We start from the raw sequence: 57,671 nt of genomic DNA, 5'->3' as shown, positions 1-57,671 counted from the left end.
AAATGCAACCATTTTATCAGTTGGAATTCCGCTATTTAGCATTTCATTCAATTCTCTTTCGTTTCGCATCGAAACAGACAATAACATTTCTGGTGCAAGTTGATGTAACTTTTTGGCTTGTCCGATTGTATAAGTTACCAAAACCACTTGTTTTTGTAGGTTCGCTTGTTTTATTGTCGAAACTATAGCCCGATAATCAACACCTTTTTTGATGTCTACCATAAAATAAATTGGTTTATTTTTTCCCCAATTTAATGCTTCTGCAAAAGTTGGAATTTTATAAGACGTTTGTTGCCCGAAATCATCTACCAAAAAGTATTCCTTTATCGTTTTTAGATCAACTTGATTGACATCTTGTCGCCCTGTACTTGTCCGTTGTAGAGAATTATCGTGCATTAAAATAAGTTGTTCATCTTTTGTTTCAGCCACGTCTATCTCAAAAATTTGAATACCGTTTTGATAAAGATGCTCTAAGGTCTCAATACAATTCTCTGGAAAACCATGAATTCCACTACCACCACGATGAGCACTTACATAATTTTTATTTTTGGTCGAATATTTGAAGGATATAACTTCGGATGATGTAGTATGATTCGATTCGGGCTGTTTTTTTTCTGGATTACAACTAAAAATAGTTAGTAAACTCAGTACGAAAACTCCAAGATAGAATCGTTTAAAATAGTTAAAAATCATATTTTTTAATAAAAATTAATTTGAATTCATTCAAAGTTATTGAATGAAGCTGTAAATTTAAAGTGAAAATAATCAAGAAAATAAATTATTATGGGACTTAGAAATTTTTTGAAAAGAATTTTAGGAAAAACTGAAACTGCAATAGATGTAGCGGGCGATAAATTTGACGATGTTTCGGCAACGGTAAAAAAAACAGGAACATTGATTGCGGATGATGCATCAGATTTTGCACGTAAAACAATTCATAATTTGAAAGATGCTTCAGGTGATTTGAAAGAGCAATCGAAAGAAGCGGCGAAAGATTTCAAAGAAAGATCAAAACAAGATTACGAAGAAGTGAAAGATATTGCCGAAAAGCAAATGAAGCAAACAAGTGATTTTGTGAAAGAAAAAGTTTCGGATTTGAAAAGCACTTTTAAAGAAGAAAAAACAGAATTAGAAGAAAAAGCAGAAGAATTGAAAACGGAAGCTGAAAATAAATTGGATCAAATTTCAAGTGATATAAAAAAAGAATCTAACTAATTGCGTCAAGTATTTTTGGTGTATAATTTTAGTGATTAAATGTTAAATTTTCGACCATTCTCTAAAATAAATGAAAATGGTTTAGTTTTTGTATTCATAATTTCCCTCTGAATTTAATAAAAATGACTGAATATAAAGATCTCGAACCTTCTACTAATACTAAGCATAAGAAAGAATTCATTAAAAATATAATTATAGCAGCTTTACTTGTCGCCTTGTTGTTAGCAATTGGATATATTGTATATTCCAAAGAAGCTAATGCAAAGTCTTCTATAGAGATGCAAACAGACATCAATGATTTAGAACGTTCAAGAGAAATTTTAAAACAAGAATTACGTATTGTTAGAGCAGATTTTGACGAAGCAAAAACTCGCGTTGTCAAAAAAGATTCATCATTAAACTATCAGGATCGATTGATCTTAGAAAAGCAAAAAGAAATTCAAGCAATTCTTAATAAAGAAGAAATTACAAATAATGAATTATCTCGAGCGAAACGTCTAATTTTATCTTTGCAAACTGATATCAAAGTTTATAAAGAAGAGATCGCCCGATTGAAAGATGAAAATAAAGTCTTAACAAATAAAAATACAGAATTAGCTTCTGAGAATTCGAACTTAAACGAACAGAAAAAAGTAGTTGAGTCGAACTTGGATGAAGAGAAAGAAAATCATCAAAATTTAATCAAAGAAACAAATTCAACCTTATCGGTTTCTAATTATACTATCAAAGGTGTGCGCGTAAAATCGAGTGGAAAAGAAGTTGAAACAACAAGAGCAAGTAGAATTGATAAAGTAAGAGTTTCTTTTGATTTGGACAAAAACTTGAACGCAACATCGGAAACGAAAGAGCTTTTTGTTACCATCTATAAACCAAATGGTGAAGTTGGAAAATTTAAAGGAGCTGATTCTGGTGAAACGACTTTACGTTCTGGTGCATCTATTGATTACTCTGATCGTGTAAAAGTAAATTACAACAATATGTCAGGTTCTAGAGTAACGTTTGATTGGGTTGATTACGATTTCCCGAAAGGAGAATATAAAATAGACATTTACCAAAATGGATATAAAGTTGGTCAAAATGTGATTACGTTAAAATAAAAGAATAAAAAGCTTCTCAAAAATGAGAAGCTTTTTATTTAACAATATTTTTCGCCATTTTTTTGAAGTTTCAAATCACTAACATAGGATTTGATATTTTGCACATTACTGCGTGGACAAATTAATAAACCTTTATCCGAATTAATCACGACATAGCTATCTAATCCGTCGACAATAATTGCCTTGTCTTCTGTTGAATAAATAAAATTATTCTTGGCATTATATCCAGAAAAGTGTTTGCACAATAATGTATTTTGATTATCGTCTTGATCTTCTCCTGTGTATTTATATTTTTCATTAATTGCAGACCAAGTCCCAATATCACTCCAACCAAATGTAGTAGGAATAACATAAACATTATCTGCTTGCTCTAAAATACCTTTGTTGATTGATGTGACATCCAATGTTGTGTAAATAGGTTTTAGCGTTTCTGTATTTTGTAACGATTGATCAAGTTCAAAATACTTGTTCAATGTTTCGTACATAGAAGGTAAATGTTGTTGAAAAGCATACACAATACTTTCTACTGACCAAATAAGAATACCTGTGTTCCAAATAAATTCGCCACTTGTAATAAATGATTCAGCAAATTCTAAATCAGGTTTATCAATATAAGATTTCACTTTTTTTATAGGCGTGGGATTTTCTATAAATTGAATATAACTATAATTAACATCTGGTCGTGTAGGTGCTACCCCTAAAGTGATTAATCGATTATTATCAGCATCCTCGAAAGCAATTTTCACTTTTTTAGAAAATTCTTCTTCATTAAATATAAAATGATCCGAAGGGGAAATAATCAATTTACCATTGGGATTAATTTGTTGAATCGTCATTGCTGCTAATAAATTACACGCAGCAGTATTCATTACTCTTGGTTCAATAATAAAGTTAGCTTCATTAAATTCAGGTAATTGTTCTTCTACAATTTCTTTGTAATCTTGAATGGTAACAATGAAAATATTTTCTTGAGGAACAACTTTTTTCAAACGATCATAGGTGAGTTGAATAAATGTTTTTCCAATTCCTAATAAATCATGAAATTGTTTTGGTTTTTTTATTGTGCTCAACGGCCATAATCTAACTCCTGTACCACTGGCAAGGATAACAGCATAATTATCTTTGTTATTCATGATTGTTTTTAAATTTGTTTACGGTAGCAGTTGCATTAATCAAATACCTTCTATTGGTTTTCAGCTCTAAACAAAGATACCTTAATTTTCTTTTGGATTCTTTTTTAAAGATCCTTTTTCCTATTGAAAAAATTGTGCCATCCTCTAAATCTTCTAAATAGACTTGAGTAGGATTTTTATCATCTATAATATATTTTGATACATTAATATCTGCACCTAAACTTGCTTTTGGATGCTTCGCATGATGTATAATGTAAGGTCGCAATTCTTCGGGATAAACATGAAGTGATTCTAATAATAAATGTCCAAAAATGGTTTTCCATTCTTTTCCATGCGGATTTATTTTTCGAGAATCAAACTGAACAAATGTTTTGAGATGTGCGACTTCATGTGTAAACACAAAAAAGAAAGCATAAGGATTGAGATCACCATTTACCGTAATTTGATGACGGTTATTTTCGAGCAATCTGCGATAATCTCCCAACTTTGTTTCTCTTCGTCTTGTAATTTTAAGTGTGATGAAGTGATTTTCTAACCATTTTTTCACGTACAAGTCTGCATTATGAGGGAGATAAGAAGTTAAATGTTCTAAATTCACATTGTGCAAGATAAATAAAATGCCTTTCCAATAAAAATATTAATTTTGTCGTAATGAAACTAATCGAAAATTTAGGGTCATACTTTATGCTTATGGGTAAAGTATTTAGCAAACCTCAAAAATTGAGTGTTTTCTGGAAATTGACCGTTAGAGAAATATATGATTTAGGTGTAAATTCTGTCGGAATTGTAACCTTCATCTCTACATTTATGGGAGCTGTTGTAGCAATACAAATGGCTCAAAACTTTCAAGGAGCTGCTATTCCTGTACCAGACGCTTACATTGGTTATGCAACCAAAGTAGTGTTGGTCTTAGAATTTGCTCCAACAATTATGTCGTTAATTTTAGTTGGTAAAGTTGGTTCGTATATCGCTTCGAGTATTGGAACAATGCGTGTTACCGAACAAATTGATGCATTAGATGTAATGGGAATCAATTCGGCAAACTTCTTGATTCTACCTAAAATTATTGCTTGTGTATTTTTTAATCCTTTATTGGTCATGATTTCAATTGGATTCGGGTTATTAGGAGGTTATTACATTGGTGTTTTTACTAAACTATGGTCTGCAGCCGACTTTATCACTGGTTTACAAATGAATATGGCAACAAAATTGTTTGTATATACATTTGTCAAAACGATGGTATTCGCGTTTGTTATCGCAACAATTCCTGCATATTATGGGTATAATGTAAAAGGAGGATCTTTAGAAGTTGGACGTTCTGCAACAACAGCAGTTGTTTGGACATCTATCACAATTATTGTGATCAACTTAGTATTAACACAAACAATTTTGAGCTAATGATTGAGATAAAAGAAATCAGAAAATCTTTTGATGCGATCGAAGTTTTAAAAGGTTTTTCGGTTACATTCGAAAAAGGAAAAGTAAGTTTAATCATTGGTCAAAGTGGTTCTGGAAAGACCGTTTTTCTTAAAAATTTAATTGGTTTATTTTCACCAACTTCTGGTCAAATTTTGTATGAAGGCGAAAATATGATCGAGTTCGATTACAAAGAAAAACAACGTTTACGCTCAGAAATTGGTGTCGTTTTCCAAGGTTCAGCTTTATATGACACGATGAATATCGTCGAAAATGTAAAGTTTCCTTTACAGATGTTTTCGGATATGTCGAATGCAGATGCAGAAAAACGTGCAAGAGAAGTATTAGATCGTGTTGAGATAGCACGAACAGCATTGAAAAAGTATCCTTCAGAAATTTCTGGAGGTATGCAAAAACGCGTTGCTATTGCACGCGCTATTGTAAATAATCCAAAGTATTTATTTGCCGATGAACCTAATTCGGGTTTAGATCCCAAAACAGCTTTGGTTATCGATCAATTAATTTATGATATTACGAAGGAATACAACACAACAACAGTTGTCAATACACATGATATGAACTCGGTAATGGAAATCGGCGATCATATTGTTTTCTTAAAAAATGGTTTCTTAGAATGGGAAGGAACAAAAGACGAAATTTTAGTCGCAGATAATCCAAATGTGATTGATTTTGTATATTCGTCAAATCTCTTTAAGAAACTGAGAGAAGCTCTATTAAAAGAACAATAAAATCAATTAAAATAAAAATTCTATGAAAAAATTAATTTTAACAGCAATTGTCGGTTTAGCAGCCAATTTTGCAACAGCACAGAACATCAATTTTGGACTTAAAGGTGGTGTAGTTTTCAATACAGATAAAGGAGAAGTTTGGAATGATGCAACAAGTAATATTTTTAAAAAAGATGGTAAAGCTGCCACTGGATTTCAAGCTGGTGCTTTAGCTCGTGTATCTTTAGCAGGAATTTACATTCAACCAGAATTATTGTACACGCAATTCAAAAATGAATACAACGCAGAAGACAATAACGGAAATAACAGAAATTTTGATGTAACTAAACAACGATTGGATATTCCTGTAAACGTTGGAAAAAGATTTTTAGGAATCGCTCATGTGCAAGCAGGTCCAGTATTTTCTTATTACTTTGATGATAAATTATCTGTAAAAGAATTTACAACTGCAAAACAAGACGAATTTAATGTCGGAATGCAAATTGGTGCTGGCGTAGAAGTTTCTAAATTATTATTCAATTTACGTTACGAATTTGGTTTAGGAAAAGTTGGTTCAGAAATCGTAAATGGTAACAATAGAGAATTCAATACTGAAAATCGTCCACAAATGTTAAACTTAACAGTGGCATATTTATTCTAAAAGGTTGTTTGTAAATAAATTTATTGGATATATTTGTCCCAAATTGTATTTTTGCAACCTCGTAAATTATTAAAATGGCAAAAAATAATAAAAAAGAAGAATTCGCGACAGAGCAATTCGTAGAAAAATTAGACAGAACAGCTTTCAACGTAGAGTTCTTTGTTGAAAAATATGCTAAAGCAATTGGTATTGGTTTAGGAGTAATTATTGTAGCTGTTTTAGGTTATTTTGCTTACTTAAAATTAGTCGTAGAACCTAAATCAGAAGATGCTTTCAAAGAAATGGTTCAAGCAGAACGTCTTTTTGATCAAGATTCTATTAATGTAGCATTAAATGGTAGCGCTGGAAGTTTTCAAGGTTTACAACAAATAGTTGATGAATACGGAAATACAGATGCGGGTAATTTGGCTCGTTTTAAAGCGGCAAGTTCATATTATAAATTAGGAGATTATGCATCTGCTGTTAAATTATTAGAAGAATTTGATACAGATGACAACGTAATGTTAGCGCAAAAATATGGTATGTTAGGTAATGCATTAGTCGCTTCTAACAAATTAGAGGAAGGTTTACCTTACTATGTAAAAGCTGCTGAAGCAACAGAAGTTGAAACTTTACAATCGACATATTACACAAAAGCAGGTGAAATTGCAATGGAGTTAGGTAAAAATGCTGATGCATTAAAATATTTCCAAGCTTTGGAGGGTAAATATCCAAATGCAAACAATGGTGAAACAGCGAAGTTTATTGAGCGTTTAAAATACGCCTCTGAATCTGCGAAATAATTCACTTTCAAAATAAGTACAAGCCGAACAATTTGTTCGGCTTTTTTTATTGATACAAATCAAAGTTTATCCTAAATCATTTTTGTATTTTTACCCTTCAAATTAGAAACAAAATGGCAACAGAAAATAAAAATTTATCTCAATATAATAAAGCAGAATTACCAAATGTAGCGGGATCTAAATTTGCAATCATTACATCGGAATGGAATAATCATATTACATTTAATCTGCGTGATGGTGCAAAAGATACGTTGATCGATTTAGGTGCTAACCCTAATGATGTTACGTTGTACCAAGTTCCAGGTAGTTTCGAGTTGATTTATGGTGCAGATAAAGTCGCACAAACGCATCCAGATTTAGACGGAATCATTGTTGTAGGATGTGTTATTCGTGGTGCAACAGCGCATTTTGATTATGTTTGTCAAGGTGTAACACAAGGTGTGAAAGACTTAAATATTAAACACGATATGCCAATTATTTTTTGTGTATTAACCGACGAAAATGAACAACAATCAATTGATCGTTCTGGAGGAAAACATGGAAATAAAGGTATAGAAGCAGGTGTTGCAGCTGTTATGATGGCCGATATGAAAAAGAAATTAGGTAAATAATCTCTTTTATATCTAAAACTTTTTCAATGCCAATTGCAGAAGATTTTCAATCTATTTTTATAAAGAATTGGGAAATTTATTTCTCTCAATGTGATCCGACTGGAAAAATGAAATTGACAGAAATGGCAAATCTTTTTCAGTTAACAGCTTCTGAACATGCCATTAAAGGTGGTTTAGGCTTTTTCGATTTGCAACAGTACAATCAATCTTGGGTAATGAATCGACTTCGAATTGAAATTGATGAATTGCCTTCTTGGACAGATTTTGTTGAAGTAAAAACATGGATTGAAGTGTTGAAAGGAGCTAAATCTATTCGTGATTTTACAATCGAGAAAAATGGTAAAAAGTTGATTGGAGCATCAAGTTTATGGGCAGTTTTTAATACTGTAAAACGCCGCCCTGATCTTCTTCAAATTGATTCATCTCATATTGAACGATTTCCTGATTTGAAACCTACAAAATTGGAAAACAATGTTTTGACAACTGATTTTGAAGCAACAGAAATTATAGATTATAAAGTTCAATTCTCGGATTTAGATATTGTAAAACACGCCAATAATACCAAATATTTGGAATGGTGTCTCAATACAATCGATGCGAATATAATGTTAGAACATCGCATTAAAGCGATTGATATGAATTTCTTGAAAGAATTAAGTTTAGATGACGAAATCGAAATTCAGAAATTAGAAACAGAGAAGTTGATTCAGTTTAAAATTGTCAATCAAGAGAAAATAAACTTTGTTTGTCAATTAGAGTTGAAATAACATATTTTTATTAAACAGAATTATTACAATAAAAAGGTTTCAATCGAAACCTTTTTTAATTTATTCTTTTATCAAAACAAACTGAATAGAATCTGCCGTTTCAATCTTCTTTTGATTTTTATCCAATTGTCTTATCTTTCCTTCTTCAACCAAAAAAGCATTCGGAACATTTGCGATTTCTGGTAAAACAATTGTTTTTCCATCTTCTTTCAATTGAAAAACCCCAGTTGTCATCACTGCATAATTATCTATTCCTAAACGTTTAGTCGCATACACATAACCATTATTTGGCAATAATTTAATCTCCATTTCAACCTCTTTGCAATCTTTTTCAAAACAAGGTAAAGTCCCTTTATAAATTCCATCAAATTGAATCGATTTTTCCATTGATAAAGTATCCATTTTCAAGGAATCATTTGCATTTTCTACTTCTTTATTCACCGACTCTGTTTCGTTTTTACAACTTGACACAACGAAAGCTGCGATTGTAAATGTGGCTAAAAATATTTTTTTCATCTTTTAGAATTTAAGTTAAAGGTAAGTAAATTTTAACCAAAAAAAATCCTTCCGAATATTTTCAGAAGGATTTATATGATGTTTTATAATCTTATTCGATTAGAAAATTTCTTTCGCTGCGAAGTGGAAAGCAGCTTCGATAGCAGCATTTTCGTCAGAATCAGAACCATGAACAGCGTTAGCATCGATAGATTCAGCGTATTTAGCACGGATAGTACCTTCTGCAGCCTCAGCTGGATTAGTAGCACCGATTAACGTACGGAAATCAGCAACAGCGTTATCTTTTTCTAAAACTGCAGCAACGATTGGTCCAGAAGTCATGAACTCAACTAAATCCTTAAAGAAAGGGCGCTCTGCGTGGATAGCGTAAAATGCTTCAGCATCTTGTTTTGCTAATTGAGTCATTTTAGCCGCTTTGATTTTGAAACCAGCGTCAGTGATGTCTTTTAAAATATCTCCGATGTGTCCTTTTGCTACTGCATCAGGCTTAATCATTGTGAATGTAATGTTTGCCATTTTATTGAATTGTATTTATTACTTAATTTTTGATGTGCAAAATTACAAAAATGATTCGAATGTTTATATCTTATCAATAAAAATTCTCAAATTAATAAATATCAACATTAATTATCTATTTGAGAAAGATGATCAAAATAAAAATTCTTATTTTTAAGAAAATATAAAACCATGAGCTCAAATAACCTATCGACATTTCAGCATAAAACAAAACTCAAAAAGGTTGGTGATAAATATTTTCTGCCTTTCGAGATTTGGAATTATTTGGATTTTGCTTTAATGTTGATTCTTACTTTTTTCTTTATTTATACCTCAATTCATATCAATTGGGTCTTTATTTTTATCATGGGATTTTTTATAATACAAATGATTCTCACGATTAAAGATCGATTTTTTATCGAAATTAAGACTTCAAAATCTTTCAATGAGAATATTCACCTCATCAAAAATCTTGCACAACGTCAAACTAATTTTACGCAATCATTGAACGAAGAAGGTTTGTTTCTTTTTGAATATTCGGAACGAAATATTTTTTACAAATACAATTACCGAAAAAGAGATTATATCGAAACAGTTGTGATTTATTGTGAAGAAAATTCGATTTGGATCAGTTCGTATAATCAACGTAATTTTGGACTTTTTAGACGATATAATTTAAAACAATGGATAAAATTACTGAAACTAAAAAGCGAGAATTAATCTCGCTTTTTGTTATTTAATATCTTTATTTTCGATTCGTTTATCAAAATAGAATAAGATTATTCCGAGTGCAATAATTCCTAAACCGAATAAGCTTTCTTTTGGTTTTTGCATCAATACAAAATAACAGATGTACAAACTAAATGCTAAAAAAAGAGCGGGTAAAACGTAAAAGAATTTACTTTTTATAATCGTTAATTCATCCTGTTTAATGAAAAAAGCTGTACAAACAGCCAACGTTGCTAAGATTTGCAAAACGAAAGATGTGTAAGTGAATATTACTTCAAAATCTCCTGAAAAAATCAGTAAAATACTAATTGCAGTATGCACCCATATCGCACGCACGGGGATTCTATTTTTGTTCTCTTTTGCCATAAAACTCCACAATTTATTTTCGCGTGCTGTTGCTTGTGTCAATCGAGATCCAATCCAAAAATAACCACTAATAGTTGCGATCAATTGTAACGCGATAAAACAACTTACCCATTTTACATTATTTCCAAGTAGATTTGCAAACGAGATATTTGCTACATTTTCTTGCCCCGACAATGCTGCTGCTGAAGCATGTTTTAAAAAAACATAATTTAATAAAACGTAAGAAATCGTCACAAAAACAACGCCTATAAACAATGCTTTTGGTAAATTTTTCTTTGGTTGATTAATTTCTTCCACAATGTAAGAAGCCGAATTCCAACCTGTATAAGCAAAAGTAACATACACCAAAGATGTGGCAAACGCAGGAAGTAACAACTCTCCTTTCCAACTCGAGTCAAAAAGTATTGCATTTGGTTGTACTGCAGGAGTATAATAAAAACCAATAACAATTAAAAAGATGATGAATACAACTTTCAGAATTGTAAATATATTTTGAAACTTACTACTTAGATTTAAGCTAAATGATTGAAATATTGCTACAATTAAAATCATTGCAATGGCAAATTCTTTTCCGAGGTCAAATCCAAAAATATTAAGGTATTTTCCCATTGCCAAAGCAGCTAAAGAAATTGGAGCCGAGAAACCAACGAACAAAGAAATCCAACTTGATAAATAACCAAAAAGTGGATGAAATGTCCGAGATAAATAAATATAATCTCCTCCAGATTGTTTGAATTTTGAAGCTAATTCCGAATAAATAAATGCGCCCATCAAAGCTAAAATCCCTCCAATTGACCAAAGCAATAATATGGAAGTCGTATTTTTAAGATCCGAAATTTGATAACCTAAACTCGTAAACACACCAGTTCCAATCATATTCGAAATCACTAATGCTGCTGCGGTTTTCCAACCAATTTTAGAATGTGCCATACACAAAAAAAGCGTCAATTGAAATGTTGAATTTACATTAAAATTGACACTTTAAATATATTATTATTGATTAAAATTTAAAACTTGCACGTGCAAAATAATACGCTCCTGTCATTCCCATTTGTACTGGTGCGTGTGGAAAAACACCATAATAAGAATTCTCGTATACTTGCTTGTCTGGGAAAACATCAAAAAGATTATTTGCTCCAATTGTAAAGTTAAAATTCTTCGTGATATCAAATCCAATCGATGCATCTGTCACCACTTTTCCTGTATGTTCTTGCACACTTCCCCATGGATATCCATCCTTTGTCACTTTACCGAAATAAGTGTTACGCACCATAAAATTGAAACCTGAAATCGAATAATTCAATCCTAAAGTTGCTTTAGTTTTTGGACTCAACGATTCAATAATATTCACTTGATCTGATCCAAAAAACTCTTCAGTCGGAATTGTTAAAGCTTCAGGGAAATGGTATCCCACAATTTTTGTCTCGTTAATATTTGCAGATAAACTTGTATTTAATTTTCCTCTACCCAAACGCGTATCATACGAAATCACTAAATCCAATCCCTTTGTTTCTGTGTCAATCGCATTCGTAAAAATACGTGCTGTTGCAACATTGTACTTTTCTAAAATAGGATCTGTGATATCAGAAGTCAAGACAATACGATCATCAACTCGGATAAAATATCCATCTAAAGTAATGAACAATTTTGAAGTCGGACGAAAAGTTAACCCTAAACTTGCATTGATTGATTTCTCTTCTTTTAATTGGTCTAACCCAATTTCTCTCGAAAGATCAGATTCATTTCGAATAATTCCTTTTGTAACTAAAACTTGATCTCCGTTATCATTTAAGAACAAATCTGTGTACGAATTACTGAAATATTTTTGTTGTAACGAAGGCGCTCTAAATCCTGTAGAAACAGCTCCACGAACCGAATATCCTTTTGCATATTCATATCTTAAGGCTAATTTCCCATTAATTGTACTACCGAAATCTGAATAATTTTCAAAACGACCTGCTAAATCAGCAGTGAAATTTCCGAATTTCAATTCTCCATCCACATAAGCGGCAACCGAATGTCGATCTCCTTTTACTGCATTCAAAGGTGAAAATCCTACAAAAGATTCTGATCCAGAACCAGAATAAGATGCTTCATCTCCAGCTTCGATTTTATATTGTTCAAAACGGTACTCTCCTCCGAAAGCTAAACTAATGTTTTGATTGATTCGTTTTGAGAAATCTAAGTTTACCGTATTTTGTAAAAATTGATGTTTACCAGCATAAAAATCGGTTGGTGAATCAAGTCCTAATGATTGGTTGATTGAATTTTCTAAATCATATTTAAATGAATTTAACCCAAATGAATTGCTCAAGTCGATTTTCCATCCATCGTACGAATAACGTAATCCTGTCGAATTTGAATAATCATTCACATTTGATTTTAATGTCGCTTGAAATCCTGTTGGATAAATTTTCAACGCATCATCAGACAATTCGCTTGGTAATCTTCTGAATCCAAAACCTTCTCCTTGTCGCAACGAAACACCTCCGAAAGAATAAAAATCCAATTGATCATTAATTGCTGTTTCAGCATTCACAAAAAATTGTTGATTCTTGATTGCCGCATCACCAATTTGAAATCTAAAATCTTTTCTTGATAATCCTAAAGCGGCTATATTCGCATCATCCGCAGCTCGTGCCGCATCTGGATCATCAGCGAAATCATATGCAAAATTATCTCCAAAAATATCTAAATTATGATCTTTCGAACGATTCGTTTTTTTACGTTCACTTACAACCGCAGAAAACACAATCGAACCAGACTGACCTAATTTTGTGCCGAAACTACCATTAAAATTATACGTTTCACCATCGTTACGCGAAGTTTGTCCGTAAGTCAACGACGCATCACCTCCAGGTTTAGATTTCAACACTATATTCACAACACCAGCAATTGCATCAGAACCATATTGCGCAGCTGCACCATCTCGTAAAACTTCAATCTTGTCGATAGCAGAAATTGGAATTGCACCTAAATCTGTTCCAACAGAACCATTCCCAACCGTGTTTTGATAATTAACCAACGATGTGGTATGACGTCTTTTTCCATTCACCAACACCAATACTTGATCTGGTCCCATTCCACGTAAAGTCACAGGATCAACGTGCTCTGTTCCGTCTGCAGAAGACTGTCGAACCGAATTGAAAGATGGTATAACGACGTTTAAGATATCATTTACACTCAACTGAGGCGAAGACGATTTTAATTTTTCAACATCAATGATGTCGACTGGAACCGATGAATTAACAACTGTTCTTTCAGAAGCACGACCTCCGATTAAAATAACCTCGTTAAGATTTGTTTCTTCTTTTTCTACTTCTTGTGCAAAAAGAGTTGATGCGCAAATAAATGCGAATGAAGCAAGTAAAAATTTGTTTCTTTTCATTTTCAATTTTTCATAAAACTTTCAAGAAACCAACAGATAAAAGTGAAATACTTTTACTCATCTTTCCCTTTGATAGGTTGGATTTAGCACCTTAGATTATAAGTCATCTGGTTGCTAAGGTTTCATCGGGCCAATCCCTCCGCCTTTCTTGATAAGTTATGCAAAGGTAATGTTAAAAAACAAATTTGCAAACAAAACTCTATTAACTTTATAGAGTTATTTAATCAAATGAGAAATATCCAATTCTTGACTTTCTTCGAGATTCATCATCGCGTTGATTCGTTTGAATGAGGTAAAATTTTCTAAATCTCTTACTTTTATATTTTTCTCCATAATTTCTCCTGTTTGCAACAAAGCCTCTCGCATTGTACCTTTCAATAAACAAGAACGAGGCGTTACCCATTGCGATCCATCATAAAAAACGATATTCGAATAAATACAATCGGTAATATAATTTGATTTAACTAATACCAAATCATCTGTTTTTGATTCCTTTACATACTCATCGAAAAACCAGCGGTCCAAGTATTTGTAGGTATAATTTATTTTATTTTCAATTTCAAAAAGTTGAATGGTTTCAATTGGTTTGATTTGATACGGTAGAAATTCTACTGATTGAATTTCGCGGTCATACACTATTCTAACTTTATATTTTTCATCTGTTAAATCTTCAGGTAGTTGAATAATTTCTTCTAATACTATCGGATTAATTTCAGTAAAATTATCAGTTCGAGTACGATCAAATCTCGCTTGATGATATTCTAAATGGCGTAATTGTTTGTTTTCACAACAAATGGATTCAATAAATTGGAACATATACTTTTTGGATTAATTCTTCATATTCTGCTTTCGCTTTACTTTTTGCTGTGATTCCTCCTCCACTCTTGAAAATGAAATCGTTTTGATTATTTTCTATAAAACGAATCATCACTGCACTATCTAAATTTTCGCCATCGAAAACACCAAAAACTCCTGTATAAAAATTACGTTCGTACTTTTCAGCTTCTAAAATAATTTCAACGGTTTTCTTTTTAGGCGCCCCACAAATAGAGCCTGCGGGCAATAGTTGATCGAAAATTGTTCCCAAATTCTGGTAATAATCTTCCTTCAAGTCTCCTTTTATTTCAGAGCTTACTTGTAACAATGTTTTATCATTTGTTTTCAATTCTTCTATGTAGCGATAATCTGTCACCTCAACATTTTCGGAAACCAAACTCAAATCATTTCGGATTAAATCCACAATTGTAGCATGTTCGGCAGCTTCTTTTTCATCATCTAAAATCAATTGTTTAGCGTGTGGAATTGACGCATCAATTGTTCCTTTCATTGGATTTGAAAAAATTTTTTGATGTTCTATTTTCACAAAACGTTCGGGTGAAAAGCAAACAAAATCATTTTTATATTTCAGTTTATATTTCGCATCCGAAAAAGTATAAATTTCGTCTAATGATAAGTCTGTTTCGATTTTTGTAGGAAGCGTTAAATTCGTCAAATATGAATTTCCAAACAAAAGATTATCGTGCACATGTTTAAATTTTGGCAGATATTCATCGAAGGTAATTGGAAATTTTTTAAATTCGAAAGCCTTTTCAAAAGTTTTTTTTTGAGTACAGTTGATTTCAAATTTAATCTCTTCTGATAATTTATTCAACGGAACAATTTCTCCATTTTCTTTTAAAAAATCAATCATAAAAAAAAAGGGAACTTTTGCAGCTCCCAATTCATTCATTTTCGTAAAAATCGAATGCTTTGCTAACATTCGATAAAATTAATATTATTCTTGATTTGTACCAAGTAGATCAATTTCTGTTTTTTGATCATCTATTAATAAAAAATCTTTCACTAATAAATAGGCCATAATTTGAGCAATAGGAAATGTTGCCAAAATTCCGACGAAACAAATATAAGCGCCTATTTGAGATAAAATACTGTATAATAATACGGTTAACAATATGTACCAAAAATTTTTCATTCCAATTTTATACGATAACTTAATACTGTCTATGACACCATAATTCCCGTAATAAATAATGTAAGGAGTGAAAAAAGTAACCACTGAAAGTAGAATTCCTATGATTATAAAAAGTGGTAAAATCGCAAATATGGACAAACTAAAAAGAGGTGCAAACGATTCGTTTTCATTAACTAATAATCCAAAACCACCCATTAAAAGTACAAATGGAATCATTAACAACAAACTGAAACCTAACATTAATAAAAAGAACGGAATGAATCGTGTCCATTTTTCAAAACCTTTAAAAAAATCATTAAATTCAAATGATTCACCATTTTCTATCTTATCAACCACATGTCCGTATCCCATTTGCAACGGAAACATTACCAAATAAGGACCGATAATCGTCACAACAGAAAGTATTGAAATAATAGCCGAAACCAAAGTAAATAATGCAAATTGCAGCCAATTATCACCAAAGATTTTAAACGACTGATTAATATAATCACCTAATCTAAAATCAAATTTATTTTGTGTTGCACGACTTACTTTTACTTGATCTAATGTTCTATTCATCGTTTTATGAATTTTTTGGATTTAAAAAATGTAAATTTGCCTAATCAGTAGAATAAAATTAAGAATTGTTACAAAATGAATGCAAACGATTTATTATCAATCATAAAAAATAGACGCTCTATATTTCCTCCACAATACACGCAAGAAGAAATTACGCGCGAAGAATTAAATCAAATTTTTGAGGCTGCCAACTGGGCACCATCTCATAAAAAAACAGAACCTTGGCGTTTTATCGTTTTAGAAGGTGCGGTAAAAGATCGTTTTCGCGAATATGTGAAACGTGTTTATGTACAAGGTACTCCTCCAGATCAGTTAAGTGACAGAAAAATTAATGCGTTAATTGAAAAATGTGACAAATCGAATAAAATTGTTTTGATCAATTTTATTGATACAGATAAAAATCCTGAATGGGAAGAATTAGCTGCAACTTCCATGGCTGTTCAAAACATGTGGTTAATGGCAAGCGCATTAAATATTGGTGCTTATTGGTCTTCACCTGCGAATGTAATTGCGAATGTAGATGAGTTTACTACGATGGAAGAAGGCGAAAAATGTGTTGGAGTTTTCTATATGGGAAAAATTGAAGGAGATTCTCCAGAAGCTGTTCGTCAACCAATCGAAAATAAAGTACGATTTTTAGAGTATTAAAACTATATTCAATAAAAAAACGCTACTTTTTGAGTAGCGTTTTTTTATTGAATTTTCTGTATATTTATCTAACTAATTAATTGTTTATGAAAAATTCAATAAGCATTTTAAGTTTCATCTTTTTTAGCTATATCGTATTTTCTCAAGAAAAATTTAAAATTGTTTCAACCGAATCGAATGATTCTATTGGTCATTTTTACCTTCAAAAGAAGAATGACAAAAAGAAGAAGAAATTAAATATGGATTTATATCTATTTTCTCCTTTTGATAGTAAATATAGACATTTTGCTGTTCTAATAAGAAAAGATTGGGAAGGATGGTCTGCAATTGATTTTGATGAAAATAAACTATTTACGGTTTACAATCTAGCTCATGGAGAACCAATTCCTGATAAACTTGTCGAAAATAAAATACGAATTGTTGATAATAATAAAATTGGTTTTGCAAATAATTTCGGTAAAATAGTTATTCAACCTCAATTTGAAATGGTTTCACATTTTCATAACGGAAAAGCTATAATTGCAGAAGATTGCTCTAAAATTCCTTGGGATTCTGAATCACACAAAGGAGCTTGTGAACATTATTCTATTGAATGTAAAAAACATGGATATATCAATAATAAAGGAGAAATTATAAAATTGGGTGATTATTCCTTTGACGAAATCCAAAAAGAAATAAAATGGAAATCTAAAAATCTATAATAAAGAAATAGAGGTCGTTGTTTTACGACCTCTATTTCTTTTTATCTCTCACTTAATTCTTTCAGTTTTTTAAGTCCTTCTCCGTATGATTTTTCCATTTGCGCATCCATCATTAGTTTCATCAAATTCATCGGATAATCTAACTCGCAGTCCATGCTCCAAGTGACTTTTGTTGTATTCCCTTCTTTTGTCAAAACAATATCTGAAGTTGCATCACTTTCGAATGGTTTTTTGAACATCATTTTTGTGGCCACTTTTTTATTTGGCTCTAAAGCTGTTATAATATGACATCCTTTTCCTACATCATCGTTTCCTTCCCAACAATATTCGTCACCCACTTCACCTTGATTTCCTGAATATGATAATTTCAGATTTGGATCTAATTTCATCCAAGGATTCCATTCATTAAATTTCTTTGACGCACTCGCTTGTTCATACACCTTTTCTATTGGTGCATTAATCACTGTTGATGTTTCGAAATGATAGTGTTTCCCCAAAGCAAACATTAGAATTGTTAGAATAAACAATACTCCAACAATAAATAAAAGGAATTTTTTCAGAATTTTCATATAGTGTTAAAATTAATTTTTATACTCTAAAAAGGAATATTCTTTTTCATGGCCATCATATAGCCTAAATGCATTGCTTCGTGAATATTATTGTATAAAATCGCATCTTCTATTGATTCTAACGTCATTCCGAAACTTGTTTTATACGAACGATAATAGGATAATTTTTCTGAACGGTAGTCTTTAAACAATTGCATCGGTGTACTTTCAAGCATTTCTTTCAACTCTTGTACATCATCTGCTGTAACTTCGGTATTTCCTATTGTTCCTTTTTTGTATTTTTGTATAAACTGAATATCGACCAACATTCTATTATCGGTTAAATAATAATGAATTAATTGTTGTGTAGCCAAAACATGAGCCGCATTCCAAAACAAATTATTCTTGTAACCAACCGGTATATAAAGTAATTGTTTTAGAGAGTGTTGTTCAAGCTCATCAATAATCTGTTTACGTATATTCGTCAGATAAATAATATGCTCTTCCATAGTCAGATTTAAAAGTTAAATATACATTAAATTAAGACTATTTATCAAATTATAAAGCAAAACAATTAAAATCACGTTTTTAGATTCTTAAAAGTCTTTGATTCTTTGTAATTTTGTCTAAATAAATTTAAAAGATGGCTTACACAAGAGATCAAATATATCAAGTATTAGAAGAATTGGGTATTCGCAATTGGATGCGTAATGCTCAAGTGATGGGAAATGATATTATTTTGGATATTGTTTCTCCTTCGCCTGCAATGCACGAACGCAAGCGTTTGGAAATTGCTTTGAAAAATGCATTTAAAGAAAATTTACCTGAAGCAAATCTTAAACTTAACATTTCTGTTGAAGTAGAAGAAAAAAATCCGAACGAAATCAAAGGTTCAGAATTACCAGGAGTTAAAAATATTATCGCAGTTGCATCTGGAAAAGGAGGTGTTGGAAAATCTACTGTTTCATCAAACTTAGCAATTAGTTTGGCCAACATGGGATTCAAAGTTGGGTTATTAGATGCAGATATCTATGGACCTTCTATGCCGATTATGTTCGATTGTCAAGATGCACGCCCATATTCTGTTGAAGTAAACGGAAAAACAAAAATAAAACCTGTAGAATCTTACGGAATCAAAATTTTATCAATTGGTTTCTTTGCAGATACCGATCAAGCAATTGTTTGGAGAGGACCAATGGCTGCAAAAGCATTGAACCAAATGATTCGTGATGCACATTGGGGAGATTTAGATTTCTTATTAATCGATTTACCTCCAGGAACAGGTGACATTCACTTATCTATTGTTCAGCAAGTTCCAATTACAGGAGCAGTTGTGGTTTCTACACCTCAAAACATTGCGTTAGCTGATGCTAAAAAAGGAGTTGGAATGTTCCAAATGGAAGCCATCAATGTTCCAGTATTAGGAATTGTAGAAAATATGGCGTATTTTACTCCTAAAGAATTGCCAAACAATAAATACTATATCTTTGGACAAAATGGTGCAAAAGATTTAGCAGAGCAAATTGGTGTTCCTTTCTTAGGTGAAATTCCGATTGTACAATCAATTCGTGAAGCTGCTGATGTAGGACGTCCTGCTGCAATGCAAGAAGATACAGTTGTAGCTGAAGTTTATAAATCAATTGCACGTAACACTGTACAAAGTTTAGTAGAACGTAACAATACATTGCCTCCTACGGAAGCTGTACGTATTACAACAATGGCAGGTTGTTCAGCAAAAAATTAAAAAAGAAAGATCATGACTCCAGAAGAAAAATATTCAGAAGTTGAAAAGGCCTTAACTGAAATTAGACCATTCTTAAATTCAGATGGAGGCGATATCGAATTAGTATCTGTTGAAGATAATATTGTAAAAGTTCGCCTTACAGGTGCATGTATTGCATGTTCTGTCAACCAAATGACATTAAAGTCTGGTGTTGAAATGACTATTAAAAAATATGTTCCAGAAATCGTTTCGGTTATCAATGTTTCAGATTTTGAAACTCCTGCTGAAGCTGATCATATCTCAACTCTTAAAGAAAAGAATTAGACTACAAGATTCTTCAAAATAAATTTAAAACGCCTTTATATCAATTTATAAGGGCGTTTTATTATTTTTGGCAAACAATTTGAAACTTAACCACAAAACGAAAAAATCAAAAATGAAAAAATATATTTTATTTTTTACTTTTATTCTCCTTTCATTCTCATTGCCACTACTTGCACAAGACAATTATAAAGTTGGCGAAAGCCTAAAATTTAGAGTTCATTACTCTGGATTAAATGCAGGTTTTGCAACAATTGATGTCAAAGAAGCTACACTAAACGGAAGAAGTCATTATCACATAGTAGGAAAAGGAAATTCTACTGGTGCAGTACGTGCTTTCTTTAAAGTTGATGACAATTACGAATCCTATATTGATAAAAGCAACCTGAAACCAACTAAATTTGTTCGCAACATTGTAGAAGGAAGTTACAAACGTCATCAAATCTATTATTTTGACCATGCCAATAGAAAAGCGAAAGTAGAAAATAAACGCGACGGGAAAATAACAACCGAAACAATTCCGTACGACGCACAAGATTTATTATCGGCTTTTTATAGCTTGCGTAATGCAGATCATTCTAAATTAAAAACAGGCGATTATTTGAACGAAAATATCTTTCTTGGTGACGAAACATTAAAATTTAGATTGAAAGTTTTGGGACGCGAAACCTTAAAAACAAAATTCGGTAAAATATCTGCCATCAAAATTCGACCTTATGTACAATCGGGACGAATCTTTAAAGAATCTGAATCGGTTACGATGTGGATTTCTGATGATAACAACTTAGTTCCACTAAAAATTAGAGCGGGATTATTAGTTGGATCTTTAAATGCAGATCTAAATGATTTCAAAAACTTAAAATATCCCATCTATTTCACGAAATAAATAGATTCATCACCTAAAAAAATCCGACTATTAATTCATTTGTCGGATTTTTTTATGGTTCTAAATATTCTAAAAAAACATCGCTCGGAATTTCCATCGCTCCCAAACTTGCCAAATGTTGGGTGTACACTTGGCAATCGATCAACTCATATTTCTTGTGATATTTAGCAACAAATTGTATAAATCCAGCTTTAGATGCATTACTAACTTTTGCAAACATACTTTCTCCACAAAAAACGTTACCCATCTCTATTCCATAGAAACCTCCCACTAATTCATCATTTTGCCAAACTTCTATACTTTTTGCGATTCCCATTTCGTGTAATTTACAATACGCTTCAATCATTTCAGTTGTAATCCACGTACCATCTTGCCCTTTTCTATAAGCTTCAGAACAATTTGTAATCACTTCTCTGAAAGCTTTATTTTCTGTATACGTAAAGGTTTGATCCCGAAAAACTTTCTTCATTGATTTCGAAACATGTAAATTTTCGGGAAACAACACAAACCGATCATGCGGAAACCACCAAATAATTGGATCATCTTCATTGAACCAAGGGAATATTCCTTTCTGATAAGCCAAAATTAGACGTTCTGGTGAAAGATCTCCTCCAATAGCTATAATTCCTTCGGCATTTACTTCGTCGTAATCAGGAAAGATTAAATCAGTGCTTAACCAATACATATTGTTTTGTCTAAAATTTATTTAAAATTAAAAAAACGTGCCCAATAAAGAACACGTTTAGTATGAATTGATGTTTTATTTTCCTTAGAATGGTAAATCATCGTCATCTCCGTTAGAAAAAGTTTCTACTGGAGGAGCTGGCGGAAAATTATCGTATCCCTGAGGAGTTTGAGGAGCAACATTTGCCATATTTTCAATTCTCCATGCTTGGATTGTATTGAAATATCTTGCTACACCTTCTGGATTAATCCACTCACGACCACGAATGTTGATAGAAACTTTCACTTCATCACCAGGTTGGTAAGCATTCAATACATCTGTCTTATCTTGTGTAAACTCAATTATAATATCTTGTGGATATTGTTCTTGCGTTGTAACAACGAATTCTCTTTTCTTGAAACTTGCAGTAATATTTTGAGTTTCAAATACTTTTTTAATTCTTCCTGTAATTTCCATTTTTGTAAAAGCTTTGTACAAATTTAGAATGTAAAAAAAGATTAAAAAAATTTTATTTCTAAATTTTGTTAGAAAGAAAACTTGTGTATATTTGCAATCCAAATCAGTGAGATTTAAGCGGGCGTGGTGGAATTGGTAGACACGCTAGACTTAGGATCTAGTGCCGCAAGGTGTGAGAGTTCGAGTCTCTCCGCCCGTACAACTAAAAAGACTTTAAACAAATTGTTTAAAGTCTTTTTTTATGGTTTATTGTTTTATCATCATTTTTGATAAATTTCTTAAATTTAGCTCATTATTTGGTTATAAGTTGGTTTGGTATGTATTCGAAAAGAAAAAGAAATTTAAAATCTGGAGGTAGAACAATTCCTATTTTTGAATTTATTATAGTCGTCATCATTATTATCGTATTAATTTACTTTGCTGTATTTTAAAAAATATACTTATAATAACAAGGCAATGTGTTGTAATTAAAAATGGTTAGAATTTAAATTCCAACAATTAAGTTATGCTTCTATATTTTTGTAAAACGTTTTTCTACGTTTGTGAACAATTGGATCAAAATTCTTCCATAATTGCTGCACTTTTATGTTTTCTTCAAGCAGAGGGTTTGTTTCTAAAGTCTTAATTCCTCTTGCTATAAAGCGGTCATAAAGTTCTTTAAAAATCAATGCATTTACACCTTTATTTTGATAATGAGGATCAATTCCAATTAAATAAAATTCGACATGATCATTCTTTTTTTGAGCTTGCATCAAATGCCACCAACCAAACGGAAATAATTTTCCTTTCGTTTTCTGAAAAGCTTTTGAAAAAGATGGCATTGTAATCGCAAACGCAATCATTTTGTTATTTTTATCTTTGACACAAGAAATAAAATCGGGATGAATAAACTTCAAATATTTCTTTTTATAATGTTCAACTTGGTATTTTTCGATTGGAACAAAACTTTGTAATTCTGCATAGGTTACATTCAACAAATCGAACATTTCGTCTACATAAGGCAACATTTCATCAATAGAGTTGAATTGGTATGTATCTATTTCATATCTCTTTTTGAGCATTTCGCATAGCTTATCCATCTTTTTTACTGAGGCCAAATTTGCTATATCAATCGAATATTCTAACCATTCTGCTCTTGGTTGATAACCTAATTGTTGTAAATAGTTGGGATAATATTCGTAATTATAAAGACCTATTAATGTTGCGATTTTATCAAAACCTTCTGTTAATAAACCTGCTTTATCCATATTCGAAAATCCCATAGGACCCTCTATATAAGTCAATTCCTTTTCCTTCGCTATGTTTTCAACAGTTGTTAACAACGCTTTCAAAATGTTAATATCATCTTTAAAAACTAACCAGCCGAAACGAATCTTTGCCTTTTGTAACTCTTTCACTTCTGTCCAATTAATAATCGAAACAATTCGACCTACAACTTCTTCACCTTTATAAGCCAAGAAAAACTTCGCTTCTACAGTTTTGAAGATAGTATTAGCTGGATCAAAACTGGCTAATTCATCTTTCTTTAAAGTTGGAACCCAATACGGATTTCCTTTATACACTTCAAAAGGTAAATCGACAAATTTTTTCATTTCTTTTCGTGATTTCACCTCTTTTATTTCAATCATACTGATGTTAAATTGTCTTTGAAAACCTAATTTATGAAGATTTTTTTAGAGAACAATTTTCTCTTGTATAGATTTTCCGTTTTTATCTTTTCCATAAAACAAGATATATTCTAATTTAACTGAAAGACCAGCTGTTCCTTTTTTCTGTTTCAAGAAAACTCTATTTAAGGTTATCAACTTGTTATTAACAGTTGTTTGAACAATTGGTTTATTTTCATTATCAAGCTTTAAGATTAATTTTTGAATTGGATATGACACTAAACTTAACTGATAAACATTCTTTTCCTTTTTTATGATCTCTAATCCGTAAGCTAATTTTTTTTGAATAGAAGTTAAAGGTTTTTTTTCTCCATTTTCTGCGTATAAAATTCGATAAATATCGACAGGTTCATTCTCATTTAATAACCCTTTAGCAGAAAAAGATGCATCGTATACAAACGTATTCTTATTATCGTTGTGCTGAATATAAAACAATCTGTTTACCGATTTTGGAGGCGTAGGATAGCCCTCTTGCGCAAATAGAACAACTGAAATAAAGAAATAAAAAAGAGTGAAAACGTTTTTCATAAATTTGTGTTTATTATTGGAAGAATTAAGATACAAATTTATTTCTTACTTTTTTCTTTTAAAAATTCAATTATGATAGGAAATAATGAGAACACAATAATCAACATTACAACAATCTCAAAATTGTTTTTGATAAAAGGAATTGTTCCTAAAAAATAACCAGCCAAGGTAATTCCAAAAACCCAAACACTTCCTCCTACAACATTATACTTGATAAATGTGCCGTAATGCATTTTAGAAACCCCCGCAACAAAAGGAGCTAACGTTCGTACAATCGGAACAAAACGTGCAATTACGATAGTTTTTGAACCGTACTTGGTGAAAAAATCTTCTGTCTTTTGAATGGCTGAATCTTTAATAATTCGTTTACCGAAAATTTTAGCTGTGACTAATTTCGTTCCTAAGGTTTTCCCAATCGTATAATTGACTGTGTCGCCTGCAATTGCCGCGATCCAAAGTAAACCTAATACGATATAAATATTGAGTTGAGCTGGAAAAGCCGCAGCTAACATCCCTGCTGCAAATAAAAGCGAATCGCCAGGTAAAAAAGGCATGACAACCAAACCTGTTTCGATAAATATTAAGAGAAATAAAATCAAGTAAAACCAATGTTGATAATCATTCAAAATGGTTTCTAAATATTTATCGATATGCAGTAAATAATCTAAAATTTCCATGATTTAAAGGTATAAAAAAACTCGACCGAAGTCGAGTTATATGTTCATTTTTATTTTTGTTCTGATAGTGTTTTTTTACCGAACTTTTCTTTTATAATTTCTATAAAGATTGGAAGAACAGACGCAATTGTAATTCCCAAAATTACTTTTGAGAAATTATTTTGAATCCATTCTATATTTCCTAAGAAGTAACCTATAAGTGCTAATCCTACAACCCATAGGATAGCTCCAATTACATTATAAGTTAAGAAAATTGAATAGCCCATTCGACCAATTCCTGCAACGAAAGGCGCTAAAGTTCTTACGATTGGAACAAAACGTGCAATGACAATGGTTTTAGAACCATACTTTTCGTAAAATTGGTGGGTTTTTTCTATATGTTCTTCTTGAATAAAGTTTTTACCAAAAATTTTAACTTTAGTTGCTTTGTATCCAACCTTTTTACCAATTGTATAATTCAAGGTATCGCCGAGTATCGCAGCCACCAATAGAATCGCAATCATTATCCAGACATTCATATCATTTGTTTCTTGTGCCGCTAACATACCTGCCGCAAACAACAACGAATCACCAGGTAAAAATGGCATTACAACCACACCTGTTTCTACAAAAATGATTAAAAATAAAATTGCATAAAGCCATAAACCATATTCATTCGCAAACTCTGCTAAATGCTGGTCGATATGCATAATAAAGTCAAAAAGACTCATAATTACCTCCATATAAGTTGATTATATTTCTGAAGCGTCGAATGCATTTTGGATATGATTAACGCTCCAAGATTGTTGTATTTTTAAAAGTGCTAAAATATCAAATCTAACTTCACAAATAAAATTATTTTTCTGAATAAAATCATCTGCAGCAAGAATTAACAACTTCTTTTTCTTTGCATTAACTGCAGTTTCAGGTTCTGAAATGTAATTTGACGTTCTCGCTTTTACTTCTACAATAATAATTTCATTTTCAGTTTGTGCAATAATATCGATTTCAGCTTTTCTAAAAAAGTAGTTTTTTGCTAAAATTTTATACCCTTTTTCGGTTAAATACTTCACTGCAAAATCTTCTGCTTCTTTTCCGAAATCGTAACTATTACTCATCGAAGATATTTACATTGTTCCATATAAACGATCTCCAGCGTCACCCAAACCAGGTACGATGTAACCGTTTTCATTTAGTTTCTCATCTAAGGCAGCCAAGAAAATAGGAACTTCTGGATAAACATTCTGAACAGCTTCTACACCTTCTGGACAACCAACTAAACAAGCTAAACGAACAGATTTTGCTCCTTTATCTTTTAAAATTTCGATTGCTTTGATTGCAGAACCTCCTGTTGCTAACATTGGATCAACCAAAATAACATCGCGCGAACTTAAATCTGACGGAAGTTTACATAAATACTCAACTGGTTGTAGTGTATCGTGATCACGATAAAGACCAATATGACCTACTTTTGCAGTAGGAATTAATTGATGAATTCCTTTTACCATTCCCAGCCCAGCACGCAAAATAGGAACAATCGCCATATCATTTCCTTTTAATTTGTAACCGATTGTTTTGGTAATTGGCGTCTCCACTTCAACTTCTTCAAGCTCTATGTTACGTGTAATTTCGTAACACATCAAGCCAGAAATTTCGTCAACTAATTCACCAAACTCTTTTGTTGTCGTGTTCTTGTCACGCATTTGCGTAATTTTAGCTTTTACTAATGGGTGACTTATCACTGTTAAACTATCTTGTTTCATATATTTAATCTATAAAATACAAATTTACATTATTTGAGGTAACATTTAGATGAACTTTTGCACCCATTTTTAATGCTACATTATGACCTGTATGTCCAGCTGGAAAGCCATAAACTACAGGAACATTAAGATTTTTTGTAAAACTATGAATCACTTCATACGTTTTAGGATCAAAAGGAAGATTATAGTTTTCGGCATTTTCTTCTTCGGTATCCATATGTGTAAAACTTCCAAGAATAATTCCTTTTACTTGATTTAAGATTCCATTTCGTTTCAAATTCATTAACATACGATCAACAGCATACCAATTCTCGAACCAATCTTCCAAAAATAAAATTTTTTCAGAAGGATTTGAAATTGCAGATTCACTTCCTAAAAGAGAATAAACAATAGACAAATTCCCTCCAATTAATTCTCCATTTACTTCGCCTAAATTATTAGATGAATGTGATTGAATTTCATAATTAATTTCATGTCCAAACAATGCTTCATAAACACTTTGATAAGATGTAGGATGATAAGTAGTATTAGCTAATTTCTTCGCTGTAACACCATGTAATGTCTGAAATCCTAAACGATTAAAATGATTATGAAAAACAGTAATATCTGAATAACCTATAATCCATTTTGGATGTTTTTTAAAGTTCGTTAAATCTAATTCATCAATAATTTTTACAGAACCATATCCACCACGAGCACACCAAATTGCTTTGATCTCAACATCATCTAATGCCCACTGAAAATCTTCGGTTCTTACTTCATCTGTTCCTCCATATTTGTATCCGAAATCATATTCAGCATAAATATTTTTCCCAAGCACTGGAACTAATTTCCACGATTTTATTAACGCTATTGCTTCGTCTAATTCGCCTTGTAACATTCGTTTTGCTGGCGCAACAATTGCTATTTTATCACCTTCTTTTAGAAAATCGGGTTGAATCATTTTTAATTTAAAATTTTATCAAAGGTAAACACAAAAAAAAGACGAACTGCATGCGTTCGTCTTTTTGTTATGATAATGAAATGTTATATTTCTTAGAAATTGTAAGTAACACCTGCATTCCAAGTTCTTCCATTCCCCCAGAAGTAACCGTAGTTATCTTTACGAGAAATGTATTGATCATTGAATAAGTTTTTGATGTTTCCTCTAAATTTAATAGATTGACTATTTGTAATCTTGAATTTATAAGACATTCCTAAATCAACGATTGCATAAGGACGAATAGGCACATTTACATATTCTTCTCCAGCAATAGAAGCTTTAGTTGCATCAATTAAATCTACATTTTCAAAAACACGTGCATAGTAGTTAAAGTTAGTATCGAAAGATAAAGCTTTTGTTACTTTTACTTTAGTTCCCATACCAAATGTAAATTGAGCTGCATTTCCTACATACGCATTTAATTCGTCAGTTTTGTTTTCATATCCTGGTACCAACTCTTGCGTATCAGTATCTTGCACTTGGAAATTATATTTACCTTTGTATTTCCAATCTCCTGTTGAAGCATATCCTGTAATAGACCAATCACGTGTTACTTTAGCATCAAAATCTACTTCGATACCTTTGTGAACTTCTGATAAACCTGTCGCGATAAAACGTACACTATTGTGATTATCTCCATTACTATCAACAAAATCAGAACCATTGTATGTCATAGAACGATTATCCCACTCTGTATAATATGCGTTAACATTTACACGTAATGTACGAGATTTGTAACGGTAACCAGCTTCAATACTTTGTAAAATTTCATTATTAATACCTGTATCAATATAATTTACAGTATTACGAACAAAAATATTATTTAAATAAGGTTGACGAGAAAATTTACCAACATTAACAAATAAACTATTCTCTTTGTTCATGTTAATAGAAGCACCAGCTTTTAAATTATAACCGATTTGTGTATGCTCGCCAGAGTAAGCTTTTCCGTTTTTAAATTTAACTCCTGCTTCTTTTGCTTTTTCTGCAGTATAATTCCAGTTGTCATATTTTTCATATTCTTGCCAAGATAAAGCTCCTTGAAAAAATACAGAGAATAATTCGTTTGAAAATTCTGCTTGACCAAAGAAACCTTGGTAATTAATTCTTTCAGAATTATCAAAGCCAACTCTCTCACTACGATCAGCTCTATTAAATAATGCCCCCCATGGACTAGAACTATATGTTTTAGAAACAACATAATCCTTTGAACGTTGAGCATTAGATGCAGTACGTCCAGAAGCTCCTAATAAATTATTTAACTGTTGGTAATGTTCTCCTTGATAAAAACGAATATCTGTACCAACATTAAATGTAAATCCTTTTTTCGTATCGAACGTTAAATTTGAAACTCCACCATACCAAAAGTGATTATTAACAGAAGACGCTAAAACAGAACCATTATTTCCATTCGAAATTCCGTTTGATAATTCTTTATTTTTAGCAGCTAATACATCCCAATTAATATCTCCATTTGCGGTATATCCACCATCTGTATAACCAGGACCATTACCTAAAAGAGTTGTTCCTCCTCCAGTACCAGTAGATGCATAAACAACTGTAGATAATGATAAGTTTTCATTGATAGAGAAATCCCAGTTTAAATTAGCTACTGGTTTGTGATAATAATTTGTTTTTGCAGATAAAGCTTCTCCATTGTAAAAACCGTAATTAGAGTTACCTATACGACCTGTGATATCATAACCTGGAGTTGCAATAATACTCTTATTTACCCCATCAACTTTAATATTACGATACTTTGTCTCCATTGGTTTAGAATAGTTCTGACCATGTTCTTGTGGAGCACCAAAAATCATAAAGTTGAATGTATGGCGTTCATTTGGTTTGAAACCTACAGAAACAAAGTAAGATTGTCCTTTACCTTCAGTTCCTCGAGCAAAACTTCTGTGAGCAGACCAGTTATCAAACATAAATGAAGCACCCCATTTACCTTTCATTCCTGTATTATAACCAATAGTTTGTTTTTGATAAGAATCGTTACCAGCTAAGTAACGTACAAAACCTCCTTCTTTTTTATCTGTAGCTTTTGTTATAATATTTACAGTTCCTCCTACTGAAGAAATAGCTAATTTAGATGATCCTAAACCACGTTGAGAATCAATTAGATTTGCAATATCAGAAACTGATTGCCAGTTTGACCAATATAAACTACCGTTATCCATCCCATTGATTGGTTGTCCATTCAATAAGAAAGCTGTATTTGATTGATCAAAACCTCTCATGTACATTTTTGCATCACCAAAACCTGAAGCTTGATCTGCAACATAAATAGATGGAGAATTTTTTAATAATTCTGGAAACTCTACATTTCCAACTCCTTTATCAAGGATTTCTTCTCTTGTAATAACTGTAGAAGCAACAGGAGTCTTACGAGCTTCTGCTACATCAATTACACCTTTACCAATGATTAATGTTTCACTTAAAGATACATTTTCGTCCTGTTCAACCTTTGTAGAATCTGTTGGTTCAACAACTTGAGCGAAAGATAATGATGCCGTTAAGGCGAAAGCTCCTACTAATAAAAGCTTAACTGAATTTAACCTCATCTTATGAAATAGTTTAAAAGTTTACTTTTGCAAAGTTGAGGTGTATATATGTTAAAATGGTTATAAACCTTATGTTAATTAAGAATAATTATAAGATAAAATCCTTTTTTTCTTATAACTCATTTAAAACTTAACTATTTTATCAATATAATAATTACACACCATTAATTTTATTAAAAATTATATATTAATTAAAATAGTGTAACGTTACATATTTTATCAATAATAGTTAAAAAGTTTCAAACGCATATTAATTCATTATTAAATGAATAATTATTCTTAAAAAATATTTATTTAGAATTGTTTTAAATAAATATTTATTTATTTTATCTTTTTAAGTCAACCGTCTAATTATCAAATATCAATAAAAAAGCGGACTTAAAACTAAGTCCGCTTGAATATGTTAAGAAATATTAATTCTTATTAGAAGCTATAAGTAACACCTGCATTCCAAGTTCTACCTACTGCATATCCGTATCCATTTCTATCAATTCTACTTACATATTGATCATTGAATAAGTTACGTACATTTCCTCTAAATTTGATTTTTTGCTTACCAAATTTAAACTCATAAGCTACTCCAGTGTTAACACGAGCAAAAGGTGAGATTTTTTCTGCTTGATAAACTTCTCCTTTTAATGCGCTTTTAACAACATCTTCTGGATTCACTTGTCCATATGCACGAGCATTGTACATAAAATCTACATCCCAATATAAGTTTCTTGTGAAGTTAACTTTTGTTCCCATACCAAATGTAAATTGAGCTGCCTCTCCGATATATGTTCCTGTTAAATCAACATTCCCTTTCTCGAAAATTGTATCATCATCTGTGTACATAGATTCGAATGGAGTTTCTCCGTCATATTTCCAATCACCGTAAGATGCGAATCCATATAAGCTGAATGCTTGAGAAACTTTAGCATCAAAATCAATTTCAATACCTTTATGTATTTGAGCAATATCAGTATAAGCTGTATAAATTGGTCTAGTTGTATTATCTGGTTGCATTATTGATCCAGACATACCTAAGAAACGGTTCCCCCATTTTGTATGGTAAGCGTTAATGTTTACTCTTAAGTTTCTTGTTTCATACTTGTAACCAACTTCGAAACCTGTAATTTCCTCGTTCTCTACATTTGGCTCACGTAAATCAACTTTATTATATTCGAATACATTATCTAAGAATGGTTGACGAGAGTAACGTCCTGCGTTTGCAAAAACAGTATTTTCATCGTTAATGTTAACAGACAAACCTCCTTTAACATTCCACCCTGTTTTGTTTACTTTTTTAGAAGCTTCTTCTACACCTCCATAATTCCAAGTATCAAATTTTTGGTAGAATTGATTAGAGATTGCTCCTTGACCGAATACTGTAAAGATCTCATTAGAATATTCAACTTGTCCAAAAGCTCCTTGGTAGTTAATATCCTCAGAATAATCTCTTGATATTCTTTGTCCTTTTTTAGCTGATTTGAATAATGCTGACCAAGGATTAGTTCCAAAAGTTTCTGTTACAACAACTGTTTGACCATTTGATTTGTTAACTTCTGACCATCCTTTTAGTCCAAATAAATTACTCATTTGCTGGAAGTGATTTCCTTGGTAAAAACGAACGTCAGCACCTAAGTTGAAGTTCCACCCAGTTTTAGTATCAAAGTTTAAATTTGTTACTCCTCCATACCAAAAATGGTTATTTACCGAAGTACGAATTGCACCATTTGATACATTGTTAACTCCGTTAATATCTTTACCTCCGTTATTTCCAATTCCATCTGGATCTAACATATTGTTACCTTGAATTAAATCAAAATCAACTAATCCATTTTTTAACGTACTTGAAGCTCTACCAACACCAGAAGTTCCTCCTCCTGTCCCTGTTGAAGCATAAAGTACTGTAGACAAGTTCATATTCTCATTAATTGTCCAGTCCCAGTTTAAGTTAGCTACCGGCTTGTGGTAAAAGTTAGTTCTTAGATTTTCTCCTTTACCGTTTAAATAGCCATAAGTTGTATTATACTTTTTGCCATAGCCGTACTTTTCAGCTTCAGCCCACTGCTTTTCACTTTTTGTTGAATAGTTTTGACCATGTTCTTGTGGCGCACCAAAAATCATAAAGTTAATGTTATGACGATCATTTGGTTTATAACCTACAGAAACAAAATAGGCTTGCGAATTAGCACTTGTCCCTTGCGCCCAAGATCTATGCATAGATGTTTGGTTAAATAAGAACGATGCTCCCCATTTACCTTTCATTCCTGTGTTATAAGAAATTGTCGCACTCATGTAACTATCGTTACCCGTATTAAATCTTACAAAACCACCTTGTTTTTTATCTGTCGCTCTGGTAACCATATTTACAGTACCACCAACAGAAGAAATAGCTAATTTAGAAGATCCTAAACCACGTTGAATTTGAACTGCATTTGCCACCTCAGTCATTGCAGACCAATTAGACCAATACAAGTTACCATCTTCCATCCCGTTAATAGGCTGTCCGTTTAATAAATAAGCCGTATTTTGACTACTAAATCCTCGTAAAAACATTTGAGAATCACCAAACCCTCCTGCTTGTCCAGAAACATAAACTGATGGTGTTGTAGCAAAGATTTCTGGAAAATCTACATTTCCTACCGCTTTATCTTCAATTGAAGCTTTACTAATTGTAGAAACAGCTACCGGAGTTTTACGATCTTCAACGATATCGATTACTCCTTTACCAATGATTAATGTTTCTCCTAAAGATACGTTTTCGTCCTGTTCAACCTTTGTAGAATCTGTTGGTTCAACAACTTGGGCGAAAGATAATGATGCCATTAAGGCAAAAGCTCCTACAAGTAAAAGCTTAGTTGAGTTTAACCTCATCTTTTGAAATAGTTTAAAAGTTTACTTTTGCAAAGTTCTGCACTTTTAATGAGATTATTGTTAAATTATGGTAAATTTTTAAATATTTATTGACTAAAATATTCAAAAATTATCAAAACATCAATATAAATAAGTAAAATATTATGATTTATTAATTCAAACGAAGCAATTCTATGTATTTTTAAAAATATTTTAAAAATTTATAAAAAATTAACATAAGTAAAATGTTAATTTTTAACATTTAAATCGCCAATTTTTAGATTATTTTTCATAAATCAGCTTCAAAAACAACACAAAATTCCTTATTTAGAACCAGTATTGATAATGTTTGTTAATTTTAAAACTTTATCATTTAAATAGATGTCGTCGCTTTTATATTATAAATGAATTTTAAAAATTAAATCAATCCAAATATCTATCCTTTAACTATCAAAAATAAAATGAAGGAAAACAAATCTTGAAATTGTTAAATTTTTCTGTTATCACTTTACAATAAACATAAGATTGGTATGACGTGATGGTAAAAATTCATTACTTAACCGCTTTCAAACTCAAATCAAAATTTGGAGCTGAATGAATAATTGCACCAGACGAGATAAAATCTACTCCAGTTTCTGCAATAGCACGCACAGAGTCTTTTGTAATTCCTCCCGAAGCTTCTGTTTTTGTTTTTCCATTTATATAGATAACAGCTTCTTTCAAAGTTTCGAGGTCAAAATTGTCTAACATGATAAAATCAACATTCGCTTCTAAAGCTTCTTTCACCTCATCCATGTTGCGCGTTTCTACTTCTATTTTTAGATGCAAATGATGTTTAGCTAAATAATCTTTTGTTTGGGCAACCGCTTTTGTAATAGTTCCACAAAAATCAACATGATTATCTTTTAACATCACCATATCATACAATCCAAAACGGTGATTTTCTGCACCTCCAATTTTAACGGCCCATTTTTCAATCATTCGGAAATTAGGTGTTGTTTTTCTTGTATCCAAAATTTTCGCATTTGTTCCTTTCACCAACTCCATCATTTCGTGTGCATAAGTTGCTATTCCTGACATACGCTGCATGCAATTTAACACCAATCTTTCACACGTTAAGATTGATTGCGAAGAACCTTTCACCTTAAACGCTACATCTCCAAAGCTTACGCTATCTCCGTCATTTTTGTAAAATTCGATTTTCAATGAAGGATCAAATGTGGCAAAAATAATTTTCGCTAATTCTATTCCAGCAATTATGCCGTTGTCTTTCACTTTCAATTCTGCTTCTTGCATAGAATCGTAGGGAACACATGCTAAAGTTGAATGATCACCATCGCCAACGTCTTCTAAAAAAGCCTGACGAATAAATGTTTGTAATTTTTCGTTTGTAATATATGTAGGTAAATTCATTATCTATAAGTTAAGGATGCAAATTTTGATTGATTAAAATCTTTCTTGGTTTTATACTCATAATATTCGGCCCAAGTTCCGTTTTCTTCACGTACAACCGTAATCAACACTTGTGCGGAAGGATCATTATCAAAAAAGTTTTTGATTTGAAGTTTGTATTCCTTGTCTTCAATTATACCTTTTGTAATATCAATTACGCCAGATTTAAAAGCCGCATCAAAAGCTGTTGCATAAGGATCTACCGCAGCCATTTCGAATAAATTAGAGAATCGTCCCAAATAATATTCACGATTCCCAGCTTTTCCATACGTCTTCAAATTAAAATCTTTATCAATACGAACTTCAATTTCTTCTTCTGAGGTTTTTAAAGTAAACAACACGCGATTCGCTGAAGGGAATTTCTCAAACTCGTTATTCTGTTCTTCCAACATAAAGCGTAAAGGCAAATTATACCTCATCCGAACAGCTTTATTTTTATGATCACGAGCAGGTTCTATTTTTAGATTATTTCGATCCATTTTATTGTTTAGTAAAACCAAACTTGCATGTGCAACACTGTTAAAAATCGGATTAGCTCCACCTATATTTACCTCAGAGAACCGACCTTCTTCATTGATGATAAATCCAATTTTAGATTGCACAGATTCGATATGTAAATAATCTGCGATATTCGAAAAGTAAGCGATTTGAGCTTGTATATCTTCACTCAAATTTTTACTCAAACAAGCTTGTAACTCACTTTTTTCTTTGAGATTTTCGCAACCAAAATAAACAGGTATCGTATTCGCATCAACAACTGTTAAATTTGGCTTTTCGTTATCCTTCTTTTTTGTTTGAGAGAATACTAAACTTGAAAATAGAAGCGGAATTATCAACCAAAAGTTCTTCATTTAATTAAAATCTTTGTTATAAAAAGTTCCTCGATTTTCTTTTTGATTGGTACTTTGTTCGATAATTAAATATGCCACATCAACCAAATTTCGAAGTTCTAATAATTTAGGCGAAATAATCGTGAAATAATAAATTTCTTTGACCATTTTTTCAATTTCTAAAATACGACTTTGAGCAATTTTAAGACGTGCATCGCTACGAACTATTCCAACCAACTCGCTCATCATCGCTTGTAGTTGTTTGCGCAGATACGAAATCAACACCAACTCCTCTTGTACTTTCATTCCTTCTTCGTTCCATTCTGGAAAGTTAAAATTCTGAATAGAGAAATTATTTTGGTTTAGTTTTTCGATAGTATTCAACGCTGCACGATGTCCAAAAACCATTGCTTCTAACAACGAATTTGAAGCCAAACGATTTGCGCCATGCAATCCTGTATTTGAACATTCGCCAACCGCAAACAAATTCTCTATTGATGTTTTACCATCTAAATCGACATCAATTCCGCCGCATAAATAATGCGAAGCCGGAACCACAGGAACTAATTCTGTAAACATATCATAACCTTCGGATTTACATTTTTCGTAAATATTAGGGAAATGTTCCAAGAATTTTTCTCTATTTAAATGACGGCAATCAATGTAAACATAGTCGTCTCCGCGTAATTTCATTTCATTATCGATTGCGCGAGCAACGATATCACGCGAAGCTAATTCTTCTCGTTCATCGTATTTATGCATAAATAATTCGCCATCTTTTGTGCGTAATTTCGCTCCAAATCCACGTACCGCTTCCGAAATTAAAAACAATTGTCCGTCAAATTCGCTGTAAAAAGCTGTTGGATGAAACTGAATAAATTGCATCCCTGAGACGGTTGCTTTCGCGCGACGAGCCAAACCAATTCCATCCCCAGTTGCGATAATAGGATTCGTGGTGTTTTTATAAACATGCCCTACTCCACCTGTTGCTAATAAGGTTACTTTGGCTAAATGACGTTCGACTTTATCTGTATTTAAATCTAAAATATAAGCTCCAAAACATGTTGTTTGGTCTGCTAAATCTCGATTCAAGTGATGTTCTGTTATCAAATCAACTACAAAATGGTGGGTAAGAATTTGAATATTTGGATATTCTTTGATTGCTTCTAACATCGCACGTTCAATTTCCCAACCTGTTACATCTTTGTGGTGTACAATTCGGTTTTCGGTGTGTCCTCCTTCGCGACCTAAATCATAAATACCTTCCTTGTTTTTATCAAATCGAACGCCCCAATCAATAATTTCGTTAATGCGGTCTGGCGCCTCTTTTACAACTACCTCAACCGCTTCTAATTTGCAAAGTCCATCACCTGCACGAAGCGTATCCTGAATATGTTTCTCGAAACTATCATTCTCGAAATCGCTGACAACAGCCACGCCTCCCTGCGCATATTTTGTATTGGTTTCGTCTTTATTTGCTTTGGTTACAATGGTAATTTTGGCATCAGGATATTTGATTGCAATTTTTAGTGCATACGATAATCCTGCAATTCCAGAACCAATGACCAAAACATCTTGTATAGCCATTATTTGATTTTTTCTGATAAATCTAACATACGATTAATCGAAGCCAATGCTTTTATACGCAAACTTTCTTCAATTTGTATTTCTGGTAGTTCATATTTCATACACAAATACAACTTTTCTAACGTTGATAATTTCATATAAAAACACTCAGAACAATTACACGATTCATCTTGAACCAAAGCTGGAATCAACTTCTTATTAGGTGCTAATTTTTGCATCTCATGTAAAATTCCTTCTTCTGTCGCTACGATAAATTCTGTCGCTTCATTTTCTACCACATAATCCAACAAACGAGAAGTTGAACCAATAAAATGAGCAAATTTCAATAAATCTTCTTGCGCTTCTGGATGAGCAATTAATTTTGCATTTGGATTTTCTGCCATTTGTTGCGCAATTCTTTCCAACGAAAAAGCCTCATGAACGATACAAGCGCCATCCCATAAAATCATGTTACGCTTACAAACCTGATTTAAATAACGCCCTAAATTACGGTCTGGTGCAAAAATAATCTCTTGATCTTCTGGCAACGAATTGATAATCGCTTCAGCATTAGAAGAAGTCACAATAATATCTGATTCCGCTTTAACACCTGCATCACAATTGATATAACTTACCACAATCGCATTTGGATGTTGCTCTCGCAAGCCACGCAAACCTTCTGCCGAACAAGAATCTGCCAACGAACAACCTGCTTTTGTATCTGGAAGAACAACTTTTTTTGAAGGATTAAGAATCTTCGCAGCTTCTGCCATAAAATGAACACCACAAAAAACAATCATATCAGCTTCTGTTTTAGCTGCTGCTCGAGCTAATTGCAACGAATCGCCTAAATGATCTGCTAAATCCTGAATTTCACCCGATTGATAATAATGCGCTAAAATTACTGCATTTTTTTCTTTGCGTAATTTATTAATCTCTGCAACTAAATCGGTTCCTTTCGGAATTTCTATATCCAAATAACCCTTATGCTCTAACTTTTCTATCGCTTGTTCTAATGTCTTCATTTTATCGTTTTGTGTATTATTATTTTATTCCTAATTGCTTCTTTACCTTTTCTGACAAAGCATCTTTGTGTACTGTAAAAGCAATTGATTTCATTCTAAAAAAAGGTTTAGACATGTAAATATGTCCATTATTTCCTAAATTTTCTGTTCCCCAAGAATTTTTCACATCATAATATTGATTTCCTAATTGATCTCTTAAAATTCCTGTGATATGCATCAAATGGTCATCTTGTGTTGACAAATCCTCGAAAGCTGCTTGACGTTCTTCTGCAGAAACCCATTTTTCTGGCAAAATTTCCACAAAATAATCAGATTCTAAACCTTCTGAAGGCCAAACGGCTAAACCATGCTTTTTAGAAAACGTTTTTTCTGAAACATCTGTATCAAATGCAGCAGTAAATCCATTGTATAACGCTTCATCTAACACTTTCATGTATTCATCTAATGGCAAATTGTAGTACGAACCATTCGAGAAATTATCTGGCACTTGTAAAATAAATTGAGAATAATACGGTGCTTGTTGAAACGATGTAAGTGTAACATAATCGTCTGGATTAATTTTTAAGAATTTCGCAAATTCCTGTGGTGTATATTCTTTTCCTTCGAATTTAAATACTGTTGGAGGAACACCTAATTTTTGATTTAATTTTTGATCGAAATTATTTTTCCAATCAGTTGTTAAGTATTTTTTTGGATTCTTTACAATCGAATCTAAATCTGTTTTTAATTCTTTTACCAGTAATTCATGGTTATGTTTAGTTTCTGTGCCAACTGTAAAACCTGCGTACACTTCGTTTGGAACTAAACCATTTTTGCGAACAGAGTTCAATACATCATGTGATAATCCACCTTCGCTAAATTGAGCTTTCCCTTGGCGATAAACATAATTATACGCTTTTACTGGATACGTAAAACGAACATTGTACATCTCTGATAAATCGACTTTTTTACCCGTTATACGTTTCACTTCCGACTCTAAAAAAGAGACCGTAGAAAATGACCAACATGTTCCTGTTTTTCCTTGCGAAATAACTGGAAGTGCCGAATTATTAACCAACTCTTTGAATTTGAATGGACTTTCTTGTGCTGATGCTAATGCACTGACTAATGCAAAACTTGCAAGGATATATTTTTTCACTTTGTGTTTGTTTATAAAACTCAAAAATAAAGTTATTTTATGAAGATTTGGTTGAAAGATGAAGAAAGTTAAAAATGACAATACATCACCTCAAGTGATTTTAGTTTCGATAGAAAAGAAAATTGTATGGAGAAGTAAGAGGTATTAAAGCAATTCGTCAAGTTATCGAAACGTTTAAAAAGATGATTCATCATTTTAAACACTCAAACTGACGAACTAAAATTGATGAGATGATAAAATCGATATAGAAATACGTTAGAAAAATTTCAAAAGGTTAATTACTAATTTCCTTTAAAATTTATAATTTTTCACTTTTAGAACAAATTATAAATCAAATCAGTATAAATATTCAATTTTTATACATCTAAAAATTAATTTGGCTTAAAATGCAATAAATCACTCAAAAAGCTATTAACTTTGCTCAAACATTACACAAATGCAACCAAGAGAAGATTTTTTATTGAAAGCTTACGAGCTGGGAATTATAAAATTTGGAAATTTCACTTTAAAAAGTGGTATAGAATCTCCTTTCTATGTCGATTTAAGACCTTTGGCTTCAAGTCCACAATTATTAAAAACTTTAGCAAACAACTTATTAGATTTAGTAGAAGATGTTGACTACGATTTGATTTGTGGTGTGCCTTACGCAGCATTACCAATGGCGACTACAATGAGTTTAACATCGAATATTCCTTTGATTATCAAACGTAAAGAAAACAAAGGATATGGAACTAAACGTATGGTAGAAGGTGTTTTTTCCGAAGGACAATCTTGTCTTTTAGTAGAAGATGTAATTACATCTGGACAATCTTTATTAGAAACAATTGATCAAGTTGAACGTGAAGGTTTACGTGTAAAAGATTTGGTTGTTGTTTTGGATCGAGCACAAGGTGGTTCTGAAAAATTAAAAGAACAAGGTTACAATGTGAAGACATTATTCACTATTCACGAAGTAATTGATATTTTACATAAATACCATCGCTTGACAGATGATGAGGCGAAAAAAATCAAAGACTTTTTAGCTTTACCTGCTGAAGCGGTACCTGCAAAACAACGTATTGCATTGGAGAACAAAAAAATTGTTCATCCTGTTGGAAAACGTTTGGTAGAATTAGCGCTTAAAAAACAATCAAACTTGATTGCTTCTGCTGATTTGATTACTTCTGATGAAATTATTGATTTCGCAGGAAAAGTTGGTGATCATGTTGTTGCGTTAAAATTACATTCAGATATTATTCAAGATTTTTCGGATAACTTAATCGTTGAATTGAAAAAAATCGCACGCGAAAAAGAATTCTTATTATTCGAAGATCGCAAGTTTGGAGATATCGGAAATACACAAGAATTACAATTTAAGAAATCGATTTACAAAATTTCTGATTGGGCAGATTTAGTAACTGTTCATCCAATTGGAGGTTTAGAATCGTTGAAAGTTTTCGAAAACACTGGCGTAATTACAATTGTAGAAATGTCTTCGAAAGGAACATTAACAGATGATTATTACTTCACGAAAGCAATCAATGTTTCAGAACAATCGGGTAATGTTTTGGGTGCAGTTGCTCAACGCCAAATTCCTGATAACTTGTTATTGTTTACGCCTGGTGTTAATATTTCTTCGACTGGAGATAGCAAAGGACAACAGTATAATACACCAGAATTGGTTTTCAAAAATTACCATACCGATTTTATGATTGTTGGTCGTGGAATTTACAAAGCTGCTGATGTAAAAACGGCTGCTAAAGAATACCAAACGTTAGGTTGGGTTTCTTACTTACAAAGTTTGAATGATTAAAATTTAAATAAATTTCAAAAATAGAAAGCAAGCTGAATTCAGCTTGCTTTTTGTTTTTTATTTTGTTGAATTTACTTCAATACAAATTTATGTGAAATAGAATTTCCTTGATTATCGGAAATTGTAGCTATATAAAATCCTGTTGAGAGATTAGACAAATTTACACTTCCTTTCGAATGCTCAGCATTCATTTTTTTTATAGTTCGTCCATTTGCATCAATAATTTTTACCGAAATTGCTGATTTAAAATTCACTTGATAATTTAACGTTTTATCTGTGATATAAATTTTAGATGTTTCTTTTTCTATCGATTCAGTTCCTAATTTCTCTGTTTGTTTCGCCGCTTCTACAATATATTCGATTCCTAATTTCGTGAACTTAGCAGCATGTGTAGATGTACTTCCCATTGATGCATAAGTATCGTTTATAGAATGAATATAAGGGTTATCTTCATTCATTTTTGATTCAAAAGGCAATGTTGCTGCATAACCATTATTCGCCCAACTTGCGTGATCCGAACATCCATAACCACATTTTGACGTATCATACGTAAATTGATGCATACCTGATTGATTGTACTCGTCCATCAATTGCATCAAAAACGAGTTCAGATTAGCATCACAATACGCATCTGTCATTAATACAATATCTTTTGCTGATCCTTTGTAATTCGTCATATCAAACTGTACATAACCAATTACATTTTTTTGATCCGTTGCATATTGCTTAGCGATTTCTCCCGAACCTACTAAACCAATTTCTTCAGCTGCATACGCCATGATTTCTGTGGTACGTTGTGGCTTAAAGTTGTTTTTTAACAAAACACGCAAAACTTCTGTAATCGTAGCAATACCCGATGCGTTATCATCGGCTCCTGGCGCAAAAGATTGATCGCCACTCCATCCTATAGTCGAATCAGCATGTCCACCAATTATCACATATTCGTCTTTTTTTTCGTCCCCATTAATGGTTAATATCAATGATTTCATTGGTGTATTGACATGATCCACAATTTTCACCACAACATCAGTTCTACCTGCTTCTACAATCATTTGCTCCCAAACTTCTTTTATTTTCAGAATGGCATCGTTAGCTTCTTGACGCGTGTGATAACGTGTTTTGAAACCTTCTAATAATAAAATCGTCTTTTCAATTTCTTTTACATCAACATCATTTAATGCTTTAGTTATAAAATCTTGTTCAGTTACGGTATAAGTAAATGGTTCATTTTTTTGAAAAACGATTGGTTGAATTGCTTGCAACGCTTCTTTTTTTGAAGATTGAAAAATATAACCATTTCCATGTGCAAATTTCTCTTTCAAATCTTCTGTAATCGCTGGATGAAAATAAATTGCTGAAAGATTATCTTTTGAAGATAAAATCTGAATAGAATCTGGTTGATTTCTTTGTAAGATTAACGCATGTTCTGTTTCCATTGTCGCATAAATAAAATCTGGTTTGATTTGTGCGAAGGAAAAAAATCCATTCAACAAAAGAGGAGAAAGGAATAAAAGTTTATTTTTCATAATATCATATTAGTGTGTAGACAAATATAGTTGAATAATTATTTATCCTTTTTTATAAATAAAAAAAATCCATCTTTCGATGGATTCTTCATTAATATTTTAATTGGAACTTTATATAGGTAATCTTTTTACCTTCTTCCAAAAATTTCGATTCATAATAAGTTTGTACAGCTGTCACTATTTCTGGTATATCCGAATGGTCTGGGTGATAAACATCGTGTGTAGAACGAATCACTTCGTGTCCTTCGATATGAATAACACCATGTGTGTAACCATGTAAAAACTCAGAATCTGTTTTCAAATTAACTGTTCCATCTGGTTTCAAAATCTTGTTGTAACGTCTCAAAAACTCGGGATCAGTTAAACGATGTTTTGTTCTTCTGAATTTAATTTGTGGATCTGGGAAAGTAATCCAAATTTCGCTCACTTCATTTTCAGCAAAAAGATGGTCGATAATTTCGATTTGTGTTCTAAGAAATCCAGCGTTTTCAATTCCTTCATCTAAACATGTTTTTGCTCCACGCCAAAATCTTGAACCTTTAATATCTACTCCGATAAAATTACGATCTTTGTCACGACGCGCCATTGCAACAGTATATTCTCCTTTTCCACAACCAAGTTCTAAAACAATTGGATGATCATTTTTAAAAAAATCCTTGTTCCAATTTCCTTTTAATGCAAAATTATTGATCGCTTCCTCTCGTGTTGGTTGAACAACATTCTGAAAAGTTTTATTTTCGTTAAATCTTCTGATTTTATCTTTTCCCATTTCGGATATATTTTGCGCGAAATTACGAGATTTTGCTTAATCTAAAAAACTGTTCTAACAACACATAAATCTCAACAAATAGTATTTATGTTAAAAGGTTTGTTATTTTTGTAATGAAAAACTAAAATTAGAAAAATGGATTTTATCAAACAATTTCATAGTGGATGGGCTTATCTTGTGATTTTGATGGGCGTTATCTTTGTGATTTCAACATTAATTTACGCAATTTCGAAAAAAGACACCAACGCTACAATCAAGAAAATCGGATTATTTACGACGATTACATTTCACGTACAATTGTTAATTGGATTAGTCTATTATATTATGATGTTTTCTGCCTTAGAACCATCAAATATTATGTCTGATTCTGCTTTAAGATTAACATTCGTAGAGCACCCAATGATGATGATTGCTGGGGTTGTTTTTATAACAATTGCAAATGCAAAATTAAAACGTTCGACAACCGTACCTATGAGTGTAGCAATTTTTGCTATCATCGGATTGGTTTGTATTTTAAGCAGAATTCCTTACCACGTTTGGTTTGCTTAATCGTTTAGAATAAATTTATAAAAAGAGTATTAAGTAATTAGTACTCTTTTTATTTTTTAAAAAATTCATAATTTTTTTATTCTAAATCCGTTATAAAACAAGTCGAGCAAATATACTTTTCAATTTTAAGAATATTTGGCATTCGATTTGAAAGAGATTTGTACAAACTAAGTAATAAAATGAACTATATAAAATATCTATTCTCTTTGCTTTTGGTTTTTGTCACATTTAACCTAAGCGCACAGGATTTCCACACAGCGAATATCAAGGTTGATTACGAACAAGAAACAGGAACGCTCAATATAACCGCACGTACTTTTACCAATCAATTGGAAAAAGCTGTTGGTGCAGATGTTTCGAATAAATCGAACTTTGAAAATAAGTTAAAAGCTTATGTAAACAGTAAAGTTGATGTCAAAGTAAATGGAAAAGCGTTGGGGACTTCGTATTACGGTTATCAAGTAAATGATAAATCGACACGAGTTTTCTTTAAGTTTGAAAAAATATCTGACATTAACACAATAGAGTTAAAAGTAGCTTTGTTAACTGATGTTTTTAGTGACCAACAAAATATTGTGACGTTTGATATTAAAAACAAAAAAGACACAAAAATGTTAACAAGAAATAACGACACCGTAAAAATGTCTTTCTAATAAATCAAAAGCCTTCCGAGTACGAAAGGCTTTTTTATTGTGAAAACTTTTAATAATGATCTCTCACAATTCTTAAGAGTTTTTCATTCTCATTTCTGATCCACGATAAATTTTTAACTGAATTATTATTCATTAAACTAAAAATAAGTGTTCGACCAGATTTAGTTTTCAAATAACCACTCAACGTTACATTATTACTTAATGTTCCTGTTTTAGCGTAAATATAGGGTTGCATCGTATCTCTGTATCTATTTTTTATAGTTCCAGTTTTACCTCCAATTGGGAAAATAGAAAACAAACGTTCTTCTGGAAATTCGTTATACATTTTTTCTAAAACTTGTGAAAAACTTTGCGGTGTAAACAAATTGTAACGCGACAAACCAGAACCATCAAACCATTCGGGTTGCTGTTTCAACTCTTTTAATAAGTTTTGCTTTGCATACGCTATAATTTCTGCAGCACTTAATTTCCCTGGTAATGTACTCGAAGCTAAAATCAATAAATGTTCTGCCAAAAAATTATCACTATTCTCCATCATTTCGCGGTAAACATCATCTGACTTCTGACTGTAAAAAACTTTTGCTTCTCTTGCCATTGGCGATTTGACCATATCAACTGGTTTACCCAAAATTTGCGACAATGATTTTTCGATTACCGTTTCATTTACAATAAAGGGTACTTTTGCTGAACGTTTTTTGTTGCTGATATAAAATTTATTATCATAAAAACTCCTTGGTTCTGGCATTTCTCTAATTTCTGTTAATTCTTCGAAATAAGTAGGAAATGTTTTGATGGAATTCCCGTTTTTAGAAATAGACACTAAGTTTTCATGAATCGGGAACTGACTTCTTTCTGGTGAATAATCTTTTCTAAAATCATCCCAAGTCCATCCTGGTAAAAAAGATTCTTCATCAAAATTATTCCAATGAAAGATAAGTTTAGATCCATTATTTTTCAAAAAGTCTACTGCTCGTGTATTTTTATATTTTGGGTGCAAAAATGTTGGATCTCCAGTCCCTTGTACATGTAATTCATCGTTAATTAATTGATATTTAAACGCAGGAATCGAATCATTCAACATCTTCATCGCTGTATAAAGGGTGAAGATTTTGGTGTTAGAAGCAGGAATAAAAAACTTGTTCCCATTGTAATTATACAATTCTTCATTTGTTATTGGATCATACAAATAGAATCCTGTAAATTGAGTCGAGTAGAAATCTGAGTTAAGATGCTGATCAATTAATTCTTTCTTCTGTGCACTTATTTGCACAGAAGAAAGAATTAAAAATATAATCAAAAAATACTTCATTATTCTTTGTTTTCTAATGGATTTGTAGGTGAATTGGCTTCATTTTTAAAAACCATTTCCGTATGAGGATAAGGAATTGAAATATGATGATCATCTAAAGCATATTTCACTGCTCGATACAACTGCCAATAAGCGGTCCAATAATCGCTATTTTTAACATAACAACGTATGGCTAAATTAACGCTACTATCAGCAAATTCTAAAATTTCTACGGTTTTTGATTGTGCATCATCAACCAACTCATTTTTATCTAAAACATCTAATAATACTTGACGAGCTTTGTCAAAATCGTCATCATACGAAATACCTACATTTACATCTAACCGACGGTATTCTTTGACCGAATAATTGATGATTGGATTATTAAATAAATTACCATTTGGCAATGTAATAATTTGACCTTTTGCAGTTGCTAAAACGGTATTCAATATATTAATCGATTCTACTGTTCCCTCATGTCCTTGCGAAACAACATAATCTCCAACTTTGAATGGTTTGAAAATAATGATGAGTATTCCTGCCGCAAAATTTGATAAAGAACCTTGTAAAGCTAAACCAACTGCCAAACCAACTCCACCAAGTGCAGCAATCAATCCCGAAGCATTTAGTCCCAATCGATCTACAACGAACATTAAGATGATAACTTTAAAAAAGATATTAATGATTGGTACTAAGAACGAACGAATAGACAAATCAACATTACGCGCTATCATTCTTTTTTCAATAAGGTTTTTCAGTTTTGTTGATATCCAAAAACCGATGGTTAAAGTTAAAATAGCAGAAACCAAGCTCCAACCTATTTCAGAACCTTTTGTGATTAAGATATTGGTGATATATTCTAAATCTTTAAATGGCGTTTCAATCACATCTTTTAAACTATCCACTTTGTCTTCTTCTTGCATTGTCTTATTTATTGTCAAATTAGTTGATAAAATTAATTCCAATCTTACATCTTTTCAAAAAAATATAAAAATTATCACTTTTTTTAACTATTTTTAACCATCATGAACATTGGTACAATATTGGTAAACAACTAATTACAACAACAAAAAAACTATAATTAAAAAAATCGAAAACTATGAACATTATTGATTTAGTAAAAGGGTACATTAACCCAAATTTAATCTCGAAAGTTTCATCAGAATTAGGCGAAAGCGATACTGGAATTTCAAAAGCAATGAGTGCTTATTTGCCTATTTTGTTAGGAAGCTTAGTGGATAAAGGTAGTTCTACCAACGGATTATTTCATGCAATCAAATCTTTTGGTGCTTCGCGAGGATTATCCAATATCTCAACAACACAAGAAACACCAGATAACTTAATTAGTATAATCGCTACTCTTTTAGGAAATAATACACAACCTATTATTGCGAAAGTGGCAGAGTTTGCAGGTATTTCAACAGCTTCTTCATCAAAATTATTGGACTTAACCGCTTTAACAACATTCGGCTCAATAGGAAAAGAAGCTGAGTTTAATAATTTGACAGAACGTGATTTCTTCTCACAATTAGCTGGAATGAAAGATAAAATAGTAGGTTTAATCCCTGCAGGATTAGGACTTGGTGCATTAGGTTTAGGATCTTTCTTTACCGATAAACCCAATATTTCTGAAACCGCTACAGAAACAGTAGAGTCTGCCAAAGAAAAAATTAAAGATGCTTTTGCTGAAGTTAAAGATACGGTTAAACCAGAAGAAAAACCTTTTGTTGAACCTATACATTCTTCTCATAATCATAACGAAAATAATAGCGGTGGCGGATTTTGGAAATGGATAATCCCTCTAATTATTTTAGGTTTAGCTGCATTTTTCTTGTTGAAGTATTGCAAAGACGAAGATAAAAATGTAACAACAGATACAGAAGTAATCACGGATAGTGCGATTTTTAGTACAGACAGTATTGAAACTACAAAAGAATTATCAACAATCGACTTAGACGGAATTGCCTTATCAGGATATGCAAATGGTTTAGAAGATCAAATTATCAAATTTATCAAAATGCCAGAATTTGCTAATTTAACAGAAGATCAATTAAAAGATAAATGGTTTAACTTTGATAATGTGAATTTTGTTTTTGGCAAAACTGATCAATTAGAAGCGGGTTCGGAAGTACAATTAGATAATGTTACAGCTATTTTGAAAAAATATCCTAACGCAAAAATAAAACTTGGTGCTTACACGGATAAAGTTGGTGATGATGCGAAAAACAAAGAGATCTCTCAAAAAAGAGCTGATTACTTAAAAGCTGAATTAGCTAAACGTGGTGTTGGTGCGCAAGTTGTTTCTGCTGAAGGTTACGGAGAAGAGTTTGCAACAGTGGCAGAAACAGCTTCTGATGAAGAAAGAGCTTCTGACCGCAAAATGTCGTTACGTTTTACAAAATAATCATTTCATAAAATTTCTACATAAGGGTAAAGCAAACTTTATCCTTATTTTTTTGTTATTTTTTTCGAAACCAACTCGCAACAAGCTAAACAATTAATATCTTTGCACACTATGAAATTTTCAATCGATAAAAAAGACGAATTTTCAAAGGCAAGAGCTGGAGTTGTAGAAACCGATCATGGTAAAATTCAAACACCTATTTTCATGCCTGTTGGTACAGTTGGTACAGTAAAATCTGTTCACCAACGTGAGTTAGAAGAAGATATTAAAGCCCAAATCATTCTTGGAAATACGTATCATTTGTATTTACGACCAGGAACTGATATTTTACACAAAGCAGGCGGATTGCATCAATTTATGAATTGGCAAAAACCAATTTTGACAGATTCAGGAGGATTCCAAGTCTACTCTTTGTCGACAAGTCGTAAGAAATCCGAAGAAGGTGTACGTTTCAAATCGCATATTGATGGTTCTTATCATATGTTTACACCTGAAAAATCTATGGAAATCCAGCGTTACATCGGTGCAGATATCTTTATGGCTTTTGATGAATTAACAGGAATTCCTGCCAAATATCACGATGCAAAACGTGCCATGCATGTGACACATCGTTGGTTGGAGCGTTGTAGAACTTGGTTGAATAATAATCCTGAATATTACGATCACAAACAAACGCTTTTCCCAATTGTACAAGGAAACGATTTCAAAGAGTTGCGACAAGAGTCTGCAAAATACATTGCCGATTTCGGTGCAGAAGGAAATGCAATTGGTGGTTTATCTGTTGGTGAACCAGAACCTGTTATGTACGAAATGACAGATATCGTAACAGAAATTCTTCCTCAAGACAAACCTCGTTATTTAATGGGAGTTGGGACGCCTTGGAATATTATCGAATGTATTGCACTTGGAGTTGATATGTTCGACTGTGTAATGCCTACGCGTAATGCACGTAACGGTATGTTATTTACATGGAATGGTGTTATGAATATGAAAAACGCAAAATGGAAAGATTGTTTTGAACCATTAGACGAAAGTGGAACGAGCTATGTGGATAGTTATTACACAAAAGCCTATGTTCGTCATTTATTTAATGCACAAGAATCTTTAGGAAAACAAATTGCATCAGTTCATAACCTTGCCTTTTATTTAGATTTGGTAAGAGTTGCAAGAGAGCATATATTAGCAGGAGATTTCGCTCAATGGAAAGAACAAATTGTGCCACAACTAAAACAACGTCTGTAGTTTGAAAATAATTGATAAATACATCATCCGAAACTTTATCGGAACCTTTATCTTCATGGTCTTGATTTTGTCTACCATCGCTGTAATTGTCGATCTTAGTCAAAAATTAGGACGTATTAATGATAGTGGATCCACTGCTTATTCGGCATTAACTCAATTTTACCCCTATTGGTCAATTTGGATTATTAACACCTTTTTACCCATTGCTGTTTTCATCTCCGTGATCTATTTTACTTCACGGTTAACAATGCAAACTGAAATTGTAGGTGTGCTTTCGGGTGGAATTAGTTTTTATCGATTTACCCTTCCATATGTTTGGGTAGCTATATTTTTGGCAATCTCAGCCTTGGTTGTTGGAAACATTGTTTTGCCATGGGCTAATATCAAGAAAAATAAATATGAGTATGTTCATATGCTCAGCAACTCAAAAAAGGAAGAATATTACAAAAGGCAACGCATAGGTTCACAAATTTCGCCAAAAGAATATGTTTTTGTGGATAGTTATGATAGAACAGAAAAATTAGGAAGTTCTTTTGTCTACCAAAAATTTGATTCAACTGAATTAAAAAAACAAATCATTGCCTCAAGTTTTAATTGGAACGACAAAGATTCTACATATGCATTGATAAGTGTTTATACAAGAGAAATAAACAAAGATCATACTGAAAAATTAACGTACGAACCCAATACAAATATAAAATTGCCCGCTTCGCCTGACGAAATTTTACCAGAAGAATATGTTGCAGAAACAATGAATACTTTTGAGCTAAATGAATTTATTCAGAAACAAAAAGCAAAAGGTTCTGCCAATGTTAACACCTATCAAAACGAATTAAACAATCGTCTGAGTGTTCCTTTTTCTACAATTATTTTAACGATTTTAGCTTTATCACTTTCATCTAAAAAACGACGTGGAGGAATCGGAATCAACTTAGCCGTTGGTATTTCGTTAGCGTTTGTGTACATTTTCTTTTCGCAAACAACTTCTACATTTTCCGAAAAAGGATATGTTTCCCCATTTATCGCCTCATGGATTCCGAATATCGTTTTCGGATTACTGACTTTATTTCTCTATTTTAAACGAGCACGAACTTAAAAATATTTCAAAAATCCAGTTTCTAAACGAAACTGGATTTTTTTTGTAATATACATAAATTACTTTCTGTTACAATCGACTTGCTTATTAAATTGAAAATCAATATATTTACTACATTCTTAACATCGGTCAATATCCGTTTTCAGATGTTATAATAGTTGATTTGTTAAACGATAATCATTTTGATATGAAAAAAATATTACGCTTTCTATTTTTAATACTTTCGGTTACTACTTTTTCTCAGGAAACATTAAATACCATGTTTTATAATGTGTTTAAATTTCCGGTTTCACTCCCTCAAAATCGTCAATTGATTTTAAGAGATATTTTAGACGACTACAAACCTGATTTATTTATGATTTGTGAATTGGTAACAGAAAATGGTGCTGATTTAATTCTAAATACCTCGTTGCAAAATCAACCTGACAAATTTGCGCGCGCGCTTTTTGTTGCGGATACAACCAAATTAGATGATCCCTTGCAAACAATGGTTTTTTATAATACACGTAAATTAACATTGGTCAACCAGCAACGAATCCCAACAGTCTACCGCGATATCAATCAATATTCTTTTCAATTGAATACAACGTCCAACGATCCTATTCATTTAGAAGTTTTTGTAGCTCATTTAAAATCGAGTACAGGACCTGCTAATCGTCAAATGCGTTTGGAAATGGTACAAGAAGTAACAAAATCATTAAAAAATTTAACACAACCCAATACCTATGTACTTTTTGCGGGTGATTTTAATTTTTATAATTCATCAGAACCAGCTTATCAAGAAATTTTAAACCCTGAAAATGCTATTTTGATGGTAGATCCCTTAAATGCACCAGGGAAATGGCAAAACAATCCGGATTTTAGTTATTTACATACTCAGAGCACTCGTGTTTCAAACGTCGGTTTTGGTAGCGGCACTAACGCAGGAGCAGGCGGTGGATTAGATGATCGTTTTGATTTTATTATGATGAGCGATAATTTCAAGAACAGCACACGTTTATCTTATGTAAACGATAGTTATAAAGCCTACGGAAATAATGGAAATTGTTTGGACAAAGACGTAAAAGATCCCGATTGTACGGGGATTTACTCACAAACATTGCGAAATAATTTATACAATATGAGTGATCATTTGCCTGTTGTAGCGCAATTTAAAATACACGAAAGTTTAAACACAAAAACAATTGACTCAAAACCTTTTATTTGGTTACAATCATCTACGATAACAAATGAAAAAATTACAATTGGTATTGATAAATCTCGATTGAACGCTCAAAACAATACGCTTTTTATTTACAATTCAGTTGGTCAATTGGTACAACCTGTACCACTAAATAATCAATCGAGCATCACAATTGATTGTCAAGCCTTAGCTTCAGGAGTTTATTACATAAAAACAAAAGAGTCAAACGAAGTTTTAAAATTTATAAAGAAATAATATTTCTAATTTACTTATTGATGAAAAATTTATTATTCCAACCTTAATTAGTTTAATTCTTTATGCTCTAATTACACGTCCTGGATTTTTTAATTTAATTCCATACTCTATTCATCAAAACTTGTTTAGAAATAGTATTCGAGAAAATATTTTCATTTACCTTTTTGATTTTTTATTTTGTGTAGCTATCTGGTTTATCAGTTATAAATTCATTAATCCCAAACGATAATATTTTAATCAAAATCAACCCTTTAAAAATTTCGTCAACTTACAGAAAATTCGTATTTTTGCATCTTAGTACAAATTCTAAAAGTAAGATGATAAACATTTCTCTTCCAGATGGAAGTGTAAGACAGTATGAGAGTGGCGTAACACCTATGGATGTAGCGCTTAGCATTAGTGAAGGTTTAGCACGTAATGTCATTTCGGCTATAGTAAACGATAAACAAGTTGAAACAACAACCCCAATCACCACAGATGCAACGATCAAATTGTTAACCTGGAACGATGAAATGGGTAAAAAAGCTTTTTGGCATTCGTCTGCTCACTTATTAGCACAAGCTATTGTTGAGTTTTATCCAAACGCTAAATTAACAATCGGACCTGCAATTGATAAAGGTTTCTATTATGATGTTGATTTTGGGGAAGATAAATTTACAGAAGCTGATTTTGCGAAAGTTGAAAAAGCAATGTTAGAGAATGCAAAGAAAAAAGCTGAATTCAAATTATATTCAGTTTCAAAAGCTGAAGCGTTAGAAACATATAAAGACAACGAGTACAAAACAGAATTAATCTCTAACTTAACAGACGGAGAAATCACATTCTGTACACATGATAACTTTACAGATTTATGTCGTGGTGGACACATTCCAAATACGGGAATTGTAAAAGCTGCTAAAATATTGAATGTTGCGGGTGCATATTGGCGTGGCGACGAGAAAAATAAAATGTTAACGCGTGTTTATGGTATCACATTTCCAAAACAAAAAGATTTAACAGAATATCTTGAGTTATTAGAAGAAGCTAAAAAACGTGATCACCGTAAATTAGGGAAAGAATTAGGTTTATTTGCTTTCTCTGAAAAAGTTGGTGCAGGTTTACCACTTTGGTTACCAAAAGGAGCTGCTTTAAGAAGAAAATTAGAAAACTTCTTATTAAAAGAGCAACAAAAAATGGGATACGAAATGGTTATCTCTCCACACATTGGTCAAAAAGAGTTGTATGTAACTTCTGGTCACTATGCAAAATATGGTGCAGATAGTTTTCAACCAATAAAAACACCAAACGAAGGAGAAGAATTCTTGTTAAAACCAATGAACTGTCCTCACCACTGTGAAATTTATAAAACGTCACAATGGTCGTACCGCGATTTACCAAAACGTTATGCTGAATTTGGTACAGTTTATCGTTACGAACAATCAGGAGAGTTACACGGTTTAACACGTGTACGTGGATTTACTCAAGATGATGCTCACTTGTTCTGTACACCAGATCAATTATTAGAAGAATTCAAAAAAGTAATTGATTTAGTACTTTATGTATTTACAAATCTTGGATTTGATAATTATTCGGCTCAAATCTCATTAAGAGATCCCGAAAACAAAGAAAAATACATCGGTTCTGACGAAAACTGGGCAAAAGCTGAGCAAGCCATCATCACAGCAGCAGAAGAAAAAGGTTTACCAACAGTTGTAGAATATGGTGAAGCAGCCTTCTACGGACCTAAGTTAGACTTTATGGTGAAAGATGCATTAGGACGTCAATGGCAATTAGGAACAATCCAAGTGGATTATAACTTACCAGAACGTTTTGATTTAACTTACACTGGAGCAGACAACGAAAAACACAGACCTGTAATGATTCACCGTGCGCCATTTGGCTCTATGGAGCGTTTCATTGCTATCTTGTTAGAAAATACAGCAGGTAATTTACCACTTTGGTTAACACCAGATTTATTCACAATTTTACCAATTAGTGAAAAATATGTGGAATATGGAGAAAAAGTATTAAATTTGCTGGCCGAAGAGGAAATTAACGGATTGATTGACAGTAGAAATGAGAAAACTGGTAAAAAAATTCGTGATGCCGAAATCAGCAAAATTCCTTTCATGTTAATCATCGGTGAAAAAGAAGCAGAAAACGGTACAGTTTCTGTAAGAAGACACGGAGAAGGTGATTTAGGAGAGATGACTATTCAAGAGTTTATCAACTTCATGAAAGAACAAATCAAATTAAAATAATTTAAAACAGAATAACTATCGCAATTAGAAGAAAAGGCGGCAGAGGTCCAGCCAGAGTAATTAAGGAAGATCAACATAAGATCAATGATAAGATTGACGCGAAAGAAGTACGCGTTGTTGGAGAAGGTATAGAACCTGGTGTATATCCAATTTCTAAAGCTTTAGAACTTGCAGAAGAACAAGGTTTAGATTTGGTTATGATCAGTGAAAAAGCCATTCCACCTGTTTGTCGTGTCGTAGAGTACAAAAAGTTCTTATACGAACAAAAGAAAAAAGAAAAAGAGCTTAAAGCTAAACAACAGAAAATTGTCGTTAAAGAAATTCGTTTCGGTCCTCAAACAGATGATCACGATTACGAATTCAAAAGACGTCATGCAAGATCTTTCTTAGAAGAAGGTTCTAAATTAAAAGCATACGTTTTCTTTAAGGGACGTTCTATTATCTTTAAAGATCAAGGAGAAATCTTATTGTTACGTTTAGCACAAGAATTGGAGGATGTTGGAAAAGTAGAACAAATGCCAAAACTTGAAGGTAAAAGAATGATTATGATGATGGGACCTAAGAAATAATTAGGTTTCATTATCTTACAAAAAAATAAAAACGTTTTAATTTTAAATAATTTGTAATCATGCCAAAATTAAAAACAAAATCTGGAGCGAAAAAACGTTTCAAATTAACAGGAACAGGTAAAATTAAAAGAAAACACGCTTTTAAAAGCCACATCCTAACAAAAAAGGAAACTAAACAAAAGAGAAATTTAACTCAAACCGGTTTAGTGGATCAAGCTGATGTTCATTCAGTAAAACAACAATTAAGATTAAAATAAGAACTTGTTCTTATTTGGTTTATTAATTCATTATTAACCCTGTCGTTGGGCCTTAAAGCAGAGAAATCTCGCCCACTACAAAAAAATTAAAATTATGCCAAGATCAGTAAACGCAGTTGCGTCAAGAGCTAGAAGAAAAAGAGTTTTAAAACTTGCAAAAGGATATTTCGGAAGAAGAAAAAATGTTTGGACTGTTGCTAAAAATGCAGTAGAAAAAGGATTAGTTTACGCTTACCGTGATAGACGTCAAAAGAAAAGAAATTTCCGTGCGTTATGGATTCAAAGAATTAACGCTGGAGCAAGATTACATGGATTATCTTACTCTAAATTTATGGGTGCTGCAAACAAAGCTGGTATCGAATTAAACCGTAAAGTTTTAGCGGATTTAGCGATGAACCACCCAGAAGCTTTCAAAGCTATCGTAGAAAAAGTAAAATAATTTTTTTTAAACAATATTAAAACGTTTTAAAACTTGGCTATTTAGTCAAGTTTTTTTTTGCCTAAATTTGAACAAATAATAATTTTCGATGAATCAACAAAAAGACTTATTTCTAAGAATTTGGCCCTTTTTTATTGTATTTTTTATCTACAATTTTGCTGCTATTGCCATGACACAATATTTTGGTCGCGATGAATTGCATTTGCATTTCAATAAATATAGCAATCATTACTTCGATAAATTCTTTGTATTCTATACAGATTTCGGAACCTACTATTTATTTTTCATCTTGCTCGGCTATCTTTTATGGAAAAAAACACAACGATATTTTTATTACCTATTCGTTTCAGGTGCTGTTGCATCAACAATAAGTGTCTTTTTTAAGAATGTATATTTTGAACAAGTTTTGCGTCCAGGATACTATTTCACTCAAAAGAAAATAGACATCGTTTTGGTCAAAGATTACGCGATACAAATGGCATCAACTTTTCCATCAGGACATTCATTAACAGCCGTTATAATCTCGATGATGTTGTGTTTACTCAAAAAAAACCGATGGTTACAACTTTTTTTCGCTTTACATTTTCCAAGTATTGCAATTAGTCGAATTTATTTATCGCGCCATTTCGCTATCGATACAGTCGGTGGAGCACTTATCGGATTTTTTATGTTTATCTTTACGTATTACATCATCAATCATTCGAATAATCCAAAACTAGATCATAAATTTATCAACAATGGAAAAGCAAACTAAACTAAAAATATCATTGATTCAATACGATGTTATATGGGAAGATGCGAAAGCAAATCAAACCTATTTAGACAAATTGTTAAGCAATCATCAAACCGATATTATATTGTTACCCGAAATGTTTGCTTCAGGATTTTCGATGAATGTAGAAAAAATTGCTCAGAAACCTTTTGGAGAAACATTCGAATGGATGCAACATAAAGCTAAAGAACTGAATTCTGCGATAGCTGGAAGCATTTCTACACACGAGAATAACAACTACTATAATCGTTTTTACTTCGTCTGTCCAAGCGGCTCTATTTACATATACGACAAGAAACATTTGTTTAGTTATGGAAAAGAAGCGGGTGTTTACGCTGCAGGTGATAAAATTGTCACCATAGATTATAAAGGATGGCAAATTCGACCAATTGTTTGTTATGATTTACGTTTTCCGGTTTGGATTCGCAACACAAAAGAAGATCCATATGATTTGATTCTTTGTAATGCCAGTTGGCCAAAAGCACGCCGTGAAGCATGGATTTCGTTATTAAAAGCAAGAGCAATAGAAAACATGGCTTTTGTCGCAGGCGTAAATAGAACTGGTATAGATGGCTATAATCTCGTTTATCAAGGAGATTCTCATCTTTTTGATACCTTAGGCCAAGATTTAGAAACGATAAACAAGCATGCAGAAATTTTACAATTCGAGATTGATAAAGAACAACAAGATAAAACTCGTCAACATTTCAATTTCTTGAACGATCGAGATTCATTTTATTTTGGATAACTCATAGCTCAACTTCGGTTGGGCTTTTTTTATGGCGTTCCCTCGCCAGCTAGCATCCTATTAAATTATATGAATCCCTTAACGCTCGGTCGGGCTATCCGCTGCAATCTTTTGTTTGGAGTAACATAGCACCTAAAAACAAAATCCTTCGTCAAACAAAAGGATTTCCACCACTATCCCTAACGCGGGTTTTAAGTTATAACCATAAGACATTAATAAAACTTTCATTCTGTGAGTTTATCGAGGAATCTCAACACTTCGTCAGTTCGATTGAAAATCTATGATTTTTGTATCGAGAACTTAGACCTAAAGAACGCATTTCAGCTTCGTGAAGCTCTAATATCTAATTACTAACATCTCAAAAAGTCTAAACACAAAAAAAGCCTCAAGAAATAAATCTTGAGGCTTTTGATAAAAACTGGCGACGACCTACTCTCCCGCAATAGCAGTACCATCGGCGCAGGCAGGCTTA

At 32.1% G+C, this 57,671-nt stretch carries 59 protein-coding genes, 1 tRNA gene and 1 riboswitch (1 of these 61 running past the window's edge); of the genes, 28 read left to right on the top strand and 32 right to left on the bottom strand.

Features of this window, described 5'->3' with window-relative positions:
• Positions 1-693, bottom strand: partial view of a glycerophosphodiester phosphodiesterase family protein gene (locus HX088_RS04640; protein WP_188319561.1) — the 5' portion only. Its footprint begins 204 nt before the window's first position; only the first 693 of its 897 coding nucleotides appear in the window; its start codon is at positions 691-693; the stop codon falls past the left edge of the window.
• 90 nt (positions 694-783) lie between these two features.
• On the opposite strand from HX088_RS04640, the gene HX088_RS04635 reads away from it, so the two are divergent.
• Both HX088_RS04635 and HX088_RS04630 read left to right on the top strand, forming a co-directional pair.
• Entirely contained in the window at positions 784-1,215 is a 432-nt protein-coding gene (locus HX088_RS04635) for a hypothetical protein (RefSeq protein WP_188319560.1), read from the top strand.
• 122 nt (positions 1,216-1,337) lie between these two features.
• A complete protein-coding gene (locus HX088_RS04630; RefSeq protein ID WP_225541754.1) occupies positions 1,338-2,312 on the top strand; it encodes a DUF8428 domain-containing protein in 975 nt (324 codons plus the stop codon).
• Positions 2,313-2,350: 38 nt separating this feature from the next.
• Here HX088_RS04630 and HX088_RS04625 read toward each other — a convergent pair whose 3' ends face one another.
• Together HX088_RS04625 and HX088_RS04620 are read right to left on the bottom strand one after the other, a co-directional pair.
• Positions 2,351-3,445 (bottom strand): mannose-1-phosphate guanylyltransferase, encoded by a 1,095-nt coding sequence (locus HX088_RS04625; protein ID WP_286483568.1) that lies wholly within the window; start codon positions 3,443-3,445, stop codon positions 2,351-2,353.
• Complete coding sequence (locus HX088_RS04620) at positions 3,438-4,043, bottom strand: SprT family zinc-dependent metalloprotease (protein ID WP_171622563.1); 606 nt, start codon at positions 4,041-4,043, stop codon at positions 3,438-3,440. The genes HX088_RS04625 and HX088_RS04620 overlap by 8 nt, the downstream gene beginning before the upstream one ends.
• A 53-nt stretch (positions 4,044-4,096) precedes the next feature.
• Between HX088_RS04620 and HX088_RS04615 the strand changes: the two genes are divergently transcribed.
• From HX088_RS04615 to HX088_RS04590, 6 genes are all read left to right on the top strand, one after another.
• On the top strand, positions 4,097-4,843 hold the full coding sequence (locus HX088_RS04615; RefSeq protein WP_225541752.1) for an MlaE family ABC transporter permease: 747 nt from the start codon (positions 4,097-4,099) through the stop codon (positions 4,841-4,843).
• Positions 4,843-5,610 carry an ABC transporter ATP-binding protein gene (locus HX088_RS04610; protein ID WP_260541302.1) on the top strand — a complete coding sequence of 256 codons (768 nt, stop codon included), beginning with the start codon at positions 4,843-4,845 and terminating at the stop codon, positions 5,608-5,610. Before HX088_RS04615 ends, HX088_RS04610 begins: the two co-directional genes overlap by 1 nt.
• Positions 5,611-5,632: 22 nt before the next feature.
• Positions 5,633-6,250 (top strand): porin family protein, encoded by a 618-nt coding sequence (locus tag HX088_RS04605; RefSeq protein ID WP_286483567.1) that lies wholly within the window; start codon positions 5,633-5,635, stop codon positions 6,248-6,250.
• Between the two features lie 74 nt (positions 6,251-6,324).
• Positions 6,325-7,032, top strand: a complete 708-nt coding sequence (locus HX088_RS04600; protein WP_260541306.1) for a tetratricopeptide repeat protein — start codon at positions 6,325-6,327, stop codon at positions 7,030-7,032.
• A gap of 113 nt (positions 7,033-7,145) precedes the next feature.
• The gene (ribH, locus tag HX088_RS04595; RefSeq protein ID WP_260541307.1) at positions 7,146-7,643 is read left to right on the top strand and encodes a 6,7-dimethyl-8-ribityllumazine synthase; all 498 of its coding nucleotides are present in this window, start codon (positions 7,146-7,148) and stop codon (positions 7,641-7,643) included.
• 26 nt (positions 7,644-7,669) lie between these two features.
• Positions 7,670-8,410, top strand: coding sequence for an acyl-[acyl-carrier-protein] thioesterase (locus HX088_RS04590; protein WP_286483566.1), 741 nt, complete (start codon positions 7,670-7,672; stop codon positions 8,408-8,410).
• Between the two features lie 60 nt (positions 8,411-8,470).
• Here the strand turns inward: HX088_RS04590 and HX088_RS04585 are convergent, their stop codons facing one another.
• Together HX088_RS04585 and HX088_RS04580 are read right to left on the bottom strand one after the other, a co-directional pair.
• Positions 8,471-8,926: a copper resistance protein NlpE N-terminal domain-containing protein gene (locus HX088_RS04585; protein WP_286483565.1), complete on the bottom strand. Its 456-nt coding sequence runs from the start codon at positions 8,924-8,926 to the stop codon at positions 8,471-8,473.
• A 99-nt stretch (positions 8,927-9,025) separates the two neighbouring features.
• Positions 9,026-9,442 carry a nucleoside-diphosphate kinase gene (locus HX088_RS04580; protein ID WP_038330990.1) on the bottom strand — a complete coding sequence of 139 codons (417 nt, stop codon included), beginning with the start codon at positions 9,440-9,442 and terminating at the stop codon, positions 9,026-9,028.
• A gap of 171 nt (positions 9,443-9,613) precedes the next feature.
• Between HX088_RS04580 and HX088_RS04575 the strand changes: the two genes are divergently transcribed.
• A complete protein-coding gene (locus tag HX088_RS04575) occupies positions 9,614-10,141 on the top strand; it encodes a hypothetical protein (protein ID WP_286483564.1) in 528 nt (175 codons plus the stop codon).
• Positions 10,142-10,153: 12 nt separating this feature from the next.
• On the opposite strand, the gene HX088_RS04570 is transcribed toward HX088_RS04575, so the two are convergent.
• The 5 genes from HX088_RS04570 to HX088_RS04550 all read right to left on the bottom strand — a co-directional run bounded on the left by HX088_RS04570 (position 10,154) and on the right by HX088_RS04550 (position 16,434).
• Positions 10,154-11,446: an APC family permease gene (locus HX088_RS04570; RefSeq protein WP_286483563.1), complete on the bottom strand. Its 1,293-nt coding sequence runs from the start codon at positions 11,444-11,446 to the stop codon at positions 10,154-10,156.
• A gap of 70 nt (positions 11,447-11,516) precedes the next feature.
• Positions 11,517-13,904: a TonB-dependent receptor plug domain-containing protein gene (locus tag HX088_RS04565; protein WP_286483562.1), complete on the bottom strand. Its 2,388-nt coding sequence runs from the start codon at positions 13,902-13,904 to the stop codon at positions 11,517-11,519.
• A gap of 54 nt (positions 13,905-13,958) precedes the next feature.
• Positions 13,959-14,062: riboswitch (SAM riboswitch) on the bottom strand.
• A 58-nt stretch (positions 14,063-14,120) separates the two neighbouring features.
• On the bottom strand, positions 14,121-14,720 hold the full coding sequence (locus HX088_RS04560; RefSeq protein ID WP_171622573.1) for an aminotransferase class IV: 600 nt from the start codon (positions 14,718-14,720) through the stop codon (positions 14,121-14,123).
• Positions 14,704-15,663, bottom strand: a complete 960-nt coding sequence (locus HX088_RS04555) for an aminodeoxychorismate synthase component I (protein ID WP_260541322.1) — start codon at positions 15,661-15,663, stop codon at positions 14,704-14,706. The genes HX088_RS04560 and HX088_RS04555 overlap by 17 nt, the downstream gene beginning before the upstream one ends.
• A gap of 15 nt (positions 15,664-15,678) precedes the next feature.
• Positions 15,679-16,434, bottom strand: coding sequence for a hypothetical protein (locus HX088_RS04550; protein ID WP_260541323.1), 756 nt, complete (start codon positions 16,432-16,434; stop codon positions 15,679-15,681).
• A gap of 75 nt (positions 16,435-16,509) precedes the next feature.
• On the opposite strand from HX088_RS04550, the gene HX088_RS04545 reads away from it, so the two are divergent.
• Together HX088_RS04545 and HX088_RS04540 are read left to right on the top strand one after the other, a co-directional pair.
• On the top strand, positions 16,510-17,082 hold the full coding sequence (locus HX088_RS04545; RefSeq protein ID WP_286483561.1) for a nitroreductase family protein: 573 nt from the start codon (positions 16,510-16,512) through the stop codon (positions 17,080-17,082).
• A gap of 86 nt (positions 17,083-17,168) precedes the next feature.
• Positions 17,169-17,783, top strand: coding sequence for a WG repeat-containing protein (locus HX088_RS04540; protein ID WP_286483560.1), 615 nt, complete (start codon positions 17,169-17,171; stop codon positions 17,781-17,783).
• Between the two features lie 41 nt (positions 17,784-17,824).
• Here the strand turns inward: HX088_RS04540 and HX088_RS04535 are convergent, their stop codons facing one another.
• Positions 17,825-18,352, bottom strand: coding sequence for an SRPBCC family protein (locus HX088_RS04535; protein ID WP_286483559.1), 528 nt, complete (start codon positions 18,350-18,352; stop codon positions 17,825-17,827).
• A 26-nt stretch (positions 18,353-18,378) separates the two neighbouring features.
• The gene (locus HX088_RS04530; protein ID WP_171622579.1) at positions 18,379-18,840 is read right to left on the bottom strand and encodes a DinB family protein; all 462 of its coding nucleotides are present in this window, start codon (positions 18,838-18,840) and stop codon (positions 18,379-18,381) included.
• Positions 18,841-18,974: 134 nt separating this feature from the next.
• Between HX088_RS04530 and HX088_RS04525 the strand changes: the two genes are divergently transcribed.
• From HX088_RS04525 to HX088_RS04515, 3 genes are all read left to right on the top strand, one after another.
• On the top strand, positions 18,975-20,075 hold the full coding sequence (locus HX088_RS04525; protein WP_260541327.1) for an Mrp/NBP35 family ATP-binding protein: 1,101 nt from the start codon (positions 18,975-18,977) through the stop codon (positions 20,073-20,075).
• A 12-nt stretch (positions 20,076-20,087) separates the two neighbouring features.
• The gene (locus HX088_RS04520; protein ID WP_171622581.1) at positions 20,088-20,378 is read left to right on the top strand and encodes a NifU family protein; all 291 of its coding nucleotides are present in this window, start codon (positions 20,088-20,090) and stop codon (positions 20,376-20,378) included.
• Positions 20,379-20,490: 112 nt separating this feature from the next.
• On the top strand, positions 20,491-21,261 hold the full coding sequence (locus HX088_RS04515) for a DUF3108 domain-containing protein (protein WP_260541329.1): 771 nt from the start codon (positions 20,491-20,493) through the stop codon (positions 21,259-21,261).
• Between the two features lie 52 nt (positions 21,262-21,313).
• Here the strand turns inward: HX088_RS04515 and aat are convergent, their stop codons facing one another.
• Together aat and HX088_RS04505 are read right to left on the bottom strand one after the other, a co-directional pair.
• Complete coding sequence (aat, locus tag HX088_RS04510; RefSeq protein WP_260541332.1) at positions 21,314-21,946, bottom strand: leucyl/phenylalanyl-tRNA--protein transferase; 633 nt, start codon at positions 21,944-21,946, stop codon at positions 21,314-21,316.
• Between the two features lie 84 nt (positions 21,947-22,030).
• Positions 22,031-22,402, bottom strand: coding sequence for a DUF3127 domain-containing protein (locus HX088_RS04505; RefSeq protein WP_286483558.1), 372 nt, complete (start codon positions 22,400-22,402; stop codon positions 22,031-22,033).
• A 117-nt stretch (positions 22,403-22,519) separates the two neighbouring features.
• On the opposite strand from HX088_RS04505, the gene HX088_RS04500 reads away from it, so the two are divergent.
• Positions 22,520-22,601: transfer RNA gene (locus HX088_RS04500), tRNA-Leu, on the top strand.
• A 304-nt stretch (positions 22,602-22,905) separates the two neighbouring features.
• Here HX088_RS04500 and HX088_RS04495 read toward each other — a convergent pair.
• The 14 genes from HX088_RS04495 to HX088_RS04430 form a co-directional block, all read right to left on the bottom strand.
• The gene (locus tag HX088_RS04495) at positions 22,906-24,030 is read right to left on the bottom strand and encodes an N-acetyltransferase (RefSeq protein ID WP_284582787.1); all 1,125 of its coding nucleotides are present in this window, start codon (positions 24,028-24,030) and stop codon (positions 22,906-22,908) included.
• Between the two features lie 45 nt (positions 24,031-24,075).
• Entirely contained in the window at positions 24,076-24,597 is a 522-nt protein-coding gene (locus HX088_RS04490; RefSeq protein WP_260541340.1) for a DUF4833 domain-containing protein, read from the bottom strand.
• A gap of 38 nt (positions 24,598-24,635) precedes the next feature.
• Positions 24,636-25,274 (bottom strand): VTT domain-containing protein, encoded by a 639-nt coding sequence (locus tag HX088_RS04485; protein WP_286483557.1) that lies wholly within the window; start codon positions 25,272-25,274, stop codon positions 24,636-24,638.
• Positions 25,275-25,324: 50 nt separating this feature from the next.
• The gene (locus HX088_RS04480; RefSeq protein ID WP_286483556.1) at positions 25,325-25,996 is read right to left on the bottom strand and encodes a DedA family protein; all 672 of its coding nucleotides are present in this window, start codon (positions 25,994-25,996) and stop codon (positions 25,325-25,327) included.
• A 9-nt stretch (positions 25,997-26,005) separates the two neighbouring features.
• Entirely contained in the window at positions 26,006-26,371 is a 366-nt protein-coding gene (locus HX088_RS04475; protein WP_286483555.1) for a YraN family protein, read from the bottom strand.
• Between the two features lie 9 nt (positions 26,372-26,380).
• Positions 26,381-27,016 carry a uracil phosphoribosyltransferase gene (gene upp, locus HX088_RS04470; protein WP_286483554.1) on the bottom strand — a complete coding sequence of 212 codons (636 nt, stop codon included), beginning with the start codon at positions 27,014-27,016 and terminating at the stop codon, positions 26,381-26,383.
• A gap of 4 nt (positions 27,017-27,020) precedes the next feature.
• A complete protein-coding gene (locus HX088_RS04465) occupies positions 27,021-27,959 on the bottom strand; it encodes a S66 peptidase family protein (protein ID WP_286483553.1) in 939 nt (312 codons plus the stop codon).
• A gap of 92 nt (positions 27,960-28,051) precedes the next feature.
• On the bottom strand, positions 28,052-30,565 hold the full coding sequence (locus HX088_RS04460) for a TonB-dependent receptor plug domain-containing protein (RefSeq protein ID WP_286483552.1): 2,514 nt from the start codon (positions 30,563-30,565) through the stop codon (positions 28,052-28,054).
• A gap of 423 nt (positions 30,566-30,988) precedes the next feature.
• A complete protein-coding gene (locus HX088_RS04455) occupies positions 30,989-33,427 on the bottom strand; it encodes a TonB-dependent receptor (protein ID WP_286483551.1) in 2,439 nt (812 codons plus the stop codon).
• Positions 33,428-33,958: 531 nt separating this feature from the next.
• Complete coding sequence (gene nadC / locus HX088_RS04450; RefSeq protein WP_286483550.1) at positions 33,959-34,819, bottom strand: carboxylating nicotinate-nucleotide diphosphorylase; 861 nt, start codon at positions 34,817-34,819, stop codon at positions 33,959-33,961.
• Entirely contained in the window at positions 34,819-35,709 is an 891-nt protein-coding gene (locus HX088_RS04445; protein WP_286483549.1) for a hypothetical protein, read from the bottom strand. The genes nadC and HX088_RS04445 overlap by 1 nt, the downstream gene beginning before the upstream one ends.
• Positions 35,710-37,275, bottom strand: coding sequence for an L-aspartate oxidase (nadB, locus tag HX088_RS04440; protein WP_286483548.1), 1,566 nt, complete (start codon positions 37,273-37,275; stop codon positions 35,710-35,712).
• Positions 37,275-38,279 (bottom strand): quinolinate synthase NadA, encoded by a 1,005-nt coding sequence (nadA, locus tag HX088_RS04435; RefSeq protein ID WP_286483547.1) that lies wholly within the window; start codon positions 38,277-38,279, stop codon positions 37,275-37,277. Before nadA ends, nadB begins: the two co-directional genes overlap by 1 nt.
• Positions 38,280-38,298: 19 nt before the next feature.
• Positions 38,299-39,417 carry a C1 family peptidase gene (locus HX088_RS04430; RefSeq protein ID WP_286483546.1) on the bottom strand — a complete coding sequence of 373 codons (1,119 nt, stop codon included), beginning with the start codon at positions 39,415-39,417 and terminating at the stop codon, positions 38,299-38,301.
• 436 nt (positions 39,418-39,853) lie between these two features.
• On the opposite strand from HX088_RS04430, the gene HX088_RS04425 reads away from it, so the two are divergent.
• Positions 39,854-41,209: an orotate phosphoribosyltransferase gene (locus HX088_RS04425; protein WP_171622600.1), complete on the top strand. Its 1,356-nt coding sequence runs from the start codon at positions 39,854-39,856 to the stop codon at positions 41,207-41,209.
• A 71-nt stretch (positions 41,210-41,280) separates the two neighbouring features.
• Here the strand turns inward: HX088_RS04425 and HX088_RS04420 are convergent, their stop codons facing one another.
• On the bottom strand, positions 41,281-42,735 hold the full coding sequence (locus tag HX088_RS04420) for a M20/M25/M40 family metallo-hydrolase (RefSeq protein WP_286483545.1): 1,455 nt from the start codon (positions 42,733-42,735) through the stop codon (positions 41,281-41,283).
• 91 nt (positions 42,736-42,826) lie between these two features.
• On the bottom strand, positions 42,827-43,504 hold the full coding sequence (gene trmB / locus HX088_RS04415; protein WP_171622602.1) for a tRNA (guanosine(46)-N7)-methyltransferase TrmB: 678 nt from the start codon (positions 43,502-43,504) through the stop codon (positions 42,827-42,829).
• 135 nt (positions 43,505-43,639) lie between these two features.
• Here trmB and HX088_RS04410 point away from each other — a divergent pair, with 135 nt between their 5' ends.
• Both HX088_RS04410 and HX088_RS04405 read left to right on the top strand, forming a co-directional pair.
• Positions 43,640-44,053, top strand: a complete 414-nt coding sequence (locus HX088_RS04410) for a hypothetical protein (protein WP_286483544.1) — start codon at positions 43,640-43,642, stop codon at positions 44,051-44,053.
• Positions 44,054-44,232: 179 nt separating this feature from the next.
• Positions 44,233-44,706, top strand: a complete 474-nt coding sequence (locus HX088_RS04405; protein ID WP_171622604.1) for a DUF6702 family protein — start codon at positions 44,233-44,235, stop codon at positions 44,704-44,706.
• Positions 44,707-44,755: 49 nt separating this feature from the next.
• Here the strand turns inward: HX088_RS04405 and HX088_RS04400 are convergent, their stop codons facing one another.
• Together HX088_RS04400 and HX088_RS04395 are read right to left on the bottom strand one after the other, a co-directional pair.
• A complete protein-coding gene (locus tag HX088_RS04400) occupies positions 44,756-46,015 on the bottom strand; it encodes a D-alanyl-D-alanine carboxypeptidase/D-alanyl-D-alanine-endopeptidase (RefSeq protein WP_286483543.1) in 1,260 nt (419 codons plus the stop codon).
• Positions 46,015-46,917, bottom strand: coding sequence for a mechanosensitive ion channel family protein (locus tag HX088_RS04395; protein ID WP_171622616.1), 903 nt, complete (start codon positions 46,915-46,917; stop codon positions 46,015-46,017). Before HX088_RS04395 ends, HX088_RS04400 begins: the two co-directional genes overlap by 1 nt.
• A gap of 176 nt (positions 46,918-47,093) precedes the next feature.
• Here HX088_RS04395 and HX088_RS04390 point away from each other — a divergent pair, with 176 nt between their 5' ends.
• From HX088_RS04390 to HX088_RS04345, 10 genes are all read left to right on the top strand, one after another.
• Positions 47,094-48,398 carry an OmpA family protein gene (locus HX088_RS04390; protein WP_188319553.1) on the top strand — a complete coding sequence of 435 codons (1,305 nt, stop codon included), beginning with the start codon at positions 47,094-47,096 and terminating at the stop codon, positions 48,396-48,398.
• A gap of 111 nt (positions 48,399-48,509) precedes the next feature.
• Positions 48,510-49,640: a tRNA guanosine(34) transglycosylase Tgt gene (gene tgt / locus HX088_RS04385; RefSeq protein ID WP_171622607.1), complete on the top strand. Its 1,131-nt coding sequence runs from the start codon at positions 48,510-48,512 to the stop codon at positions 49,638-49,640.
• A 1-nt stretch (position 49,641) separates the two neighbouring features.
• On the top strand, positions 49,642-50,736 hold the full coding sequence (locus HX088_RS04380) for an LptF/LptG family permease (RefSeq protein WP_225538877.1): 1,095 nt from the start codon (positions 49,642-49,644) through the stop codon (positions 50,734-50,736).
• Between the two features lie 187 nt (positions 50,737-50,923).
• The gene (locus tag HX088_RS04375) at positions 50,924-52,174 is read left to right on the top strand and encodes a T9SS type A sorting domain-containing protein (protein WP_171622609.1); all 1,251 of its coding nucleotides are present in this window, start codon (positions 50,924-50,926) and stop codon (positions 52,172-52,174) included.
• A 317-nt stretch (positions 52,175-52,491) separates the two neighbouring features.
• Positions 52,492-54,414, top strand: a complete 1,923-nt coding sequence (thrS, locus tag HX088_RS04370; protein ID WP_225538875.1) for a threonine--tRNA ligase — start codon at positions 52,492-52,494, stop codon at positions 54,412-54,414.
• 59 nt (positions 54,415-54,473) lie between these two features.
• On the top strand, positions 54,474-54,983 hold the full coding sequence (gene infC / locus HX088_RS04365; protein WP_225532389.1) for a translation initiation factor IF-3: 510 nt from the start codon (positions 54,474-54,476) through the stop codon (positions 54,981-54,983).
• Positions 54,984-55,042: 59 nt separating this feature from the next.
• Positions 55,043-55,240, top strand: coding sequence for a 50S ribosomal protein L35 (gene rpmI, locus HX088_RS04360; RefSeq protein ID WP_038337133.1), 198 nt, complete (start codon positions 55,043-55,045; stop codon positions 55,238-55,240).
• Between the two features lie 94 nt (positions 55,241-55,334).
• Positions 55,335-55,679 carry a 50S ribosomal protein L20 gene (rplT, locus tag HX088_RS04355; protein ID WP_171622611.1) on the top strand — a complete coding sequence of 115 codons (345 nt, stop codon included), beginning with the start codon at positions 55,335-55,337 and terminating at the stop codon, positions 55,677-55,679.
• Positions 55,680-55,767: 88 nt separating this feature from the next.
• Complete coding sequence (locus tag HX088_RS04350) at positions 55,768-56,433, top strand: phosphatase PAP2 family protein (RefSeq protein ID WP_286483542.1); 666 nt, start codon at positions 55,768-55,770, stop codon at positions 56,431-56,433.
• A complete protein-coding gene (locus HX088_RS04345; RefSeq protein WP_225541717.1) occupies positions 56,417-57,199 on the top strand; it encodes a nitrilase-related carbon-nitrogen hydrolase in 783 nt (260 codons plus the stop codon). The genes HX088_RS04350 and HX088_RS04345 overlap by 17 nt, the downstream gene beginning before the upstream one ends.
• Positions 57,200-57,671: the final 472 nt, after the last annotated feature.

The sequence above is a fragment of the Empedobacter sp. 225-1 genome, from assembly GCF_030328185.1.
GTDB lineage: Bacteria > Bacteroidota > Bacteroidia > Flavobacteriales > Weeksellaceae > Empedobacter > Empedobacter stercoris.
The sequence above is the reverse complement of the archived record's forward strand: the minus strand, read 5'-3'. Positions and strand labels throughout refer to the sequence as shown.

Bases quoted from the DNA above. Each gene is read 5' to 3' on its own strand.
- HX088_RS04635 (WP_188319560.1), top strand. From the start codon at position 784: ATGGGACTTAGAAATTTTTTGAAAAGAATTTTAGGAAAAACTGAAACT.
- HX088_RS04630 (WP_225541754.1), top strand. From the start codon at position 1,338: ATGACTGAATATAAAGATCTCGAACCTTCTACTAATACTAAGCATAAG.
- HX088_RS04625 (WP_286483568.1), bottom strand. From the start codon at position 3,445: ATGAATAACAAAGATAATTATGCTGTTATCCTTGCCAGTGGTACAGGA.
- HX088_RS04615 (WP_225541752.1), top strand. From the start codon at position 4,097: ATGAAACTAATCGAAAATTTAGGGTCATACTTTATGCTTATGGGTAAA.
- HX088_RS04610 (WP_260541302.1), top strand. From the start codon at position 4,843: ATGATTGAGATAAAAGAAATCAGAAAATCTTTTGATGCGATCGAAGTT.
- HX088_RS04605 (WP_286483567.1), top strand. From the start codon at position 5,633: ATGAAAAAATTAATTTTAACAGCAATTGTCGGTTTAGCAGCCAATTTT.
- HX088_RS04600 (WP_260541306.1), top strand. From the start codon at position 6,325: ATGGCAAAAAATAATAAAAAAGAAGAATTCGCGACAGAGCAATTCGTA.
- ribH (WP_260541307.1), top strand. From the start codon at position 7,146: ATGGCAACAGAAAATAAAAATTTATCTCAATATAATAAAGCAGAATTA.
- HX088_RS04590 (WP_286483566.1), top strand. From the start codon at position 7,670: ATGCCAATTGCAGAAGATTTTCAATCTATTTTTATAAAGAATTGGGAA.
- HX088_RS04585 (WP_286483565.1), bottom strand. From the start codon at position 8,926: ATGAAAAAAATATTTTTAGCCACATTTACAATCGCAGCTTTCGTTGTG.
- HX088_RS04580 (WP_038330990.1), bottom strand. From the start codon at position 9,442: ATGGCAAACATTACATTCACAATGATTAAGCCTGATGCAGTAGCAAAA.
- HX088_RS04575 (WP_286483564.1), top strand. From the start codon at position 9,614: ATGAGCTCAAATAACCTATCGACATTTCAGCATAAAACAAAACTCAAA.
- HX088_RS04570 (WP_286483563.1), bottom strand. From the start codon at position 11,446: ATGGCACATTCTAAAATTGGTTGGAAAACCGCAGCAGCATTAGTGATT.
- HX088_RS04565 (WP_286483562.1), bottom strand. From the start codon at position 13,904: ATGAAAAGAAACAAATTTTTACTTGCTTCATTCGCATTTATTTGCGCA.
- HX088_RS04560 (WP_171622573.1), bottom strand. From the start codon at position 14,720: ATGTTCCAATTTATTGAATCCATTTGTTGTGAAAACAAACAATTACGC.
- HX088_RS04555 (WP_260541322.1), bottom strand. From the start codon at position 15,663: ATGTTAGCAAAGCATTCGATTTTTACGAAAATGAATGAATTGGGAGCT.
- HX088_RS04550 (WP_260541323.1), bottom strand. From the start codon at position 16,434: ATGAATAGAACATTAGATCAAGTAAAAGTAAGTCGTGCAACACAAAAT.
- HX088_RS04545 (WP_286483561.1), top strand. From the start codon at position 16,510: ATGAATGCAAACGATTTATTATCAATCATAAAAAATAGACGCTCTATA.
- HX088_RS04540 (WP_286483560.1), top strand. From the start codon at position 17,169: ATGAAAAATTCAATAAGCATTTTAAGTTTCATCTTTTTTAGCTATATC.
- HX088_RS04535 (WP_286483559.1), bottom strand. From the start codon at position 18,352: ATGAAAATTCTGAAAAAATTCCTTTTATTTATTGTTGGAGTATTGTTT.
- HX088_RS04530 (WP_171622579.1), bottom strand. From the start codon at position 18,840: ATGGAAGAGCATATTATTTATCTGACGAATATACGTAAACAGATTATT.
- HX088_RS04525 (WP_260541327.1), top strand. From the start codon at position 18,975: ATGGCTTACACAAGAGATCAAATATATCAAGTATTAGAAGAATTGGGT.
- HX088_RS04520 (WP_171622581.1), top strand. From the start codon at position 20,088: ATGACTCCAGAAGAAAAATATTCAGAAGTTGAAAAGGCCTTAACTGAA.
- HX088_RS04515 (WP_260541329.1), top strand. From the start codon at position 20,491: ATGAAAAAATATATTTTATTTTTTACTTTTATTCTCCTTTCATTCTCA.
- aat (WP_260541332.1), bottom strand. From the start codon at position 21,946: ATGTATTGGTTAAGCACTGATTTAATCTTTCCTGATTACGACGAAGTA.
- HX088_RS04505 (WP_286483558.1), bottom strand. From the start codon at position 22,402: ATGGAAATTACAGGAAGAATTAAAAAAGTATTTGAAACTCAAAATATT.
- HX088_RS04495 (WP_284582787.1), bottom strand. From the start codon at position 24,030: ATGATTGAAATAAAAGAGGTGAAATCACGAAAAGAAATGAAAAAATTT.
- HX088_RS04490 (WP_260541340.1), bottom strand. From the start codon at position 24,597: ATGAAAAACGTTTTCACTCTTTTTTATTTCTTTATTTCAGTTGTTCTA.
- HX088_RS04485 (WP_286483557.1), bottom strand. From the start codon at position 25,274: ATGGAAATTTTAGATTATTTACTGCATATCGATAAATATTTAGAAACC.
- HX088_RS04480 (WP_286483556.1), bottom strand. From the start codon at position 25,996: ATGGAGGTAATTATGAGTCTTTTTGACTTTATTATGCATATCGACCAG.
- HX088_RS04475 (WP_286483555.1), bottom strand. From the start codon at position 26,371: ATGAGTAATAGTTACGATTTCGGAAAAGAAGCAGAAGATTTTGCAGTG.
- upp (WP_286483554.1), bottom strand. From the start codon at position 27,016: ATGAAACAAGATAGTTTAACAGTGATAAGTCACCCATTAGTAAAAGCT.
- HX088_RS04465 (WP_286483553.1), bottom strand. From the start codon at position 27,959: ATGATTCAACCCGATTTTCTAAAAGAAGGTGATAAAATAGCAATTGTT.
- HX088_RS04460 (WP_286483552.1), bottom strand. From the start codon at position 30,565: ATGAGGTTAAATTCAGTTAAGCTTTTATTAGTAGGAGCTTTCGCCTTA.
- HX088_RS04455 (WP_286483551.1), bottom strand. From the start codon at position 33,427: ATGAGGTTAAACTCAACTAAGCTTTTACTTGTAGGAGCTTTTGCCTTA.
- nadC (WP_286483550.1), bottom strand. From the start codon at position 34,819: ATGAATTTACCTACATATATTACAAACGAAAAATTACAAACATTTATT.
- HX088_RS04445 (WP_286483549.1), bottom strand. From the start codon at position 35,709: ATGAAGAACTTTTGGTTGATAATTCCGCTTCTATTTTCAAGTTTAGTA.
- nadB (WP_286483548.1), bottom strand. From the start codon at position 37,275: ATGGCTATACAAGATGTTTTGGTCATTGGTTCTGGAATTGCAGGATTA.
- nadA (WP_286483547.1), bottom strand. From the start codon at position 38,279: ATGAAGACATTAGAACAAGCGATAGAAAAGTTAGAGCATAAGGGTTAT.
- HX088_RS04425 (WP_171622600.1), top strand. From the start codon at position 39,854: ATGCAACCAAGAGAAGATTTTTTATTGAAAGCTTACGAGCTGGGAATT.
- HX088_RS04420 (WP_286483545.1), bottom strand. From the start codon at position 42,735: ATGAAAAATAAACTTTTATTCCTTTCTCCTCTTTTGTTGAATGGATTT.
- trmB (WP_171622602.1), bottom strand. From the start codon at position 43,504: ATGGGAAAAGATAAAATCAGAAGATTTAACGAAAATAAAACTTTTCAG.
- HX088_RS04410 (WP_286483544.1), top strand. From the start codon at position 43,640: ATGGATTTTATCAAACAATTTCATAGTGGATGGGCTTATCTTGTGATT.
- HX088_RS04405 (WP_171622604.1), top strand. From the start codon at position 44,233: ATGAACTATATAAAATATCTATTCTCTTTGCTTTTGGTTTTTGTCACA.
- HX088_RS04400 (WP_286483543.1), bottom strand. From the start codon at position 46,015: ATGAAGTATTTTTTGATTATATTTTTAATTCTTTCTTCTGTGCAAATA.
- HX088_RS04395 (WP_171622616.1), bottom strand. From the start codon at position 46,917: ATGCAAGAAGAAGACAAAGTGGATAGTTTAAAAGATGTGATTGAAACG.
- HX088_RS04390 (WP_188319553.1), top strand. From the start codon at position 47,094: ATGAACATTATTGATTTAGTAAAAGGGTACATTAACCCAAATTTAATC.
- tgt (WP_171622607.1), top strand. From the start codon at position 48,510: ATGAAATTTTCAATCGATAAAAAAGACGAATTTTCAAAGGCAAGAGCT.
- HX088_RS04375 (WP_171622609.1), top strand. From the start codon at position 50,924: ATGAAAAAAATATTACGCTTTCTATTTTTAATACTTTCGGTTACTACT.
- thrS (WP_225538875.1), top strand. From the start codon at position 52,492: ATGATAAACATTTCTCTTCCAGATGGAAGTGTAAGACAGTATGAGAGT.
- rpmI (WP_038337133.1), top strand. From the start codon at position 55,043: ATGCCAAAATTAAAAACAAAATCTGGAGCGAAAAAACGTTTCAAATTA.
- rplT (WP_171622611.1), top strand. From the start codon at position 55,335: ATGCCAAGATCAGTAAACGCAGTTGCGTCAAGAGCTAGAAGAAAAAGA.
- HX088_RS04350 (WP_286483542.1), top strand. From the start codon at position 55,768: ATGAATCAACAAAAAGACTTATTTCTAAGAATTTGGCCCTTTTTTATT.
- HX088_RS04345 (WP_225541717.1), top strand. From the start codon at position 56,417: ATGGAAAAGCAAACTAAACTAAAAATATCATTGATTCAATACGATGTT.